Consider the following 56,691-nt stretch of genomic DNA (forward strand, 5'->3'; position numbering starts at 1 on the left):
CGAAGCGTCGATGTCCTCCCCCTCGTCGCTGCTGCACTGGACCCGCCGCATGATCGAGATCCGCAAACAGAACCGCGCCTTCGGGCTCGGCTCCTACACCGAACTCCAGTCCTCCAACCCCGCGGTCATCGCGTTCCTGCGGGAGTACAAGGACGACCTGGTCCTGTGCGTCCACAACTTCTCCCGCTTCGCCCAGCCAACCGAACTCGACCTGCGGGCCTTCCAGGAACGCCACCCGGTCGAACTCATCGGCGGAGTCCGCTTCCCGGCCATCGGTGAACTCCCCTACCTGCTCACCCTGGCGGGCCACGGGTTCTACTGGTTCCGGCTCACCGCCGACGTCGCGTCCCGGACCGGCCGACGCGTGTGAGCGCGTGGCCGACGAAAGGAGGCGTGACCATGCCGAAGACCGCGCCGCTGACGCCGAGCGCCGGGAGCCCGGCCGGGCCCATGGCGTCGCTCGGCTCGCTGCTGCGCGAATGGCTGCCGCGGCAGCGCTGGTTCGCCGGCAAGGACCGGCCCGTCACCGATCTGCGTCTGCTGTCGATGACGGAGCTGTTCCCGGACTGTCTGCATCTGCTCGTCCACGCCGAGCACGCGGGCGTCCCCTCCGGTCCCGGCACGGTCCCCGCCCCCACCGGCACGCCCGCCCCGCCGCCCGCCGACTGCTACCAACTGCTGCTCGGCGTACGGCGGCAGCCGGCCCCGCGCCTGCACCGGGCGTTCATCGGCCGCCCCGAGGAGGGGCCGCTGGCCGGCCTCGCGATCTACGACGCGCTGTGCGACCCGCGTTCGGCCCAGCTGCTCCTGGAGCGGATGCGCCACCCCGGTGCCTCGGGCCCGCTGCACTTCGAGGCGGACCCGTCCGTACTGATCCCCGGTGCCCTGGTGCCCAGGCTGCTGGACGCCGAGCAGTCCAACTCCTCGATCGTGTACGGGGACGAGTTCATCCTGAAGGTGTTCCGCCGCATCCAGCCGGGCGTCAACCCGGACCTGGAGGTGCCGTGGGCCCTGGCCGGGCAGGACTGCGCCCGGGTGCCCGCCCCGGTGGCCTGGTTCCGCACCACGCAACCGGAGCCGGCGACACTCGGGGTGCTCCAGCCGTTCCTGCCCGACGCCGCGGACGGCTGGACGCTGGCCCTGCGGGCCCTGGCCACCGGTGACGACTTCACCACCCAGGCGCACCAGTTGGGGCAGGCGACCGCGGAGGTCCACCTGGCGCTGGCCGGTGCCTTCCCCACCGGCGCGCACCAGGACATCGCGCGCACCGCCACGACGATGACCGAGCATCTGGAGTCCGCCGCGCACAGCGTCCCCGCGCTGCGTCCGTACGCGACCCGGCTGCGCACCGCGTTCGCCGCGCTGGCCAGCTGCGACGCCGGGCCACCCGCCCAGCGCGTGCACGGCGACCTGCACCTCGGCCAGGTGCTGCGGGCCGGGCGCGAGTGGTTCGTCATCGACTTCGAGGGCGAGCCGTCGCGTCCGCTCGCCGAGCGCCGCATCCCCGAGTCCCCGGTGCGGGACGTGGCGGGGATGCTGCGCTCCTTCGACTACGCCGCCCGCCAGCGCCGCCCCTGGCGCCCGGAGTGGGCGCGCCGCTGCCGGGAGGCGTACTGCGCCGGCTACGCCTCCCGGGCCGGCTGGGACCCCCGCAAGAAACACGCCCTGCTGCGGGCCTACGAGACGGATCGGGCCGTGTACGAAGTGCTGTACGAGGCCCGGCACCGCCCCGACTGGCTCGCCGTACCGATGGCGGCGATCGAACGTCTCGCCGTGAGAGGAGGCTGAACCGGTGGCACTGCGCGACACGTCACTTCCCGAGCCGTCCGGCCCCGTCCTGCCCCCGGCGGTACGGACCCGGACGGCCCCGCCGCTCGATCCCGCCGACCGTGAGCGCCTGCTGTCCGGCGCCCACCACGACCCGCACGCGCTGCTCGGCGCCCATCCGGTGCCGGGCGGGATCGCCCTGCGGGTGCTGCGTCCCTTCGCCCGCGCGGTGAGCGTGCTCGTGGACGGCGAGCGCACCCCGCTCGCCTCGGAGGGCGACGGACTGTTCTCGGCCGTACTGCCCCTGGCCGAGATCCCCGACTACACCCTGGTGGTCGGCTACGAGCCCGACGAGTACGAGGTCCACGACCCCTACCGCTTCCTGCCCGCCCTCGGCGAGCTGGACCTGCACCTCGTCCGGGAGGGCCGGCACGAGCAGCTGTGGCAGGCGCTGGGCGCGGAGCCGATGACGCACCAGGGCGTGCGGGGCACCCGGTTCACGGTGTGGGCGCCGAACGCCCGGGGCGTGCGGGTGGCCGGCGACTTCAGTCACTGGGACGGGACGGCCTTCCCGATGCGCTCGCTGGGCGCGGCGGGCGTGTGGGAGCTGTTCCTGCCCGGGATCGGCGAGGGCGCGAAGTACAAGTTCGAGATCACCTCGCAGTACGGCGGCCGGTTCCTCAAGGCCGACCCGATGGCACGGCGCACCGAGGTGCCGCCCGCCACCGCGTCCGTCGTGACGGCCGCCCACCACGAGTGGGGCGACCAGGAGTGGATGGCGCACCGCGCGGACATCCCGGTGCACGAGGCGCCGTTCTCGGTGTACGAGGTCCACCTGCCGTCCTGGCGACCGGGGCTGACGTACCGCGAACTGGCCGAACGACTGCCCGCGTACGTCAAGGACCTGGGCTTCACGCACGTGGAGCTGATGCCGGTCGCCGAGCACCCCTTCGGGCCGTCCTGGGGCTATCAAGTGACCTCCTACTACGCACCGACCGCGCGCCTCGGCTCGCCGGACGACTTCCGGTACTTCGTCGACGCCTGCCACCGGGCCGGGATCGGCGTGATCATGGACTGGGTGCCGGCGCACTTCCCCAAGGACGACTGGGCGCTGGCCCGCTTCGACGGGGACCCGTTGTACGAGCCGGGGAACGCGCAGCGCGCCGAGCACCCCGACTGGGGCACGTACGAGTTCGACTTCGCCCGCACGGAGGTGCGCAACTTCCTGGTCGCGAACGCCGTGTACTGGTGCGAGGAGTTCCACGTCGACGGCCTGCGGGTGGACGCGGTGGCCTCCATGCTCTACCTGGACTACTCGCGCGACTCCGGCCAGTGGACGCCCAACGCGTACGGCGGCCGGGAGGACCTGGACGCGGTGGCGTTCCTCCAGGAGATGAACGCCACCGTGTACCGGCGCGCCCCGGGCGTGGTGACCATCGCCGAGGAGTCGACCGCCTGGGGCGGGGTGACCGCGCCGACCGACAGCGGCGGCCTGGGCTTCGGGCTGAAGTGGAACATGGGCTGGATGCACGACTCGCTCCAGTACATGAGCAAGGAGCCGGTGCACCGCAAGTACCACCACCACGAGATGACCTTCGCGATGGTGTACGCCTACAGCGAGAACTACGTCCTGCCGATCTCGCACGACGAGGTGGTGCACGGCAAGCGGGCGCTGGTGTCGAAGATGCCCGGCGACTGGTGGCAGCGACGCGCGAACCACCGCGCGTACCTGGGCTTCATGTGGGCCCACCCGGGCAAGCAACTGCTGTTCATGGGCCAGGAGTTCGCTCAGGGAGGCGAGTTCTCCGAGCAACACGGGCCCGAGTGGTGGCTGCTCGACGAGGACTACTGCGCCGCGGGCGACCACCGCGGGGTGCGGGACCTGGTGCGCGACCTCAACACGCTCTACCGGGCCACACCGGCCCTGTGGCAGCGCGACACCCGGCCCGAGGGCTTCCGCTGGGTGGCCGTGGACGCCGCCGACGACAACGTCTACGCGTTCCTGCGCCACGACGCGGTCGGCGCCCCGCTGCTGGCGGTGTCCCACTTCTCCCCCGCGGTACGCGAGGGCTACCGCCTGGACGTGCCGGGCGGGATCACCGCGTGGCGCGAGGTCCTGAACACCGACGCCGCCCGCTACGGCGGCGGCGGCGTCGCCAACCCCGGGCCGCTCGAACCCGAGGGCGGGCCGGAGGACGGGCACCTCAGGATCACGCTGCCACCGCTGGCCACGCTCTGGCTGACTCCGCACCCCGCCTGAGCGGGCGGGGGCGCGGGGAACGGGGCTACTTCCCGGTTCGGGGCCCGTGACGCGCTGACCTGGGCTACATTCGATCCGCGTCGACCACCCCACTCATCGGCGGAGTCACCTCCGTAAACCCCAGGAGCAGCGCATGCGCGACTTCGCCCTCGCTCCGTCCGCCGTCGCCCCGCTCACCGGCGGGCTCGCCGACAGCGTCTTCGAGACCGCGGAGACCCGTCCCACCCTGCCGGTGCTCGCGCGCCGCGCCGACCCCTCCTCCCCGGTGTGGGAGGAGGTGACCGCCGTGGAGCTGCGGGACCAGGTGATCGACCTGGCCAGGGGGCTGGTGGCCGCCAGGATCTCGCCCGGCCACCGCGTGGCGGTCATGGCCCGCACCCGGTACGAGTGGACGGTCCTCGCGTACGCGCTGTGGGCGGTCGGCGCCGAGGTCGTCCCGATCTACCCGACCTCCTCGCGCGAGCAGGTCGAGTGGATCCTGCGGGACTCCGAGTGCGTGGCCGTCGTCGTCGAGGACGAGCAGGGCGTGATGACCGTCGGCCCGGTCTGCGCGACGCTGCCCCGGCTCCAGCACGTGTGGCAGCTGGACGCGGGGGCGCTGGAGCACCTGGTGGAACGGGGGGCGGTGATACCGCCGACCACGGTGAACTCGCTGCGCCGGATCGTGCTGCCGGACGCGACCGCGGCGATCGCCTACACCTCCGGCACGACGGGCCACGCCCTGGGCTGCGCGCTGAGCCACCGCGCGCTGGCGAGCCCCTGCGACACGCTGCTGGCCAGCTGGGGGCACACCGCCGCGCCGCCCGGTGAGCAGGCGTCGGTGCTCGCCTTCCTGCCCCTCTCGCACGTGTACGGACTGATGGTCCAGGGCCTGTGCATCCGCGGCGGCATCCTGATGGGCCACGAACCGGAGCTGGGCGAGGAGGCACTGACGTCGGCGCTGCGCACGTTCAGGCCGACGTACTTCTACGCCGTGCCCTCCGTCTTCGAGAAGATCTACAAGAACTTCCTGCACGCGGCCGGGCAGGCCGGCCGCGGCGCGCTGTTCGAGCGGGCGGCCGACACGGCCCGGGACTTCGCCGCGGCGTCGGAGCGGCAGCGGCTGGGCCGGGGCCCGGGCCCCGGGCTCGACCTGCGGCTGCAACACGCCCTGTACGAGCGGACGGTGTACCGCAAGCTGCGGACCGCGCTGGGCGGCAGGGTGGTCCGCGCCACCTCCGGCGGCTCCCCGCTGAGCCGCGAACTCACCCTGTTCTACGAGGGCATCGGCATCTACGTGCACGACGGATACGGGCTCACGGAGACCGCGGGCGGCATCACCATGCAGCCGCTGGGCCGGGAGAAGTCGGGGACCGTCGGCACGGCGCTGCCGGGCACGGCGATCGAGGTGGCGGACGACGGGGAGATCCTGGTCCAGGGGCCGTCGGTGTTCCAGGGGTACGTGGGCGACGAGGACGCGACCGGGGCCGCGCTGCGCGGCGGCTGGCTGGCCACGGGGGACATCGGGCAGCTGGACGCCGAGGGTTATCTGACGATCACCGGGCGCAAGAAGGACATCATCGTCACCAGCGGAGGCAAGAGCGTGGCCCCGGCGCCGCTGGAGCAGCGGCTGCGGATGCATCCCCTGGTCCACCAGGCGGTGGTCGTGGGCGACAACCGGCCCTGCGTGGGCGCGCTGATCACCCTGGATCCGGAGTTCCTGGCCCACTGGCGTGCGGCGCTGGCGTTGCAGGGGGACGCGCCGGGGCAGGAGGCGCGCGAGGAGAACGCGCTGCGGGAGGAGATCGAGCGAGCCGTGGCCGCCGCGAACAGCGCCGTCTCCCGGTCGGAGTCCATCCGGGTCTTCCGGGTGCTGCCCACGCCCTTCGACGTGGCCAGCGGGCTGCTCACACCGTCGATGAAGCTGCGCAGGGACGTCATAGTGCGGCACTACGCGGTCGAGATCGACACCATGTACCAGGCGCGGACCCGCTCCCCGCGCCGGGACACCGCGCACGACCCGATGGCCGACTGGGACGACTCCGACAACGTCTTCCGCTGACGCGGGACGGGGAACACGGGACCCGTACGGGGCCGGCTGACCGCTGCCCTTTTCCCTTCCGCCGGCATGCTCCCGACCTGGCGCCGACGCTGCCGTCAGCCTCCTGTCGGCTTCGTGCTGCCCGCTCCGTACCGTCGTCCGCCCCCTGCCGACTGCCTGCCCTCCGCTGCCCGCGACGCCCAAGCGTAGGCTCCGCGCCCCTGGGAACAAGACAGTGGACGCAAGGGAAAGAAAGGACGACAGCCCGGCCGACGGGGCCGGGCCGGAAGGCGAGATGGCATTCGAGCCGCCTGGGGACGACACACTGGCCAGCGAGGGCATTCCCAGCCGCACCGCTCGCTTCGCGGGTGCGTTGCACCATGTCACGGGTGCGCGACTCGCCGCGGAGGAGTTCCTCGACGAGGTCGCACGGCTCTCGCTGCCGGCGGCACCCGAGTACTGGGACGACATCCTGCTGGTCGTCACGGAACTCGCGGCGAACGCGGTGCAGTACGCGCCGGGGCCGTTCGAGCTGCGGATGCGGCGTACCTTCGACGGGGTGCACGTGACGCTCAGCGACACCAGCACCACACGGCCGGCCCCGCGGCCGTTCCGCCCCAGCCGGGGCGGCGGCGGCATCGGCTGGCACCTGATCCACACCCTGTGCGACCAGGTGAGCGTGGTGGTCAACGATCACGGCAAGGACGTGCACGTCTTCCTGCCCTGGTGAGCCCCGATCACCCGGAGCCCCGGCTGCGAACGGGGTCCGGGCTCGTCGCGGTGCCGCGACCCGCCTCGCGGGCCGCGCCGGTTCAGGCGCTGGTCGCCTCGCGGGGCGGAAGCGCGCGGTAGTAGGCAGCCACCCGCGTCAGATACTCCGGGTCCCTGGTCTCGCTGTCGGTCCTGAAGGGCGGCGCCGCCTTGATCTGCCCACGCGAACAGGCCACCGTGATCCTCCGCTCCGCGCGGTCGATGCCGGCGACCATGCCGACCGGCACCAGCATGCTCCTGCCGAACACCCACACCCCGGTGTCCACGACCAGGTGCCGCATCCCGGAGTGGCCGCCCTCCCGGTCCACGTGGCCCACGGTGCCGTCGGTGGCGACGACGGTGAAGCCGGTCAGGTCCTCTTCCTCGGTACGAGCGACCTGCGGCGGATACGACCAGATTCTGTCTATGGTCACGCTGCTCCTTCCTCCCCGGGCTGACGTGTCACGAGCCTCGGGCCGGCGGTCCCGGTCCGTCGGCTCCCACCGCACCAACTACCCTTCTCCGACCACGGCATTCGGCGCCGCGCCGGGAAGAGCGGGGGTGCGGGAGCCGCGGTCGCCACGCGGGCTCAGATCGCCGGCGGACGAGCGGGCCCGGTGGCGTCCCCGGGCGCGGAGATGTTCTCGGGCGGGCAGGTGTTCCAGGGCGGGCAGGTGTTCCCGGGCGGACCGGTGAGCAGTTCCAGCGTTCCGGTCATGTCCAGCAGCCGTTCCAGGACGGCCGGACGCTCGTCCAGGTGAAGTGCGACGCCCGCCTCGTCCAGGAGGCGCCGGATCTGGAGCAGCGCGGACAGGCCGGAGGAGTCGACGCTCTCGAGTCGCGAGAACTCCAGGCGTACGGCGGCGACCGGGTGCCGTGCCGCGTGGCGCCGGGTGAGCACCACGGTCACCGCGTCCAGGAGTTGGCCGCGGGTGAGGTAGTCGAGGTCGCCTCCCACGCGAACCACGGCAGCGGATCCACGGGTCTCCACGGAGAGGCTGAAGGGCGAAGGCGGCATTGTTGTCATACGGGGTTTTCCGGGGCCGGGGTCTTCGGGTTCTTCCGCACGGGGCGCCATGCGGTACGCCATGCGGTCAAAACGTCCGCGTACCCCTGAACCACCAGGTCATGCACGGCGTACGGGGGCGAATTCACCGGGCCGGATATTGACGCACGTGTTTTGTTCGGGGCGGTCCGAGTGGGTTAGCCTGCGGCGTATTTCTCATCAGCAGATCCGTGAAATCGCGGAAATGCACGCACGTCGGCGGGCCCGCGGCGGCCCGTTGGAGATGTCCGAGTCCTCACCGGCGGGGACTCCTGGGGAGCGGGACGAGGGTGCGCATGACCAGCGACAGAACCGAGGTCCTCGACGCCGTTCCGGGCGACCGGGAGCTGCGGCAGCTCCTGGCCGGCCTGACGGCCGTGCGGGACGGCGACTTCGGCACGCGCCTGCCGGAGGACGCCGACGGACTCATGGGCGACATCGCGACCGTGTTCAACGGGATGGTCGACCAGTTGTCCGTGTTCACCTCCGAAGTCACCCGGGTGGCCCGGGAGGTCGGCACCGAGGGCACGCTCGGCGGTCAGGCGGAGGTGCCGGGGGTCTCGGGCACCTGGGCCGATCTGACCGACTCGGTCAATGCCATGGCGGGCAACCTCACCACCCAGGTGCGCGACATCGCGCAGGTGGCGACGGCGGTGGCCAAGGGCGATCTGTCGCAGAAGATCGACGTGCCCGCGCGCGGCGAGATCCTGCAACTGAAGGAGACCGTCAACACGATGGTCGACCAGCTCTCCGCCTTCGCCGACGAAGTCACCCGCGTCGCCCGGGAGGTCGGCACCGAAGGGCGCCTCGGCGGACAGGCCAAGGTGCCTGGAGTGGCGGGTGTGTGGCGGGACCTGACCGACTCCGTCAACTTCATGGCGGGCAACCTCACCGCCCAGGTCCGCAACGTCGCCCAGGTGACGACCGCGGTGGCCAAGGGCGACCTCTCCCAGAAGATCACCGTCGACGCCCGCGGCGAGATCCTCGAACTCAAGAACACCATCAACACGATGGTCGACCAGCTCTCCGCCTTCGCCGACGAAGTCACCCGCGTCGCCCGAGAGGTCGGCACCGAAGGACGCCTCGGCGGACAGGCCGACGTCCAGGACGTCAAGGGCACCTGGCGGGATCTGACCGACTCCGTCAACTTCATGGCGGGCAACCTCACCGCCCAGGTCCGCAACGTCGCCCAGGTGGCGACGGCGGTCGCCGAGGGCGACCTCTCCCAGAAGATCACCGTCGACGCCCGCGGCGAAATCCTCGAACTCAAGAACACCATCAACACGATGGTCGACCAGCTCTCCGCCTTCGCCGACGAAGTCACCCGCGTCGCCCGAGAGGTCGGCACCGAGGGACGCCTCGGCGGACAGGCCGACGTCCAGGGCGTCTCCGGGACGTGGAAGGACCTCACCGACAACGTCAACGTGATGGCGTCCAACCTGACCGGGCAGGTCCGCTCGATCGCCCAGGTCGCCACCGCCGTGGCCCGCGGCGATCTGTCCCGCAAGATCACGGTCGAGGCCGAGGGCGAGGTCGCGGCGCTGGCCGACGTGATCAACACGATGGTCGACACCCTGTCCGCGTTCGCCGACGAGGTCACCCGCGTCGCCCGGGAGGTCGGCACCGAGGGACGCCTCGGCGGGCAGGCGCACGTGCCCAACGTCGCGGGCACCTGGAAGGACCTGACCGACAACGTCAACTCGATGGCGAACAACCTCACCGGTCAGGTGCGCAACATCGCGCTGGTGACGACCGCGGTGGCCAGGGGCGACCTGTCGAAGAAGATCGACGTCGACGCGCGCGGCGAGATCCTGGAGCTGAAGACGACCATCAACACGATGGTCGACACCCTCTCCGCCTTCGCCGACGAGGTCACCCGCGTCGCCCGAGAGGTCGGCACCGAGGGACGCCTCGGCGGACAGGCCGAGGTCGAGGGCGTCTCGGGCACCTGGAAGCGGCTCACGGAGAACGTCAACGAGCTGGCCGGCAACCTGACCCGGCAGGTGCGGGCGATCGGCGCGGTGGCCAGCGCCGTGGCGGAGGGAGACCTGACCCGCTCGATCACCGTGGAGGCCTCCGGCGAGGTCGCCGAACTCAAGGACAACATCAACTCCATGGTGGAGTCCCTGCGCGAGACCACCCGGGCCAACCAGGAGCAGGACTGGCTCAAGTCCAACCTGGCGCGGATCACCAGCCTGATGCAGGGGCACCGCGACCTGCCGGTCGTGGCCGAGCTGATCATGGATGAGCTGACCCCGCTGGTGTCGGCCCAGTACGGCGCCTTCTATCTGGCCGAGGACGGCGAGCGCGGCCCCGAGCTGCGGCTCGTCGGCTCCTACGGCAGGCCCGACGACGACCGGCCCACCCGATTCTCCTTCGGCCGCTCGCTGGTCGGCCAGGCCGCACGCAGCCGCCGTACCATCACGGTCGGCGAGCTGCCGGCGGGGTACGTCACCATCTCCTCCGGACTCGGCCAGGCGGTGCCGACCGCGCTGATCCTGTTGCCGATCCTGTTCGAGGACCAGGTCCTCGGCGTCATCGAGCTGGCGTCGGTCACCGCGTTCACTCCGGTCCACCGGGACTTCCTGGAGCAGCTGCGCGAGGCCCTCGGGGTCAACGTCAACACCATCGTGGCCAACGCCCGCACCGACGAGCTGCTCGACGAGTCCCAGCGGCTGACGGCCGAACTCCAGGCCCGCTCGGCCGAGTTGCAGTCCCAGCAGGACGAGCTCCAGCGCTCCAACGCCGAACTGGAGGACAAGGCCTCGCTGCTGGCGGAGCAGAACCGCGACATCGAGGCGAAGAACCTCCAGATCGAGCAGGCCCGGCAGGAACTGGAGGCCCGCGCCCAGCAGTTGTCGCTGGCCTCCAAGTACAAGTCGGAGTTCCTGGCGAACATGAGCCACGAGCTGCGCACCCCGCTCAACAGCCTGCTCATCCTCGCCCAGTTGCTCGCCCAGAACCCCTCGCGCAACCTCACGCCGAAGCAGGTCGAGTACGCGGGGATCATCCACTCCGCGGGCAGTGACCTGCTCCAGCTGATCAACGACATCCTGGACCTGTCGAAGGTCGAGGCGGGCAAGATGGACGTCACCCCGGAGCGGGTGTCACTTCGCCAGCTCATCGACTACGTCGAGGCCACCTTCCAGCCGATGACGACGCAGAAAGGCCTTCAGTTCGCGGTCACCACCGCGCCGGGCGCGCCCGCTGACCTGCTCACCGACGACTCCCGGCTGCGCCAGATCCTGCGCAACCTGCTGTCCAACGCGGTGAAGTTCACCGAGCAGGGCGGCGTCGAGCTGTGCATCGAACCGGCCGCGGACGACGAGGTGCCCGGGGGCGTCGTGCGGGGCGGCGCGGTCGTGGCCTTCCGGGTCAAGGACACCGGAATCGGCATCCCGGAACAGCACCTGGAGACGATCTTCGGCGCCTTCCAGCAGGCGGACGGCACCACCAGCCGCAAGTACGGCGGGACCGGCCTCGGGCTGTCCATCACGCGGGAGATCGCGCACCTGCTCGGCGGTGCCGTCGCCGTGGACAGCGTGCCCGGCCGGGGCAGCACGTTCACGCTCTTCCTGCCGGTGGCCCGCCCCGACTTCGAGCAGGTGCTCGGCGGCGGCAGGACCCCGCAGAAGGCCCCGGCCGAGCTGGTGCCGGCCGCCGCGGCGGACCGGGAGGCCGGGCGGGCGCACCCGGGCGGCGACGGGCCGCGCAGGCGGCGGCTGCTGATCGTCGAGGAGCGTTCCCGCGGGCTGCTGACCCTGGTGGCCGAGAGCGTGGTCGCGGACGTGGTCCGGCACAGCGCCGACGACGCGGGCGCGCTGCCCACCGTGGACGTCATCACCGCCATGGGGGCGCAGGAGGCGGCGGGGGCGCTGGCCGCCGAGCCGTGCCACTGCGTCGTCCTCGACCTGGACATGCCCGAGCGGGAGGCGTCCCGGTTCCTCCGGGCGCTCCAGGGCGACTCGGCGCTGGCGGGCGTACCGGTGCTCGTGCACAGCGGTCAGCGTCCGGACGTGGCCCGGGCGGAGGCGCTGCGCTCGCGCGGGGACGACGGATCGCTCGAATTCCTCTCCAGCCTCGACGAGTTGCGCGAGCGCATCGCCCTGCACCTGTCGGCCGAGGAGCCCGGGGACGTGCTGTCCCCGGTGCGGGCCGACGAGCCGCAGGACCTCGCGCCACCCGTCGACGGTGCCTTCTCGGGCCGTACCGTCCTCGTCGTCGACGACGACGCGCGCAACCTGTTCGCGCTGAGCGGAATCCTGGAGCTGCACGGCTTCCGGGTGCTGCACGCGGAGAACGGGCGCAAGGGCATCGAGACGCTGGTCGGCAACCCCGACGTCGCGCTCGTCCTGATGGACGTGATGATGCCGGAGATGGACGGCTACACCGCGACGTCCGAGATCCGCAGGCTGCCGCAGTACGCCGAGCTGCCGATCATCGCCGTCACCGCGAAGGCGATGCCCGGGGACCGGGAGAAGTCACTGGCGTCCGGGGCGAGCGACTACGTCACCAAGCCCGTCGACACGGACGACCTCATCGCCTGCGTCCGGCACTGGCTGTCCGCGTGAGCGCGTCGGCGCCCGCCCCGCGCAGCGGCGGGGCGGGCCCGGGCCGCCGCTGCACCTCCCGCACCCCAGCGCCGTTCAGCCGAGGAGCTTGTCCATCGTGAGCACGTCCGAGCAGCAGCGCGAGCCGGCCGGCGCCGGGCCGGTTCCGGAGCCGTCCGCGCCGGGGGCGAAGCCGCCCGCAGGCGGCCCGGCACCGGCCGATCCCCCGGGGGCCTCCCCCACGTCCCCCGTGGGGCGGCTGGCCGCCACCGTGGAGCGGCTGCGCCGCGAAGTGCGCGCCGCGCAGGCGGAGGCCGAGGGCCGGGCCCTGATCGAACTCGCCAAGGGCATCCTGGTGGAGCGGCTGGGCTGCGGTCCGGCGCAGGCCAGCCGGCAGCTCGCCGAGCTGGCCGGGCAGGCACGGGTGACGCCGCTGGAGTTCGCGGTGGAGGTCATCAACCAGGCCGCCCGCGACCGCGTATCCGAGGTCACCGACGCCTTCCTGGCCGCCGCCGAGGGGGCGGCGGAGCGCGACTCGGCCGTGCGGCTGCGGGCCGCGGAGAGCGGAGCACTGGCGGCGGACGACACCCAGGCCGTCGCCGACTCGCTGCTGGAGCACGCGCTGCGCCCGCTGGGCGCGGTGGCCGTGGCGGTCTGGGCGGCGGGCGCCGACGGCTCACTGGCCCTGTCGGGCAGCGCCGGTTTCTCCCCGGCGGAGGCCACCCGGTGGCGTTATGTGCCGCCGGATGTGGCCACCGTGGCCCGCCGTGGACTCACCGAGCGCACCGGCCAGTGGTTCACCTCTCTCGCCGCGACCGGACTGCCCACCATCGGTCGGCACCTGCACCCGGACGGGGGCCGGGTGGCGGTGCCCGCCGGCACCGGCGGCCGGATCCACGGGGTGCTGGAGATCGCCTGGCCCGGACCGCTGGAGCCGCAGCCGCCCCAGGTCGTACGCCAGGTGGAGGCCCTCGCCGAACTGTGCGCGCACACCCTGGAGACGTCCGCGCCGGGCCGGGACGCGGGACGGGAACCGCGGGTGCTGCCGGACACCGCCGAGCTGATGGACCTGGCCGACGGGCTGCACGACCCGGCCCTGGTGCTGGTCCCGCACGTCGATGGCGACGGGCAGCTGGTGGACTTCCGCATCCAGCACGTCAACAGCCGCTTCCTGGATCCGGCGGGCCGGCCGCGGGCCGTGGTCAACGGCGCGCTGCTCCTGGAGGCCTTTCCCATGGCCGCCGGGAAGAGCGAGCTGTTCCAGCGGGTGGAGCGGGTGTACGCCACGGGTGAGGTGTACCGGGCGCACCGGATGCATCTGACGGCGCTGGTCGACCAGGTGCCCCTGTCGGCGGTGGCGGACATCAGCATCAGCCGGCACGGCGGCAGCGTGCTGCTGATATGGCGCATCGAGGACGAGACGGCACGGCTGGCGAGCCTGCTCCAGCACGCGCAGCGCCTCGGCCGCATCGGCGGCTTCGAGGAGAACCTGCTGACGGGCGAGATCACCTGGAACGACCAGTTGTTCGGCCTCTACGGCCGCGCCCCGTCGAGCACCCCGGTGCCGCTGGAGGAGCTGCCCGCGCACGCCCACCCGGACGACGCCGTGGCCATCGGGCGGTTCCTGCGCACGCTGCTGCACCACCGCCACCCGGCCTCCGCGGCCTTCCGGCTCCAGCGGCCCGACGGGGTGACCCGGCACATCCGGGTGGTGGCCGAGCCGGTCCTCGACACCGACGGGCGGCTGTTCGTGGTGCGCGGCGCCTACCAGGACATCTCCGCGCAGCACTGGACGGAGGTCGCGCTCGCCGCCACGCGCGACCAGCTCGCGCACACCGAGCAGCAGGCGACCGAGCGCAACCGGCTGACGCTCCAGTTGCAGCACGCCATCATGCCGCCGACCCAGGCGCCGCTGCGGGTGAGCGGGCTGGAGGTCGCGGTGCGCTACCGGCCGGCGGAGACCGAGCAGTTGGTGGGCGGCGACTGGTACGACGCCGTGGTGCTGCCCTCCGGGCTCGTGCTGCTGTGCGTCGGCGACGTCGCCGGCCACGGCATCGAGGCGGCCACCAGCATGGTGGTGCTGCGCAACGCGCTGCGGGGCCTGGCCGTGACCGGGGCCGGGCCCGGCCAGCTGCTGTCGTGGCTCAACATCGTGGCGCACCATCTGACCGGCGCCGTCACCGCCACCGCGGTCTGCGCCCTGTACGACCCCCGGCGGCGCACCCTGCGCTGGGCCCGGGCGGGGCATCTGCCGCCCGTGCTGGTCCGCGGCGCGGAGGCGGCGCCTCTGCCCCTGGTCCGGGGCATGCTGCTGGGCGCGGTGGCGGAGGCCGCGTACGAGGAGGCCGAGCTCCGGTTCGCGCCGCAGGACACGCTCCTGATGTACACGGACGGTCTGATCGAGCGCCGGGACCGCTCCGTGGAGGAGTCGCTCAGCCATCTGCTGACCACGGTCCGTTCGGCGCCCGGGCCCCTGGACCAGCAGCTGGACCGGCTGCTGACCTACAGCAGGTCGGACACGGACGACGACACGTGCATCGTGGGCATCCGGGTCGCCTGACGGCGAGCGGTCGCGGCCCGGTCCGAGGCATGGCGGCCCCGTTCAGGGGTAGGCGCGGATGCGCAGTGCGGGGAGTCGCCCGTCGCCGGTGATGCGAAATGGATCACGTCGCCGGTGCACGACAGGTGTGCGTCGAAGGCGTCGACGGGGGTAGCCGCCACTGGCCGGCCGTCAGCACCCGTTGGAGGTATCCGTGCCCCTTGCCCACAATCCGCTGTCCGTGGAGGTCACCCTGCCCCGGGAGGATGTCGCCCTGCTCACGGTCGAGGGTTACCTGGACGTCGACACCGCGACCGAGTTGCAGGCCCATCTGGCCAACCAGCTCCACCACGGCCGGCGGCACTTCCTGCTGGAGCTGTCCGCCGTCCCCTTCATGGACTCCTCGGGGATGAACATCATCCTGCGGGTGTACCAGGAGGCCCGGGAGCGGGCGGGCAGCGTGCACATCATCGCCCCGGCCCCGGCGGTGCTGCGGATCCTCGATCTCACGGGGGTCAGCATCACGGTGCCGGTCTCGCGGACCGCCGAGGAGGCGCTGGCCCTGGTGGACCGGCAGCCGGAGGAGCCGGAGGCGAAGTGAGCGCGTCGGTGGGCGCGGGGAGTGCCACGGAGACGGGCGCCGTGGACGCGCGGCCCCACAGGACCTCCAGCAGCTCGGCCGCCGTGAAGGTCGCGCGCGCCATCTCGCCCGGCGGGTGGGAGGACGTCACGCCGACGCTCTCGCAGGGTTGACGCGGGCTTTCGGCTCGCCCCGGTGCCCCGTCCCGACCGGGTTCGGGGCCCGGGTCGCGCCGTCCGGACACGGTGTCGTGCGAGGTCGGCCTGTGGTTACAGTTGTCGCCCGGCAACGGTCGCACCGCCGTGCCGCCCGGGGGCGGATTCGCAACGGTGCAACGCGGATGAGGAGTTGAGCAGGTGCCGGAGCAGGCAGCGGCAGCACAGCACGGATCGCCGGCGCACGTGGTCGCGGACTTCCTGCGCCGCCGCGGGGAGCAGATCGCCCAGCGGTGGGCCGAGGAGCCGCTCTTCCGGACCGTGTTCACCGTCTCCCGGGACGAGGCGGTGGAGGCGGGCCGCGCCGTCGTCGACGCCCTGGCCGAGGTGGCCGCCTCCGAGCGGGTGTCCGACCCGGACGCCCACGGTTTCCTGCTGGTGCGCGAGCAGTTGGCGCGGATGGGCGCCGCGCGCGGCAGAACCGGCCTGACCGCCTCGGAGGTCTCTCGGGACGTGGACGCCCTGCGGCCGCCCGCGGTGGAGCTGCTGACCTCCGAGCTCGTCGACGCCCCGGCGGAGCAACTGCGCGAGTGCGTCGGCGTCCTGACGGTCCTGACGGGCACCCTGCGCCTTGTGGTGATGCAGACGGCGCTCAGTGAGGGACAGGCCCTCATCGACCGTCAGCGGCTCCAGCTGATGGAGGTGGCCACTCCGGTCATCAAGCTGTGGGACGGCATCGTCGCGGTGCCCCTGATCGGAACGCTCGACAGCGCCCGCAGCCAGGTGGTCATGGAGACGCTGCTCGAGGCGGTCGTCGACCAGCAGGCGCGCTACGCGATCCTCGACATCACCGGGGTGCCCACCGTCGACTCGCTGGTCGCCCAGCACCTGATGAAGACCGTGGCGGCCACCCGGCTGATGGGCGCCGAGTGCGTGGTCTCCGGCATCCGCCCCGCCATCGCCCAGACCATCGTCCACCTCGGCCTGGACCTGGGCACGGTCGTCACCCGCGCGACCCTCGCCGACGCGCTCGCCCACGCCCTGCACCAACTGGGCGCCGACATCGTGAGCCGGGCACCGCATGGTGTGGGTGACCGGTGACCGACCGTTTCCCGACGCCCGGCGCGGGACACGTGCCGGTGCTCCGACTCGGCGACGTGCTCCTGGTCACGCTCCAGGGAGATCTGCACGACAGCACCGCCGAACAGCTCCAGCAGGACATCGGCGAGGCCATCGCGAACAACGCGGCCACGGGGGTGGTCATCGACATCTCCGGTGTGGAGATCGTCGACTCCTTCCTCGGCCGGGTGCTGGCCGAGATCGCGGCCAACGCCAAGCTGCTGGCCGCGCAGACCGTGGTGGCGGGGATGCGTCCCGCGGTGGCCATCACCATGGTCGAACTGGGTCTGACGCTGCCCGGACTGCGCACCGCGCTCACCGCCGAGGACGCCCTGCGGCTCGTCACCGGGCACACCGGGCGCACCGCGCTCCCGCGCCCCGGCGGCGCCCGGGCGGGGAGCCGGTGATGGAGACAGCAGCGGGCGTCCAGGCCTGCCTGCCGATCCGGTCGGACATGGATCTGGTGTGGGTGCGGCAGCATGTGCGCCAGGCGGCCGCCCGGCTCGGCTTCGGCCTGGTCGACCAGACGAAGCTGATCACCGCGGCCAGTGAGCTGGCTCGCAACACGCTGGTGCACGGCGGGGGCGGGCGGATGGAGGCGGCCCTCGTCGTCGACGGGCACGTGCACGGGCTCCGGCTGGCGTTCAGCGACGAGGGGCCGGGCATCACGGACCTGGACCGCGCGCTCAGCGACGGCTACACCTCGGGCGACGGTCTGGGCATGGGCCTGGGCGGCGCCCGGCGCCTGGTGCACGAGTTCACGATCGACAGCATCCCGGGCGCCGGCACCACGGTCACCGTCACCTCCTGGGCGACCCGGGCGCCGCGGCCGTACGAGGGGCCCTGATGCCGCGCGTCTGGGAGGTCCCGGTGCCCGACTCGACGCGGGTGCGCGACGCGCGGGTCGCCGCCGAGGACGCGGCCGCGCTGGCCGGCCTCGGCGAGTCCCGCACCGCCGCCGCGGCGCTGGTGGCGACCGAACTCGCCACCAACCTGCTCAAGTACGCCGAGGGCGGGCGGCTCCTGATCGAGGTCGTGCCCCCGCCGTGTGATCCGGGCGGGCACGGCGATCCGGCGCCGGTGGTGCAGATAGCGGCCGTCGACCACGGTCCCGGCATGGCCGACGTCGTCGCCGCCCGGCGCGACGGGTTCTCCACCAGCGGGTCGCTCGGAGCCGGACTCGGCACCTGCCATCGCGTGGCCGACGAGTTCCACCTGCACAGCGCACCCGGCCGGGGCACGGTGGCCCTCGCCCGGGTGGGCGCCGCCGTACCGCGTGCCGTGGCCGTACCGCGGCCGGCCGCGGTACGGGCGGGCGGTGTCACCATCCCGTTCGCGGGGGCGGAGTACTCGGGTGACGCCTGGTCCTGGGCCGGCGCCGAGGACCGGGTGACCCTCATGCTGGCGGACGGTCTCGGCCACGGCCGGGAAGCGGCCCGCGCCTCGTCGGCGGCGGTCGAGACCCTGCGCCGCTCGGCCCGTCTGACGCCGGCCGAGCTGCTCCGGCGACTCGACACGGCGCTGCGCGGCACCCGGGGGGCGGCCGTCGCCGTGGCCCAGCTGGACCTGCGGGCCGGGCGGCTGCGCTTTGCCGGTATCGGCAACGTGGGGGCCCGGCTGCGTGAGGGCGGCACCTGGCGTCATCTGCTGTCCCGGCCGGGCATCGTCGGCGTGCACCGGCCCACGACGCTTCCCGAGACCGAGGTGCCCTGGGGGGCCGACCGCCTGCTCGTTCTGCACAGCGACGGCCTGCCCAGCCGGTGGGCGCCGCCCGGCGCGGCCGCTCCGCTCACGACGACCGACCCCGCGGTGACGGCCGCCGTGACGGTGCGTGACGCCAGCAGCTCCGCCCGCCCGGTCCGGGACGACACCGCCGTGGCCGTTCTGACCCCCACCCCGCCGGACCGCCCATGACGCACACCTCGCGGATCACCACCGTCACCGACGCCGCCCGGGCCCGTGTCGCCACGGTCCGCGCGGCGGCCGCGTACGGGGTGCCGCCGCTCGAACGGGCCCGCCTGGCCACGGCCCTCAGCGCCCGCCTGCGGCAGTGCCTGACCGAGGGCGGCACCTGGACGGTCGTCCTCGGGGCCCGGTCCCCGGCCCCCGGAGGGGACGCGGGCACGCTGCAGGTCACCGTGGCCCCGGCCGGTGGCACGCGGGACCACGGGGAACCGCCGTGGCGGATGTCCGTGACCTGCCCGGAGGCCGGCGCGCCGCCGGACCCCGTGGTGCCCGACGACACGGCCCTCCTGGCCGAGGCGCTGCTGGGCGCCGACGAGGACACGGCGGTGGCCCTGGGGAAACTCGCGGAGCAGGAGGAACTGGTCGCCTTCCACCGCGAGGAGCTGCACCAGACCAACCAGGGAGTCCTCGCCCTGCACGCCGATCTGGACACCGCCTGGCGCGCTCAGCGGGAGGCCTTCGCCGCCGAGCGCGCGGCGCGCACCGAGGCGGAGGAGGCCCGCCGCAGGCTGAGGTTCCTGGCCGACGCCAGCGCGCTCCTGACGACCTCCCTCAACCACGAGGAGATCCTGCGGCGGCTGCCGGACCTGCTGGTGCCCGGGTACGCCGACCGGGTCGACGTATGGCTGTTCGACCACGAGGACGAGCGGCTCCGGTCCGCCCCGCATCCGGCGGCCGCGGTGCTCGCGGCCCGTACCGGCCGGCCGCAGTACGCGGCGGACCACCCCGGCGACCTGCCGGGCGTCGACGACCAGCCGCCGTCCGCGCTGAACCCCGGCCGGCCCCTGCTGTGCCTCCCGCTGCTCGCGCGGCGGGCACCGCTCGGGGTGCTGACCCTGTCGCCGCCCGGTGCGCGCTGGGACCCCGACGACGCGGTCATGCTGATCGAGCTGGCCCGGCGGGCCAGCGTCGCCCTCGACAACGCGCGCCGCTTCGAGCACAACCGCGACATCGCCGAGACGTTGCAGCGCGCGCTGCTCACCGATCTGCCCACCACGCCGGGCCTGCGCCTGGCCGCGCGCTATCTGCCGGCCACGCACGGGCTGAACATCGGCGGGGACTGGTACGACGCCTTCCGGCAGCCCGACGGGAGCCTGATCACCGTCATCGGGGACGTCACCGGCCACGGGCTGCACGCGGCCGTGATGATGAGCCAGCTGCGCACCGCGCTGCGCGCCTACGCCGTCGACGGCGGCAGCCCCGGCCGGCTGCTGACCCGGCTCCACGTGTTCCTGCACCATCTCCAGCCCGACCTGTTCGCGACCGCGGTGATCGCCCGGTTCAGCCCGGACGATCCCACCGTCACCTGGGCCGCCGCGGGCCATCCGCCGCCCGTGCTGCGGCTGCCGGACGGCCGGGTGCGCGTCCTCGACGCCAAGCCGGGCGCGATGCTCGGCATCCCGCTGAGGCAGGAGATCGAGGACCACTCGGTGCACCTCTCCCCCGGCGCGACCCTGGCGCTGTACACGGACGGTCTCGTGGAGCGCCGGGCACGGGGCATCGACCCCGGCATCGACCGCCTCGCCGCCGCCCTCGAGGCGTTCGACCCGGCCGATCTGGACACCGACCTGGACGGCTCGGCGGACCGCATCCTGGGCCCGCTGCTGAGCGACTCCGAACGCGACGACGACGTCTGTCTCCTGCTCTGCCACATCGACCGCGCGGCCGGCGGGGAGCCGGGCCGGGTACCGGCGGACGCTGACCACCTGCGGTAGCGCCGCGCGGCGCGGTACCCCGCACGCGGCCGGCCGGGACGAACGGGCCCTCCGGCTGCCCGTGAGCGCTTCCGGTACGGCACCGGTACGGCACCGGATCCCGGGAACCCGCCGAGGCGGCCCCTGCCGTACGGCCGCGTACCCGGACGGCGGGGACGACGGCGTCCGGTGCGCACGCGGCCCGGTGGGGGCATCGTTGTGCTCGACGGACTCGGTGGACTCGACGGACTCGACGGATCAGTGAGGTGCGAAGCAGTCGTCCACGGGCAGACGCAAGGACGTCGATGCAGCCGCGCGGAGCCCCGCAGAAGGGATGAAACATCGTGACACGACCCAGGATCCTGGTGGTCGGCGCAGGCTTCGCCGGTGTGGCGTGCGTCCGCCGCCTGGAGCGCAGGCTCTCCCCCGGCGAGGCGGACATCACCCTGGTGACGCCGCAGTCCTACCAGCTGTATCTCCCGCTGCTGCCCCAGGTCGCCTCCGGGGTGCTGACACCCCAGTCGGTCGCCATCTCCCTGCGCCGCAGCAGGAAGTACCGCACCCGGATCATCCCGGGCGGCGCCGTCGGCGTGGACCTGAGGGCCAAGGTGTGCGTCGTCCGCACGCTCACCGACCGCGTCGTCGACGAGCCGTACGACTACCTGGTACTGGCCCCCGGCAGCGTCACCCGGACGTTCGACATCCCGGGGCTCCTGGACCACGCCTTCGGCATGAAGACGCTGGCGGAGGCCGCCTACATCCGCGACCACGTCATCACCCAGCTGGACCTCGCCGACGCCAGCGAGGACCCGGCCGAGCGCGCCTCGCGGCTCCAGTTCGTGGTGGTCGGCGGCGGGTACGCCGGCACCGAGACCGCGGCGTGCCTGCAACGGCTGACGCACGCCGCCGTCAAGCGCTACCCGCGCCTGAACCCGGCGCTGATCAAGTGGCACCTGATCGACATCGCGCCGAAGCTGATGCCGGAGCTGGGCGCAAAGCTGGGCCGCAGCGCTCAGGAGATACTGGGCCGCCGGGGCGTCGAGATCTCGCTCGGGGTGTCCATCGCCAAGGCCGGGCCGGAGGAGGTCACCTTCACCGACGGCCGGGTGGTGCCGACCCGCACCCTGATCTGGACCGCGGGCGTGGTGGCCAGCCCGCTCATCGCGACCCTCGGCGCGGAGACGGTCAGGGGCCGGCTCGCGGTGACCGCCGAGATGTGCCTGCCCGGCCACGACGGGGTGTTCGCCCTCGGGGACTCCGCCGCCGTACCCGACCTGGCCAAGGGCGACGGCGCGGTGTGCCCGCCGACCGCGCAGCACGCCACACGGCAGGGCCGGCGGGTCGCGGAGAACGTCATCGCGACGCTGCGCGGGCAGCCCCTGCGGCCGTACGAGCACAAGGACCTCGGTCTCGTCGTCGACCTCGGCGGCGCGGACGCGGTCTCCAAGCCCCTCGGCGTGGAACTGCGCGGCGTCCCGGCCCAGGCCGTGGCCCGCGGCTACCACCTCGGGGCGCTGCGCACCAACGTCGCCAAGACCAGGGTCGCGACCAACTGGCTGCTGAACGCGGTCGCCGGGGACGATTTCGTCCGCACCGGATTCCAGGCCCGCAAGCCCGCCAAACTGAAGGACTTCGAGTACACCGACGCGTACATGACGCCCGAGCAGGTGCGGGAGCACGTCGAGCGGGCCCGCCCCCGGCAGGTGTGACACCCCGCGGCACTTCTCCCGCCGGTACGGCCGGGGCCGCGAAGGGCGGTCCGGCCGTGACATGCCATGCTGGTCGGGCGGATCATGACGGGAGACGGGGACGGGAAACGGGAGGGTGCGGCGGCGTGGGAGCAGCACAGAGGCCGGTCCGGTCGGGGCTGCGTGATCGCTTCACGGCGTCCGATCCCGGCCTGCTGCGGCTGGCCGCCGGATCGCGGACGGCGGGCTCGATCGCGCTGACGCTGGCCGTACTCGGCGTGCTGCGCGTGCCCGTGACGCTCCTGGTGGCCGGGGCGATCGCGTCGATGGCGGCCACCTTCGCCATCCGCGAGAAGCAGCGCTCGCAGCAGGCGGTCACGCTCGCCCTCGGCCTTCCGGTGGCGCTGGCGTCCGTCTCGCTCGGCGCGCTGCTCAACCCGCTCGTGGTGGCCGGGGACGTCTTCTTCGTCGTCCTGATCTTCTGCGCCGTCTACAGCCGCCGTTTCGGCGACCGGGGCAACGCGCTCGGCCTGATCGGCTTCCAGCTCTACTTCATGTCCCTGTTCGTCGGCGCCACCTCGTCGGCGCTGCCCGGGCTCTACGTCGTCATCGCGGTCGCGTTCGCCTCCAGCGCGCTCGTCCGGTTCGTGATCGTGTACGAGACGCCGGCGGGCGTGCTGCAACGCCTGCGCGAGGCGTTCCGGGTGCGTCTGGCGCAGCTGGTGACCGCCCAGCTTGAGCTGCTGGACGCCGGTCCGGACGAGGTGGAGAAGGTCCTGGAGGCGGTGCGGGAGGGCACGGCCCGGCTGCACGAGACGGCGATGATGATCCAGTCCCGGCTGGCGGAGGGCACCTCCGACGAGGCCGTGGCCCGGCTGGTGCAGCGGCGGATCGCGGACGCCGAGATCGCCGCCGAGCGGCTGGGGCTGCTCCTGCTGAACGCCCGCAGCGCGGAGCGGACCGACACGCTCACCCTCCACCTGCCCGGCGCGTCGGTCCCGTCCAGCGGCCGGCTGCCGGTGCGGGACGAGGCGACCGAGACACTGCGCCGCGATCTGCGGGCGCTGGCGATGCTGGTGCTGCGGCCCGTCGGGGAGGGCGGCGGGACGGCGCTGGCGCACGTACGCAACCGGCTCCTCGGCTACCGCGAGGAGGAGAACCTGCCGCCCGCCTCGCCCGCCGTGCAGGACGTCTTCCGCGGGATCGGCGAGACCGCGCGGGCCGTGTTGGGCCTGCGGATCGCGCTGGACGGCCCGCAGGACGAGTCCGACGACGCGCCCGCGACGGTCCGCTCCCGGGAGGAGCTGGACGCGGAGAACGCCGCCATCGAGGGCGTCGAGGAGGCCGAGCGGGAGGAGCAGGCCCCGACCGGGTGGCGGCGGCCCACCACGCGGGCGGCCGTGCAGGTCGCGGTGGGCTCGTCGCTGGCCATCGTCGGCGGCGAGTTCCTTTCCAGCCAGCGCTGGTACTGGGCGGTGCTGACCTGCTGGATCGTCTTCATCAACACGTCGTCCACGGGCGAGATCCTGGTCAAGGGCTACCGCCGTCTGGTGGGCACGGTGCTCGGCGTCGTGGCCGGCATCGTGCTGGCGGGGCTGGTCGGGCCGCACACGTGGACGGCGCTGGCCCTGGTGCTGCTGTTCATTTTCGCGATGTTCTACACGGCCCCGCTGTCGTACACGCTGATGTCCTTCTTCGTCACCGCGGCGCTGGGACTGCTGTACACGCTGCTGCACAGGTACAGCGCGGCCGTGCTCGTGCTGCGTGTGGAGGAGACGGCGCTGGGGGCGGCCTGCGGGATCATCGCGGCCGCGCTGGTGCTGCCGGTGCACACCGACCGCCGTACGAACGAACTGCTCGGCAAGGCGCTGGAGCGGCTGACGGACGTCACGACCGCCGCCGTCGAGCAGCTCAGCGGCGGCCCGGCGGTCGATCTGCTCGACCGAGCGCGCGAACTGGACCAGGCGCTGGGCGATCTGCGGGCGGCCACGCAGCCGCTGACGCATCCGATCACGCCACTGCGGGCGCGGCGGAACACCGTCCAGTACGTCGTGGCGCTGCTGGAGACCTGTGCTTACCACGCGCGGTCGCTGGCGGCGACCGCCGAGCTGCTGCCCACTCATCCGTCGATAGCCGCGGATCCCCGGCTGCGCCAGGCCTGTGCCCGGATCACCCACAACATCGAGACGATCCGCGGGCACGTGGCCGACGAGCCCACCTCCGCCGAGGTCGAACGGGGTCCGAGCATCGCCTCGCTGCTGGAGGCGGGCGGGACGCCCGGCGTCCCGCGGTACGGACGCATCACCGACCGGGTGCTGCGGCATCTCCAGCGCCTGGACGAGGCGGTGGTCGGCCTCGCCCGCCCGCTGGACGTCCCGGTGTCGAAACCGGCGCCGTGACGGGCCGGGGTCCGGCCCGCCCCGCCGCTCAGAAGTCGGTGGGCATGTCGCTGGCCTCGGCGATGCCCCGCAGCTCCTCGGTCTCCCGGTGCCGGTCGCGGATGTAGTCGGCGATCTCGGTCAGGCGCGCCGGATCGGCGGCGGTCGCCGCGTCGGTGACGACCCTGACCGGGCCGGTCTCCTCGATGTCGAGGACGACCAGCTCGTTGTCCAGCCGTCCGGTCACCGCGGTGGCGATGACCAGGGCGGCCTCGTCCCGTATCTCCTGGGGGAGGCCCTGCGCCTGGGCGCCCTCCAGCGGGAAGTCGGCGGAGGGCACGCCGCGTTCGTCGATGGCCCGCAGGACCGGGTCGACGACGTCGAGCAGCAGCTCGTACTCCTCCTCGGGCATCCGGACGCGCAGCAGGTCGAGATACACCTCCACGGCCCGGCCGTCGGGCGGAAGCTCGTCTTCGTTCATTGGCTCCGTGTTCCCCGCGTGCGCCCGCTCAGACGCGGAACGCGCGATCGGCGGCGGGGGCCGGCGGCACGAGCCGGGGAGGGCGGTCCCTCACGTCGTGGGTTCCGTCGCCGGTCCCGGTCCGTCACCGGCGCGGTTCGCCCGTTCCGACAGCACCTCGTCGCGCACGCGCGCGCAGCTGCGGCTGATGAGCCGGGAGACGTGCATCTGGGAGATGCCGAGCCGGTCCGCGATACGGCTCTGTGTCATGTCCTCAAAAAAGCGCATGTAGAGGATGGCGCGTTCGCGTTCGGGCAGCCGGCGCAGCCCTTCCTTGGCCGACTCCCGGTCGACGACGGTGTCGTAGGAGGAGTCCGACGCGCCGAGGCTGTCGGCGAGGCTGTAGCCGTCGCCGCCGGCCGACAGTTCGGCGTCCAGGGACAGGGTGCTGAAGCTGTCGATCGCCTCCATCCCCGCGTTGACCTCCTCCTCCGTCAGCCCGGCGTGCGCGGCGATCGCCGCGACCGAGGGTTCGGGGCTGCCGGGGTTCTGGGTGAGTTCGCGGCGCGCGACCCGTACCTTGTTGCGCAGTTCCTGGACGCGGCGGGGCACCCGAAGCGCCCACATCCGGTCCCGGAAGTGCCGCTTGACCTCTCCGGTGATGGTCGGCACGGCGTAGCTCTCGAAGGCGCCGCGATCCGGGTCGAACCGGTCGATCGCCTTGACCAGCCCGAGTGCCGCCACCTGCCGCAGGTCCTCGATGGACTCGCCGCGGTCGCGGAAGCGGCCGGCGATGCGGTGGGCCATGGGCAGCCACGCGCTGACGAGTTCGTCGCGCACGGCCTCCCGTTCCGGGCCGTCCTCCGCGGCGGCGAGGCGCTGGAAGAGGGCGGCGGTGTCGGGGGCGTCGTCGTGCGGCCGGCGGGCGGGAGCCGCCTGGTCCGCGGGAGCGTCGGGGCGGCTTGTCGATATGTCGATGAGCATGCGGTATGGCTCCTGAACGGTGTTTCAGGGACTGACCGCGGAAGGAGTGGTGCCGTCCGGTCCGCCTGGAGACCTCCCGGAGCAGCAGGAACAGCTTCCGCTGACGCGCCTCCGGTCCGAAGCACGAGGTTCCGTCTGCCCGGCGGGGGGAGCGACAAACTCCGCTTCGCGCAGTTCTTCTCCGTAACGGCCGATTCGAGCCGCCATCGCGACGCGCGGGAGCGGGTAGGTGGAGGACATGACCGATGTGGTGCACTCGGACGAACTGCTGCGGCGCATCCAGCGTGCGAGGGCGTGCGCGGTGCAGGAGGAGCGCCGGTGGCAGGACCGCCGCGACATCCTCGGGGCGACCGATCCGGACGCCTCGCGCGAGGCGGCCGTACGCGTCCTGACCTACGAGGCCGTCCTGCGGGTGCTGGACGAGATCCTGGCTCCGGGCCGGCACACCGAGCGGGACTGACGGCTGGAGTGAGTCCGCTCACGTGACCCGGTTCCGGCTGCGCGGAACCGCCCAAGATGGTTTACGGTTCATCCATACGCGGCGACGGGGTCGACTCGAAACGTCCCCCGACACCGCCATATACGGCCCTGGCTGGCCTCCCCCGTCCAGCCAGGGCTTTTTCACGCCCTCGCCCGGAGACCGGCGAAGAATCCCGGTTCCGGCCACCCGAGCCGGGTACTGGCAGTTCTCGTGACGCGCGCTCCGCTCTCCGGACCGGGGTGCTCGCCGTGTACGCGGTCCGCCGGGCGACGGAGGGAGACCGGGCCGACCCACCGGGCATGCCGGTGATCGTCAGCGCCGTGGGCGGCCTCGCCGGTCTCGGCCCGCCGGCCCGGCGGCGTTTCGTGGCCGCCCCGGGGCCGCCGCCCTGGCGGTCGCGGCGATCCTGTGGACGTGTGGCGGAAGAAGATGAGAAGTCGCCCCCGCCGAGGTGCCCTGGGAACCCGCAACGGCTGAAATGGGGAGGAGGCACATGCGCGGAACCCATCGCCGGCGAGGAGCTTCGGGTCATGACCAAAGCGATAAAACTGCTGACCGCCCTCCCCCAGAAACAACGCGAGCGCCTGATGGAGGTCGCGCGGGAGGTCTCCTTCCCCGAGGACACGAGGATCTTCGAGGCGGGGGGCACGGCCGACCGCTTCTGGGTCATCCGCTCCGGCGCCGTGCACCTGGACCAGCAGGTGACGCCCACCCGCAAGGTGACGGTGGCGTCCCTCGGCGCGGGCGACCTGCTCGGCTGGTCCTGGCTGTTCCCGCCGTACCAGTGGGACTTCGGGGCGGAGGCGTACAGCCAGGTCCGCGCCTACGAGTTCGACGCCTCGGCGGTGCTGGCGCTGTCCGTGGAGGATCCGCTGCTCGGGCTGTCGCTGGTGCGGACCGTCGCCGAGATCCTCGCCCACCGGCTGGAGCTGACCCGGGGCAAGCTCCTGGAGCAGTACACCATCCCCCGGCGCTCCCACTGAGCCGACGGATCCGGTGGCTCAGATCCGGTAGCGGCGCAGCGCCGGGACGGCCGCCGCCAGGCCCAGCATCAGGGCGACCACCAGCAGGCCGCCGCCGGCCACCGCCTCGCGCGGGCCGAAGGCCGAGCCGGCCGTGCCGTGCATGACGTCCGCCAGCCGCGGGCCGCCCGCGACGACGACGGTGAAGACGCCCTGCATACGGCCGCGCATCTCGTCGGTGGCGGCGGACAGCAGGATGGCGCCGCGGAACACCATGGAGACCATGTCGGCGACTCCGGCGGCCGCCAGGAACACCACCGCGAACCACAGGCTTCGGCTCAGCCCGAACCCGGTGACGGCCGCCCCCCAGGCGGTGACCGCGCCGATCACCATCCAGCCGTGCCGGCGCGCCCGGGAGAAGGTGCCGGAGAACAGCCCGCCGACCACCGCGCCGACCGGGATGGCCGCGAACAGCAGGCCGAGCGCGAGTCCCTCGCCGTAGGGGGCGTACGTCTCGGCGGCGAGCTGCGGGAACAGGGCGCGGGGCATCCCGAAGACCATGGCGATGATGTCGGCGAGGAACGACAGCAGCAGCACCTTGTGCCCGGAGATGTAGCGGAACCCGTCGGCTATCTCCCGCACCCCCGCGCGGCGTACGGCGGACCCGGCCAGCGGCGGCAGCGCGGGCAGGCGCAGCACCGCCCACACGGTGACGCACAGGGCCACGGCGTCGATGAGGTACAGCTCGGGCAGCCCGATGACGGGGATGAGCGCGCCGGCCAGCAGCGGTCCGGCCACCAGACCGGTCTGCATGACGGTCGACCCCAGGGCGTTGGCGGCGGGCAGTTCCTCGGCCGGGACCAGCCGGGCGATGGAGGCGTTGCGGGCCGGGGAGTTCAGCCCGAAGAAGGCCTGCTGCACGGCGAGCAGCACCATCAGCACCACGACCGAGTCGAACCGGGCGACGGCCTGCAACCAGAACAGCACCAAGGTGACGGCGATACCGCTGTTGGTGATCAGCAGCAGTTTGCGGCGGTCCATCGTGTCGGCGACCGCGCCGCCCCACAGCGCGAACACCACCATCGGGACCAGGCCGGCAAGGCTGGCGTAGCCGACCCAGGCCGAGGAGCCGGTGATGTCGTAGATCTGCTTGGGCACGGCGACGGCGGTGAGCTGGCTGCCGACCGCGGTGACGATGGTCGAGGACCACAGCCGTCGGAAGGCGGGGCGGCGCAGCGGCCGGGTGTCCATGGCCCAGCGGCGCCAGCCACGCCGGCCGGCCCTGGACGGGCCGGGGGCGTCACCGTGCGGTGGCGTGCTGCTGTCGGTGCTCTCGCTGGTGTCCACGGGCTTCCTGGTTGCTCGTTACATCTATCGGTGCGGTGTTCAGTGTCGCAGCACCGGCCGGGCTCGCGGACCGCCCGGATCCGGACCGCTGCCGCGTACGCGCTCCAGCTGGACCGCCGCGCTGTCGAGCAGCATGTCCAGGGCGGTCGGGTAGGCGCTGGTGACCATGCGGGTGGCGAGCAGGCGCGCCGCCTCGGCGATGCGCGGATGCGTGGTGGCGGGCAGCCGGGCGTAGGTCGAGTGCCACATCTCCTCGTCGGCGCGCAGGGCGGCGCTCGGCAGGGCAAGGGAGGCGGCGTCGAGCGCGGCGAAGGCGAGGGTCTGGTCGACGAAGGCGTGGTAGATCCGCACCGTGTCGGGCAGCGGGAAGCCGGCCCGCCGCAGCACGCCCAAGACAGCCTCGTCAGCGGCCAGTTCGTTGGCCCGACCGGAGACGCGGTTGGCGGTCACCACCGCGGCCTGCGGATGCGCGACGTACGCGGAGTGGATGCGCAGGCCCACCTCGCGCAGGTCGGCGCGCCACCGCCCGGTCGGTTCCCAGCCGGCCAGCGCCCGGCCGATGAGCGCGTCGCCGATCGCCAGGGTGAGGTCGTCCATGCCGCGGAAGTAGCGGTAGAGGGTGCTCGGGTCGCAGTCGAGCGCCAGGCCGAGGCGGCGGGCGGTCAGTCCCGTGCTGCCGTGCTCCCGCAGCAGGCGCAGTGCGGTGTCGACGATGAGTGTCTCGGACAGCACGGTGCCGCTCCGGGTGGGGCGGCGCCGCCGTCGCTTCTCCTCGGGGACCACCGGTTTGGGCATCCCGACCTCCTCGGACTCCTCGCAGGCTTATGCCAACGCCATTGACCTTACGCGGTGCGCGGCGTTGTATCGACGGTCAGGACAGAGACCGAGAGGGAGTTCTGGTCATGCGTGTACTGCTCGTGGGCGCCGGCGGTGTGGGTACCGCCATCACTCGGATCGCCGCCCGTCGTCCGTTCCTCGAGTCGGTGGTCGTCGCTGACTACGACCGCGGGCGGGCCGAGTCCGCCGTGGCGGCCGTCGGCGACGACGGCCGGTTCGTCGCCGAGCGCGTCGACGCCAGCGACGAGGCGGCGGTGGCGGACCTGCTCGCCCGGCACCGCTGCGACGTGCTGCTGAACGCGACCGACCCACGCTTCGTGATGCCGCTGTTCCGCGCGGCCCGCACGGCCGGCGCCGGCTACCTCGACATGGCGATGTCCCTGTCCCGGCCGCACCCGGAGCGGCCGTACGAGGAGTGCGGGGTCAGACTGGGCGACGAGCAGTTCGCGCAGGCGGAGGACTGGGAGAAGGCCGGCGCGCTCGCGCTGGTCGGCATGGGGGTGGAGCCGGGCCTGTCCGACGTGTTCGCGCGGTACGCCGCCGACGAACTCTTCGACGAGATCGAGGAGATCGGCGTCCGCGACGGCGCGAACCTGACCGTCGACGGCTACGACTTCGCGCCGTCCTTCAGCATCTGGACCACCATCGAGGAGTGCCTGAACCCGCCGGTGGTGTACGAGGCCGGGCGCGGCTGGTTCACCACCGAGCCGTTCAGCGAGCCGGAGGTGTTCGACTTCCCCGAGGGCATCGGCGAGGTCGAGTGCGTGAACGTGGAGCACGAGGAGGTGCTGCTGGTCCCGCGCTGGGTGGACGCGCGGCGGGTGACCTTCAAGTACGGTCTGGGCCGCGAGTTCATCGACACCCTCAAGACGCTGCACCTGCTGGGTCTGGACCGCACCGGCCCGGTCACCGTCCCGGGCCCGGACGGGCCGGTCGCCGTCTCGCCCCGGGACGTCGTCGCCGCCTGCCTGCCCGACCCGGCGACCCTGGGCGAGCGGATGCGCGGGAAGACCTGCGCGGGCACCTGGGTACGCGGTACCCGGGACGGCGCGCCGCGCGAGGTGTACCTGTACCACGTGGTCGACAACGAGTGGTCCATGGCCGAGTACGGGTGCCAGGCGGTGGTGTGGCAGACGGCGGTCAATCCCGTGGTCGCCCTGGAACTGCTGGCCACCGGCGCCTGGTCCGGAGCGGGTGTCCTGGGCCCCGAGGCGTTCCCGGCCCGCCCCTTCCTGGACCTGCTGACGGAGTACGGCTCCCCGTGGGGCATGCGCGAGCAGTGACCGGGTCCGGCCCGTTCAGGTCATGTCGGGTCTCCTCGCGCGCGAGGTGCGGCCGGCTCCCGGCCGCACCGCAGTACGCTCCGCTCCGGAACCGCCCGCACCCGAGAAAGGCCCCACCGTGAGCGTCCGCGTGCGTCGCATCTACGATCCGCCCGAGCCCGACGACGGCGTGCGGGTCCTGGTCGACCGGCTCTGGCCGCGCGGGGTCTCCAAGGAGGACGCGCACATCGACGAGTGGCCGAAGGCCATGACGCCGTCCGCCGAGCTGCGCCACTGGTACCACGGCGGCGAAGGGTCCTACGAGGAGTTCCAGCGCCGTTACGAGGCCGAGCTGGCCGAGCCGGAGGCGGCCGAACTGCTCGACCACATCCGGAAGTTGGCCCGCCGGGGTCCGGTGACCCTGCTGACCGCCTCCAAGGTGCCGGAGCAGAGCCACGCCTCGGTGGTGGCGGGACTGCTCAAGGGGAAGTGAGCCCGCCCGCCCCCGCGTCGCACGGGGGGCGGGCGGCGAGTCCGCTCAGGCGATCTGCCGTGCGGCGGCCCGCCCGGCCGCGCGCCCTGAGAACAGGCACCCGCCGAGGAAGGTGCCCTCCAGGGCGTTGTAGCCGTGGACGCCGCCGCCGCCGAAGCCGGCGACCTCGCCGGCCGCGTAGAGGCCGTCGATCACCTGCCCGTCGCGGCCGAGGGCGCGCGAGTCCAGGTCGGTCTGGATGCCGCCGAGCGTCTTGCGGGTCAGGATGTGCAGCTTGACGGCGATCAGCGGGCCGGCCGCCGGGTCCAGAACGCGGTGCGGGGCGGCCACCCGGCCGAGGCGGTCGCCGATGTAGCGACGGGCGTTGTGGATGCCCTGGATCTGGGTGTCCTTGCTGTAGGGGTTGGCGATCTGGAGGTCGCGGGCCTCGATCCGGCGCCGCACTTCGGCGGCGTCGAGGAGGGGCTTGTCGGTCGACTGGTTCATCTTCTCGACCAGTTGCTCCAGGGTGTCGGCGATCAGGAAGTCCTCGCCGTGCCGCAGGAAGTCCCGTACGGGTCCGGGTGCCCCCTTGCCGAGCAGCCGGTCGCGCAGCACCGCCTTGCGGTCCTTGGCCGTGATGTCGGGGTTCTGCTCGGAGCCCGACAGGGCGAACTCCTTCTCGACGATCCTGCGGGTCAGCACGAACCAGGAGTGGTCGTACCCGGCGATGTCCTCGGTGGTGCGCAGGTGTCTGAGGGTGCTGAGCGTGTCGTAGCCGGGCAGGCAGGGGTCGGGCAGCCGGCGGCCGAGGGCGTCCAGCCATATTGAGGACGGGCCGGGCAGGATGCGGATGCCGTGGCCGGGCCAGATCGGGTTCCAGTTCCGCAGGCCCTCGGTGTAGTGCCACATGCGGTCCCGGTTGACGAGCCGTACGCCGGCCTCGGCGCTGATGTCCAGCATCCGGCCGTCGACGTACGCCGGGACGCCGGTGACCATCCGCGACGGCGGGGTGCCGAGGCGCTCGGGCCAGTAGCGGCGGACGAGGTCGTGGCCGGCGCCGATGCCGCCGGTGGTGAGGACGACGGCCTGCGCGGTGAGTTCGAAGGCGCCGGTCTCCTCGCGGTTGGAGGCGACGCCGCGGGGCGCGTCGTCCGCGGCGAGGACCGCGCCCCGCACTCCGCGCGCCGCGCCGTCCTGGACGACGAGTTCATCGACCCGGTGGCGGTGGTGGAAGGTGAGCAGGCCGTCGCGCGCGGCCTGGAGGGCGTACGCGGCGAAGGGTTCCACGACGCCCGTGCCGGTGCCCCAGGCGATGTGGAAGCGGGGTACGGAGTTGCCGTGGCCGTCGGCGCGCAGATCGCCGCGCTCGGCCCAGCCGACCGTGGGCAGCAGCGTGATGCCGTGCCCTTCCAGCCAGGAGCGCTTCTCCCCCGCGGCGAACTCGACGTAGGCGCGCGCCCAGCGCACCGCCCAGGAGTCCTCGTCGTCCAGCCGGTCGAACCGCGCGCTGCCCTGCCAGTCGTTCCAGGCCAGCTCGAAGGAGTCCTTGACGCCGAGCCTGCGCTGCTGCGGGGTGTCGACGAGGAACAGCCCGCCGAAGGACCAGTACGCCTGCCCGCCGAGGTTGGCGGCGTTCTCCTGGTCGACGAGGGCGACCCTGCGGCCCCGGCTGGTCAGTTCGTGCGCGGCGACCAGGCCCGCGAGGCCCGCTCCGACGACGATGACGTCGGCGTCCATGGCGACCGTCCCCTTCCTCGGTTTCCGAGGTTTTCTTGGATCTCTTGGATCTCTTGGTGCTCTTGCTTTCCGTCAGTCTTCTTGTGATGCGCGTGCGGTGCCGCCGTCGGTGAGCAGCGCGGTGAGCAGCTGTCCGAGCCAGGCGCGGGCGCCCTCGACGTCCTTGTCCAGCAGCAGTCGGGTGGTGACCCCGTCGTACGCGGCGACGACCGCGTGCGCGGCGCCGTCGGCGTCGCCGAGGACGGCGGGCAGGGGGGTGCGGGCGCGGGCGAGCCGGTCGGCGACGGCCCGGCGCAGCAGCGCGCGGTGCTCCAGCAGCGTCCGCGCCACGGCCGCGTCGCGGGCGGCGTGCGCCAGGAAGTCCGTCTTGACCAGGAGCCAGTCCAGGTCCAGCAGCAGCACGTCGGTGACCCGGTCGACGGCGGCGGGCACGTCGAGGTCCGGACCGTCGAGGGCGAGCGCCCCGGTCACCTGGTCGGCGATCAGCTCGGCCCGCTCCCGGTACAGGGCGAAGAACAGCTCGTCGAGGGTGTCGAAGTTGGAGTAGAAGGCGCCCCTGCTGTAGCCGGCGGCCTCGCAGACCTCCTCGATCGACACCCGGCCGAAACCCTTGGCGGCGAACACCGTGAAGGCGGCGTCGAGCAGGTTGGCCCGCGTCCGCTGCCGACGCCTGGTGACGCGCCTTTCCGTGCCCTCGACCGCCATGCCGGACCTCCGTTCGATACGCGAATGTATCCGATACACCGTTGTATCGAAAGGGTCATGGAGGCACCTCCGGCGCCGGTGCCGGGAGGGTGCGAGGTTTCACCGTGGCGCCCGCGGTCAGTCGGGCCCGTGAGCCGTGCTCACGTCACGGCGGCGACGCCCGGACCCACAGCGTCCAGCAGCGGGCCGCGCGCGGCGTCGGGGCTCCCGCGGACGGTGCGTGACGCGCGACATCGGCCGTAACCCGCCTCGGTGCCGGGTTCGCGACACGGATGCGGGGCACCCGAGCCCCCCGAGCACAGGACAGGAGTGTGTGACCATGCCCCGCGGATCGAGCCCCAAGCGGGAACGACAGTACGAACACATCAAGGACAGCGCGCTGGAACGCGGTGAGAAGGAGGAACGCGCCGAGGAGATCGCCGCGCGGACCGTGAACAAGGAACGCGCCCGGCACGGGGAGTCGAGGACCGCCAGCCGGACCTCGGTCGAGGACATGTCCTCCTCCCGCCGCGGCGGGCAGCGTTCCCACAGCGGCGCCCAGGGTCCCACCTACGACCAGCTGTACAACGAGGCCAGGCAGCGCGGCATCCACGGCCGCTCGAAGATGAACAAGGCGCAGCTCGAAGACGCCCTCGGACGCTAGGAGCCCGCGATCATGGTCTCTGCCGCCGATCCGCCCGTCCCCCATGACCCGCCGGCGCCGCCCGGCACGCCCGTACCGCCGCCCGAGCCGCCCGCACCGCCCCGTCCCGCCGAGCCCGGCCCGGAGCCCGCACCGCCCGAGCCCGGTCGGCCCCGCCCTCCCGAGCCGCCCGACTGACTCCGGGCCGCTCGGCGGCACAGAGCCGTACGGGTGATGCCCGGGACACGCCACCGGTCGCTGCGGCGTCTCCGGGCCGCCCGCGGTCGAACAATGGCCTGGGCGCGAGGAGGTCCGATGTGGGCTGCGACGGTTGAGATCGTGGTGTGGTTCGGTGTGCTGACCGGCGTGACGGTGGTGTCGGTCAGCTCCGTGTCGCCCGTGGAACTGACGGTGGCCGGCCTGGCCTCACTGGGCGGGGCGTCCGCGGCGCGGCGGATGCGGCTCGCCACCGGCGTGCACGTCACGGGGGCCCGCCGCGCGGCCCGCGCCGCCGTCCCGCTGCCGTACGCGGTCGCACGCGGCCTGGCCGTCCTGGTGTCCTCCGTCGCCACGCGTCCGGGGGACGCGGCCGTGCGGCGCGTGAGGCTGCGGCCGGGGGCCCATGCCGCGTGGGCCGGCACGCTGATCGCCACGGCACCGGACACCTGCGTGATCGGCATCCCACGCGACGACGTGGTGCTGGTGCACGCCCTGCGTCCGGACGCGGGACCGGTCGAGGCGGCGGTGGCCCGGACGGGCGGGAGGCGGTGAACGCCTGGACGGCGGCCGCGCTGGTCCTGCTGGTCGTCACGGTCCCGCCGTACCTGTGGGTGGTGGCCCGCGGCACCGCGGTGCGCCGTCTCGCCGGGATCTCGCTGCTGTCGGCCACGGTGGGCGCGGTATTCCTCCTCCTGCCCCAGGGCTACGGCCGGCCCGCCTACCAGGACCTCGCGCTGACGCTCGCCGTCCTGGCCCCCGCCGGCACCCTCGTCTTCACCCGCTTCGTGGCGGGCCGCCGCCACGACACACACCCGACACACGATTCCAGCACCGAGACATGACGACACCGCGCCCGGCCGGCGCACGGACGGGGGCGCGCCAGGGAGTGCCCATGACACCGCGCCATGTGACCGTGCTCGTGCTGCTGTGGGCCGGGGTGGGGTGCATGCTGCTCTCCGCCGTCGCGGTGCTGCGGCTGCGCGGAACGCTGATGCGGCTGCACGCCCTGGCCCCGCCCTCCTGCGCGGGGATCCCGCTGATCGCCCTGGCCGTGGCCGTCGACCAGGGGGTGGGCCGGGCCGCGGTCAAGACGCTGTTCATCGGTCTGCTCTTCGCCGCCGGTGGGACGGTCACCACCATCGCCGTGGGCCGCGCCTCCCAGCAGGCCGAGGAGGGGGAGGGCACGTGAACGAATGGCTGATCGACGCCGCCCTCGCGTTCGTCGTCCTCGCCGCGACCGCGGCGGTCCTCACCCGGGACCCGGCCCGCCAGGCCGTCGTCCTGTCCGCGCTGGGTCTTGGCCTGGCGGTGCTGTTCGCGGTGCTTCAGGCCCCCGACGTGGCCCTGTCCCAACTGGCCGTCGGCACCGCGCTGACCCCGCTGCTGATCCTCCTCACCGTCCGCAAGGTCACCCGCAGGCCCAGCGGCGCCGACGACCGCACCACCGACGGCGACGGCGAGGAGCAGAAGTGACGGCGCGCGCCCGGCTGGCCGTGTTCCTGGTCGCCGCCGCGGCGATCGCCGCCTTCTTCGCCGCCGCCTGCACCCGGCTCCCGCCGTTCGGATCGGCCCACCACCCCTACGGCGACCGGGCGGTGGCGGCGGCACTCGCCCACCGCACGGCCAACGTCGTCTCGTCCGTGAACTTCGACATCCGCGCCTTCGACACCCTCGGCGAGGAGTCCATCCTCTTCGGCACCGTCCTCGGGGCCACGCTGCTGCTGCGCCGGGCCCGCGACGAACGCCACCGGCGCGCCGGGGCCCAGTACGTCATGCCCAGCACCCGCCTGTTCGGCACCCTGCTGCTGCCGGTCACCCTGGTCGTGGGCGTGTACATCGTCGCGCACGGCCAGCTCAGCCCCGGCGGTGGCTTCCAGGGCGGCGTCGTGCTGGCCACCGCCCTGCACCTGGCCTACGTCGCCGCCGACTACCGCGCTCTGAAGCGGCTGAGGCCGCTGGCCGTCCTGGACGTGACGGACTCGCTGGCCGCCGCGTCCTTCAGCCTCGTCGGCCTGGCCGGCCTGGTCGCGGGCGGCGCGTTCCTGAAGAACGTCCTGCCGCTGGGCACGTTCAACCGGATCACCTCCGGCGGTGCCGTCCCGGTGCTCAACGCAGCGGTCGGCGTCGAGGTCGCCTCCGGGCTGATCGCCCTGCTCGCCCACTTCCTCGACCAGGCCGTCGAACTCACCGACCCCGGCCACGACACCGGCGGCGCCCGCGCCGCGAACACCGACGACAAGGGAGACCGCTAGTGGGGATCTGGCCCTACCTGGCCGCCGGATGGGTCCTGCTCATCGCCCTCTACGGGCTGGTCACCAGCCGCGACCTCATCCACGCCATCGGCTGCCTCGCCGTCGCCCAGTCCTCCACCTATCTGCTGCTCCTGGCCGTCGGCTACCGCCGCGGCGCGACCGCCCCCGTCTACTCCGACGTCACTCCCGGCTCGCGCCCCGTCGTCGACCCGGTCGTCCAGGCGCTGGCGCTGACGGACGTCGTCGTCGGCGCGACCGTCACCGCACTGCTGCTCGCGCTGACCATCCAGCTGCGCAAGCGCCACCACACCGTCGACCCGCAGGCCCTCACCGGCCTCAAAGGGTGACCTTGGCTTCCTCTCCCGCCTAAGGGCGAGAGGTTCCAGCGGTCGCCCGCTGGGTTTCCTGCTTCACAGCCAGTTGCCCGTCCGGAGTGCTCCGTTGAGGTCTTACACCGGCTCCACAGGCCGACACCGCCAGCCCGGCGGCCAAGAGGTTCTTCGCTGCGTTCACGTCCCGGTCGTGGGTCGTGCCGCAGTCGCACGTCCAGGTGCGGACATGCAGGGGCATCGTGCTCTGCAGCGTGCCGCAGTTCGAGCACAGCTTGGAGGACGGGAACCAGCGGTCGACCGCGATCACTTCGCGGCCGTACCAGTGGGCCTTGTACTCAAGCATCGATCGCAGTTCCGTCCACGATGCATCGCTGATGGCGCGGGCGAGCTTGCCGTTCTTCAGCAGATTGCGGACGGTCAGGTCCTCGATCACGATCGTTTGGTTCTCACGAACGAGTCGGGTGGTGAGCTTGTGGAGTCCGTCCCGGCGCCGGTCGGCGATCCGCGTGTGGATACGGGCGACCTTCAGACGGGCCTTGGCACGGTTGGCCGAGCCCTTGACCTTCCGGGACAGCTCCCGCTGGGCGCGGGCCAGGCGGGCCCGGTCCCGACGCTCGTGCCGAGGGTTGGCAACCTTCTCCCCGGTCGAGAGAGTCAGCAGGTGATCCAGGCCGGCGTCCACGCCGACCGCCGCACCAGCAGCAGAGAGCGGCTTGACGGTCTGGTCTTCGACCAGCATCGAGACGAACCAGCGTCCGGCCGCATCCCGCGACACGGTCACGGTCGACGGCTGCGCACCCGCCGGCAGAGGGCGCGACCACACGATGTCCAGTGGCTCCGCCATCTTCGCCAGGGTCAGCTTCCCGTCACGGAAGCGGAACGCACTGATGGTGTACTCGGCAGACCTCCGGGACTTCTTCTTCGACTTGAAGCGCGGGTACTTCGCTCGCTTGCCGAAGAAGTGGGTGAAGGCTGTCTGCAAGTGCCGCAGGGCCCGCTGAAGGGGAACAGACGAAACGTCGCCCAGGTACGCCAGTTCCTCGGTCTTCTTCCACGCCGTCAGCATGGCCGAGGTGGTGTTGTAGTTGATTCGTTCCTGACGCAGTACCCATGCCTCGGTCCGGGCCTGAAGTGCCAGGTCGTAGACCTTCCGCACGCAGCCGAAGGTGCGCGACAGCTCTGCCGCCTGCGCATCCGTCGGATAGAAGCGGTACTTGTATGCCCGCTTCACGTGAGTGGCCACAGCTCACATTTTTACACAATCAGTTCGTGAGCAGGGCAGTTGAGGGTGAGATGCCGGTCCGCCTGACGGCGAACCGGCTTTCCCTGCCCTGCTCTGCAGGGGTTCGTTTCCTCCCCGGCCTGAAGGCCGGGGTATCCACGAAGGAGATCTGATGACCGCAGCCGACCTCCTGCCCCTGGCCGTGGCCGTCCCCCTGCTCGGTTCCACCCTCCTCGCCGTCGCCGGCCGCGTCCTGCCCCGCCTGGGCTGCGACGTCCTGGCGACGGCGGCCGCGGCCGCCGAGGTGGTCTGCCTCGCCCTGCTGTGGGGGCGCGGCGGCGGGCTCGCCACCTCGGACCTGGGCGGCTGGCCGGCCCGGCTCGGCATCGTGCTCGCCGCCGACCGGATCGGCGCCGGGCTGGCCCTGCTGGTCGCCGTGCTCGTACTCGCCGTCCTGGTCTACTCGTGGCGGTACTTCGACGAACCCAAGGGCCATCACGCCGGCATCTTCCCCGCCCTGATCCTGCTGTTCGAGGCCGGCATGGCCGGTTTCGCGCTCACCGGCGACCTGTTCAACGCCTTCGTCTTCTTCGAACTCATGGGAGCGGCCGCGTACGCGCTGACCGGCTACCACATCGAGGATCCCCGCCCCCTCCAGGGCGCCCTCACCTTCGGCATCGTCACCTCGTTCGCCGCCTACTGCTCCCTGCTCGGCATCGGCCTCCTCTACGCCCGCACCGGCGAGTTGAACCTCGCCCGCCTCGGCGAGCGGCTCGCCGGCCACCCCACCGACGTACTGACCGTCGTCGCGTTCGTCCTCGTCGCCACCGCCCTGCTGGTGAAGGCCGCGGCGGTGCCGTTCCACTTCTGGCTGCCGGACGCCCACGCGGTCGCCCCCACCCCGGTGTGCATGCTGATGTCCGGCGTCATGGTCGAACTCGGTGTCTACGGCGTCGCCCGCGTGTACTGGACCGTCTTCGCCGGCCCCGGTGGCCTCCCCCACCAGGCGTTCCGGTCGGTCTTCGTGGCCCTGGGCGTGCTGTCCGCGCTGGTCGGCGCCGTGATGTGCTGGCAGCAGCGGCACCTCAAGCGCCTCCTGGCGTTCTCCACCGTCAGCCATGTCGGCCTGTTCACCATCGGCGTCGCCCTGCTCACCCCGGACGGGGTGGCCGGTACCGCGCTGTACGTCGCCGCCCACGGCTGCGTCAAGGCGGCGCTGTTCGGACTGACCGGGGTACTGCTGGACCGCTACGGCTCGGTCGACGAGCACGGTCTGCACGGCAAGGCCCGTGCCCTGCGCCCGGCGGGTGTGCTGTTCGCGGCCGGCGCCCTCGCCCTGGCCGGGCTGCCGCCGTTCGGCACCGGCCTGGGCAAGGCCCTCGCCGAGGACGCCGCGGGACACTGGCAGCCGTGGCTGCCCGCCGTGTTCGTCGCCGCCTCCGCGGTCACCGGCGCCGCGGTGCTCCGCGCGGGCCTGCGGGTCTTCTGGGGCGCCGGCCCGGTACCGCGCAGCCGGCCCGGCGAACAGGAGACGACCGGCGAGGGCGAGGAACCCGAGATCCGGGCCCCGCGGCGCACTCTGCCGCCTGCCATGACCCTCGTCCCCGCCGCCCTCCTCGTGCTCGCCGCGACGCTCGGCTGCGTGCCCGTGATCGCCTCCGCCCTCGCGCCCGGAGCCGCCGTCTTCACCGACCGCGCCCGCTATGCCGCCGCCGTCCTCACCCACCGGGGCGCGGCGCCCGCCGGCCACGCACCGGCCGCCGCCTGGACCGCCACCGGCGCCGCACTCGGGCTGCTGTCCACGGGCATCGCCGTCGCGCTTGCCGTCGCCGCCGTCCACCGGCGCGCGCCGCGGCTGTCGGAGCGGCACCCCGCCGCCCGGGCCGTCCGGGCGCTGCGCCGTCTGCATTCGGGACGCCTCGGCGACTACCTGGCCTGGCTCGCCCTCGGCATCGCGGTGCTGTGCGCCGCGCTCGCCGCCCAGTCCTGAACGCGCACCGGACGCGACGGCGTCATGGTGCCGTGAAGTCCACTTCGCCGGCCGTGACGATCCTGGCGCCCATGTTGCGCTCCATCATCTCCAGGGCGGCCGCCTCGAGATGGGGATGGATGGACGCGACGGCGTCCCTCGGCACCGTGACCGACAGGTGACGGATGTGCGCGTCCAGGGCGGAGTAGAGGACGCACTGCTCGGTGACCTGGCCGCACAACACCACGTTCCCGATGTCCAGTTGCCACAGCAGGTAGGACATGGGTGTCTCGTAGAAGACGGAGTGGCGGGCCTTGATCACGAACAGCGAGTCGTCGTCGGGCCGTATCGGTTCGACCAGTTCGGCGTGCGACCGGGCCAGCGCGGTCTCCACCAGCTCTCCGTGGTGGGAGCGCCACAGCCCGAAGTTGTCATTGGCGTAGATCACCGGCACGTCCGCGGCGCGGGCCCGCTCGATCAGGCGCGCCACGACGGGAACCACCCGGCGGGCGGAAGGGACGAGCAGCTCGGCGTCCTCGTGGTCGTACGTGTTGATCATGTCGATCACGATGAGCGCGCGCCCGTTCCGCCGTCTCCCCCGCCCTCCGGCCCCGGTCACCGCGACCGCCACCTCGTGTCCGCGGTCAGTCGCGCAGCCGCGGGAGGACCTTGGTGCGGTAGAAGTCGAAGAAGCCCTGCTGGTCCTTGCCGATCTGGCTGACGTGCACCGCGTCGAATCCGGCCTCGACGTACGCGTTCAGCGCCTCGATGTGCGCGTCCGGGTCGTCGCCGCACGGTACGGCGGCCGCCACCCGATCCTCGGTGACCAGTTGGGACGCCTGCTCGAAGTGACGCGGGGTGGGCAGGATCTGCGCGAGTTCCCCGGGGAGCTGTTCGGTGGCCCAGAGACGGTGCGCGGTACGGACCGCCTCCTGCTTGTCCGTGCCCCAGCACACCTTGAGCCCGCCGTACACCGGGTTGGCGCCGCCGCCACCGCGCCGGAAACGCTCGACCAGCGCGGTGTCGGGAATCATCGTGATCAGCCCGTCCCCGATCCGCGCGGCGGCCTCGGCCGCCTGCGGGCCGAAGGCGGAGACGTCGATCGGCACCGGCTGCTCGGGCAGGGTGTACAGGCGGGCGTTCTCCACGGTGTAGTGCTTGCCGCGATGGCTGATCTGCTCGCCGGTGAACAGTTTCCGGATGATCTGGAGCGCCTCCTCCAGCATTTCCAGGCGCACCGAGGCCTCGGGCCACGGGCCGCCCAGGATGTGCTCGTTGAGTGCCTCGCCGGTACCGACCCCCAGCCGGAACCGGCCACCGAGCTGTACGGCGCTGGTGGCGGCCGCCTGCGCGATCACGACGGGATGGGTGCGCACCAGCGGGCAGGTCACCGCCGTCTCCACCGGCAGGGAGACGGCCTGCGAGAGGGCTCCCACCACCGACCACACGAACGGGCTCTGTCCCTGGTGGTCGTTCCACGGGTGGTAGTGGTCCGAGATCCACAAGGAAGTGAAACCGGCCTGCTCGGCCATCCTGGCCTGTTCGACGAGCTCCGCGGGGTTGTGCTCCTCGGACGACAGAAAGTACCCGAAGTCAGCCATCACTGCTCCTGACGGATCGTGCCTGCGGCTCTGCGACGGCTTTCCCGAGTACCCGTAACGGGGCGGGGCGCACGTCGTGGCCGCAGGAACAATCAGCGGCGTGGTGCCGTCGGCCCGGTGCCTCGCCGGTTCAGGACGGCCGGCCGCCGAACCGCCAGGTGTGGACCTCGACGTCCGCGTACCGGGCCGGGGCCAGGACGGCTCGTGCCGTGTCCGGATCCGGTGCCCGGACCAGGGCCGCCGTGCCCAGCCGAACGGCTCCGTCGTCGGACAGCAGCGGTCCGTAAGCGATCAGCTCGTCCCGGTCGGGCGGTGCGGTCGGAACGTCGGCGGCCTGATCCGTGCCGAGGCCGAGCACGAGGTGGCGGTTGCCGCCGTCCCGGCCGCCGGGGAAGTCCCACATCGTGCGGCCGAGCGCGTTGCGCCACCGGAGCAGCAGTACGTCCCGGTAGACGCCGGCCTGGTAGTTGGGCTCGTCGAAGGCGAACGCGCGGGCGGCTGCGGGATCCGGCAGGTCGAGGATGTGCACGCTGCCGGTGGGTGTTTCGCCGTCGTCGGCGAACGTCGGGCCGCGGGCGATCATCTCCTTCGCGTACCGGTCCATGTAGGACCAGTGCTCCTCCAGTTTCTCGTGGCGCAACGCCAGGGAGCCGGGCCGGTCACGGTGGTAGCAGAAGAACTCCATGCCCACAGACCCTTCCGCAAGGCGGGGCCGTGTCTCAACCGGCTTTCCGGGCCGCCGGGCCCGCAAAGCCCCTGCGGGATCCGGACACGGCCCACCGGTACTCCTTCGACCGGCAGACCGCCAGAACTCGCCGCCTTCCAGTGACGAAGGTGTCATGTGCCGCCCTGGACCAGCAGGGCGATCCGGTCGGAGTCGAAGACCACCCAGCGCGGAGAGGCGCACCCCGACAGCCTCAGCCAGCACGTGGTGTTCCCCTCAGGACTGGTCCACCATCCGGTGACGGTGCCGGGCCACGTCCACCCGGTCCCGTCACACACCTCGACCGGCCGGTAGGTGGCCCGGACCTGCTCCTCCGGTGGCAGCGGACACCCCCTGGCCAGTTCTTCCAGCAAAACCTCCGCCGTGGTCGTGTCCCGCACGGCTCTCCCCCTCCGGCTCTCTCGCCTTGTTTCCCTGCCGGGCAATCGGCTGCCTGTTCCCCGAGGACGCCTGCGTCCGGCCGCCACCCGGGAGATCACCCCCAGTCGCCGCCGAAGTCACCCCCGCCGTCCGACCCGAAGCCACCGTCGAATCCCCCCGCGAAGTCGGAGGCTCTGAAGTCCGCGCCGGAGAACTCGCCGCCGTCCGGCAGATCGGGAGCAGACGAGACGCCGTCACCGGAGCCGGCGAAGGCGGACGGCGCGCTGAGCAGGCTGCCCAGCAGCGTGCCGGCAAGCAGGCCGCCGACCACCGCGCCCGCGCCGCCGAAGTAGCCGCCCGCCCAAGGCGCGTACGCCGGACCGGCGTTCCAGTACGGCTGGGACCCGTGGCCGGTGTCGACCATCCGCGTCATCGGCTGCCCACCCCGAATGACCCGTGCGGCGTCCTCCGCGCAGGCGGGGACCATCCGCGGCGCGCCGCCGGGCGGGCACCAGTTCACATCGTCGGCCGAGGGGCCGTGACGGGGGTCGAAGAAGCAGGGGACACGACGCTCGGGCAGCGGCGTTCCATCGCGGCGGGCGGCCAAGGTGGCCAGGGCGAAGCGGCCGTCGGCCAGCGTAGCGGTCACCGGCTGCACGTCCTGAGGCCTGGCCGCAGCGGACATCTGCTGTTTGGCCAGCTCATAGGCGTCGAGGGCGTGGGAATAGTCGTTGCGCATCTCGTCGGTGGCCCCTGGCTCGGACGGGGAGAAGGCCAGCCGGTCCAGTTCCTCGCCGAAGGCGGTGATGTCCTCGTCCACCACCACCCGCAGCGCCTCCAACTCCCTTTGCTCGGCCTCCCGCCGCTTCTTCGCCCGCCGGTACAGCGCGTATCCGCCCCCGGCCGCCCCGGCCGCGAGCAGGCCGCCGACCATCAACCCGCCGCTGCCGGGGCCGCCCTCACCACTGTCCTGCCAGGACGCGGGGGCGTGCCCCTGCGCCTGCTTGACGGCCTGGTCGACGAACACGTTCAACTGCGCCTCCGTGTCCGAGGCGTAGGAACGCTGCACCGCTCCCCGCAGGTTGTCGACGGCGCTCTGCGACATCACCTGATGGTCCGCCCTGGCGTTGAACAACTCGCCCAGGCGCACCGCGTACACCCCGTTGATGCCAGTGAGTGAACGCACGTCCCGCATCAGGGACGCCTGCGGGTAATCGGAGGACCGGGGCAGTACCGCCACGAGGACCGGCTTGTCCGCGGCCTCGATCTTCGCAGCCAGCTTGTCGGCCGCGGACTTCGGCAACTGCCCCGCAGCTCGCGGATCCACGTACACCGGTCCCTTCTTGAAGGCTTCCGCCACGGCCCCCGTGCCGGTGTCCGCGGCCGCCGGCACGCCGAAAGCCGGCGTGGCGAGCCCGACAAGAGCTGTCACGCCCAAGACGGCGAGGGCCCGGGCGAAGCGAGACCGTGGCGAGACAGGCATGGCTGAGACCTCCTTGCGAGGGAGTGACCGCCCCGCCTCCGGAACAACGTCGGTGCGCGCAGGGAACGAACAGACCCCAACGATCGCTCACTTGCGCAATAAGGAAAGTATGCCAGACGGCGCTGCGCCCGGGCCGAGTTCGACGGGAGTGTCAGCGACTCAGTTGACGCACGGCACCCCGCCCGCCTTCACGGCGCGGCCCGAGCCGGCGGGCCATGCGTACCGACGCCACCGACGGTCCGCTCCTGCCGATCGCGCACACGTCCACTCTCGTCGATCCCGTCACGCACTGGAGTGACTCAACCGTCGAGAGTGAGTGGCAAGGCCGGCCGCAGCCGCAGGCCACCGGAACTCCGTGCGCGCCCGCCCTTCGCTCTACCCTGGGACGCATCTGGTGGGCTGCCGCGTCGGACAGCCGCCCGGGACACGAGGAGAGCGATGCGCGCGGACGTGCAGCAGGTCGCCGACGGCACCTATCTGGTGCACGGCAGCAACACGAACTGGGTGATCCTGACCGAGGGCGACGCCGCCACACTGATCGACACCGGCTACCCCGGCGACCGGCAGCGGCTGCTCGACTCGCTGGCGGCGGTGGGAAGTTCGCCCCAGGCGGTGGCGGCCGTGCTGATCACGCACGCGCACAACGACCACCTGGGCAACGCCGAGTACCTGCGCGGCGCTTACGGCACCCCGGTGCATCTGCACGAGGCCGAACTGCCGCACGCACGGCGGGAGTTCCTGCACCAGGTGACCGTCGGGCAGGTGCTGCGCAACGGCTGGCGGCCCGGTGTGCTGCCCTGGGCGGTGCACGCGCTGCGCCTCGGCGGCACCGCGCACGTCCCGGTCGCCGCGCCCGAGCCGTTCCCGGCCGCCGGCCCGCTGGACCTGCCGGGGCGGCCCGTGCCCGTGCACACGCCCGGCCACACCCAGGGCCACACCGCGTTCCACCTCCCCGGCACCGGCGTACTGGTCTCCGGCGACGCCCTGGTGAGCGGCCACCCCACCTCACGCCTGGCCGGTCCGCAACTGCTGCCCGACATGTTCCACCACCAACGCGCCCAGGCGCTGGCCTCGTTGGGCAGACTCGAACGCCTCGATGGAGACCTGCTGCTGCCCGGGCACGGCCCCGTGCTGCGCGGTCCGCTGCCGCAGGCGGCGCTGAAGGCGCGGGAACGCGCCCTCTAGTGCTGCGGCCGGAAAGGTTTGCCGGGAAGCTCGCGGCGTCCGGTGCTGGGGGTACCTCCCACGCCGTTCAGGCCGTGGGGGAGCATCGCAAGGCGGAGCACCGCCCGCGTACCGGATGTACTCGGTGATGCGACAACGCCGCGAGGTGCCGTGCCGGGCGCCGCGAGCCGGTGAACCTCACCGGTCGCAGCACTAGGGTTCGTGCCATGGGCTTGCAGATCAGTGCCACCAACCCGGAGCACCCCGCGCTCCTGCTCGAACTGCCGTGGCGGACCCCACTGGAGGAGTGGCCCGAGGAGTACCTCGTGCCACTGCCGCGCGGCATCTCCCGGCACGTGGTGCGCTACGCCCGCGCCGGCGACGAGGTGGTCGCCGTCAAGGAACTCGCCGAACGCCCCGCGCTGCGCGAGTACGAGCTGCTGCGCGACCTGGACCGGCTCGGCATCCCCGCGGTGGACGCGCTGGCCGTGGTCACCGGCCGCACCGACCGCGCGGGCGAGCCGCTGGAGCCGGTGCTGATCACCCGGCACCTGGGCGGGTCGATGCCGTACCGCTCGATGTTCGAGACCACCCTGCGCCCGGCCACGATGCACCGCCTGATGGACGCCCTGGCCGTCCTGCTGGTGCGGCTGCACCTGGCCGGGTTCGCCTGGGGCGACTGCTCGCTGTCCAACACGCTGTTCCGGCGCGACGCCGGCGCGTACGCCGCCTACCTCGTGGACGCCGAGACCGGCGAGCTGCACCGGCGGCTGAGCCCCGGACAGCGGGAGTACGACCTCGACCTGGCCCGCGTCAACATCAGCGGCGAGCTGCTGGACCTGGAGGCCTCCGGGGCGCTGCACCCCTCGGTGGACCCGGTCGAGTTCGGCGCCGAGATCTGCGCCCGCTACCGCGGCCTTTGGCAGGAGCTGACCCGCACCTCGGTCTACCCGGCGGGCAAGTACCACTACATCGAGCGCCGGATCAGACGGCTCAACGACCTCGGCTTCGACGTGGCCGAGATGCAGATCGAGAGTTCCGCCACCGGCGACACGGTCACCTTCGTGCCCAAGGTCGTCGACGCCGGCCACCACCAGCGGCAGTTGCTGCGCCTGACCGGCCTGGACACCGAGGAGAACCAGGCCCGGCGGCTGCTGACCGACCTGGAGAGCTGGATGGCCACCCAGGACGACTACGCGCCGGGCGGCACCCGGCCCGGGCCGGGCGGCGGGCATGCGCTCGCCGCCCGCCCGGAGGTGCTGGCGCACCGCTGGGTGCGGGAGGTGTTCCGCCCCACCGTGCGGGCGGTGCCGGGCGAGCTGCGCGGCACCATGGACCCGGCCGAGCTGTACCACGAGCTGCTGGAGCACCGCTGGTACCTGTCCGAGCGGGCGCAGCACGACATCGGCCTCGACACCGCGGTGCGGGACTACGTCAGGAACGTCCTGCCCGGGGCACGCCAGGCGCCGGACGCGACGCCCGGGTGACTCACGGGTGCGGGACGACGGCCACCGGGCAGCCGGCGTGGTGCAGCATCCCGCTCGCGACGGAGCCGATCCGCGCGCCCACCGCCGTACGGCGCGCCCGGCGCCCCACGACCAGCAGCTGGGCGTGCTCGGCCGCGGCCAGCAGCACCTGGCCCGCGCTGCCCATCTCCACGTGCTCGACGACGGGGACGTCCGGGAAGCGCTCCCGCCACGGCTGGAGCGCCGCGGACAGCGCCTTCCGCTCGTACGGTTCCAGGCCGCCGGCCTCGTCGAGCAGCTTGAGCGAGCCGGGGCTGTAGGCGAACACCGGCGGCAGCGTCCAGGCGCGTACCGCCCGCACCCCGGCGCCGCGTGCGGCGGCGGTCTCGAACGCGAAGGCCAGGGCCGCGGCGCTGTCCTCGGGGGCACCCTGCTGGCCCACGACGACCTCCCGGCCCGCGGCCTCGACGGAGGGTTGGTCCCCGGCGCGCACCAGGACGACGGGCCGTTCGGTCCCGGCGATCACCTGCTGTCCGACGGAGCCGACCAGGAACCCGACGAGGGCGCCCCGTCCGCGCGAGCCGAGCACCAGCGCCTCCGACTCCGCAGCGGCGCCGAGCAGGGCCGGCACGGCGTCGTCCTCCGCGGCGTCGGCGGTCACGGTCAGGCCCGGGTGGCGCTCGGTGACGGTCCGGACGGCCCCGCCGACCGACTCGCGCACCCACTGGAGCTGGGTGTCCCGGTCGCCCACGTCGAAGGCGTCGTGCACCTCGTGGCGCCAGGCCCGCACCACGCGCAGCGGCAGCCCGCGGCGCTCTGCCTCCCGAGCGGCCCACGCCAGTGCGGCGAGGCTCTCCTCCGATCCGTCCACCCCTGCCGTGATCGGGCGCGTCATGCCGTGTGCCTCCCTGTGTGGTGTGCCGTACTCGGTGCCAGTCTCCCCTACCGGTCGATCACCGAAGCGGGCGGCCGCGGATGTCGCTTCCCGCGTACCCGGGCGAAGCGGGACGGCCGCACATACGATGGGCAGGAGCCGGCGTGGTGACGACGGGGGCGCACCGGGCAGCCGATCCGAGCACACGGGGTGACAACCGCATGACACAGGCCGTGGAGCAGGCGCGGACCGTCATCATGACCGTGGACGACGATCCGGGGGTCTCCCGCGCCGTCGCCCGTGACCTCAGGCGCCGCTACGGCGGGTCGTACCGGATCGTGCGCGCGGAGTCCGGCGAGTCCGCGCTGGACGCGCTGAGCGAGCTGAAGCTGCGCGGCGACCCCGTGGCCGTCATCCTGGCCGACTTCCGCATGCCGCGGATGAACGGCATCGAGTTCCTCGAACGCGCCCTGGACATCCACCCCGGTGCCCGGCGGGTGCTGCTGACCGCGTACGCGGACACCGACGCGGCGATCGACGCGATCAACGTCGTCGACCTCGACCACTACCTCCTCAAACCCTGGGACCCGCCCGAGGAGAAGCTGTACCCGGTCCTGGACGATCTGCTCCAGGTCTGGCGGGCCGGCGACTACCGGCCGGTGCCGAGCACGAAGGTGGTCGGGCACCGCTGGTCGGCGCGGTCCTCCCAGGTGCGGGAGTTCCTGGCCCGCAACCAGGTGCCGTATCGCTGGTACTCCTCGGACGAACCGGAGGGCAGGCGGCTGCTGGCCGCGGCCGGGCAGGACGGTCAGCGGCTGCCGCTGGTGGTCACCCCGGACGGCACCCCGCTGCTCGAACCGGAGCCGGCCGAGCTCGCGGCCCACGTGGGGCTCGCGACGACACCTGCGGCCGACTTCTACGACCTGGTGGTGGTCGGCGGCGGCCCGGCCGGGCTCGGCGCGGCCGTCTACGGGGCCTCCGAGGGGCTGCGGACGGTGCTCGTGGAGCGCTCGGCGACCGGCGGGCAGGCGGGGCAGAGCTCCCGGATCGAGAACTACCTCGGGTTCCCGGACGGAGTCTCCGGCGCCCAGCTCACCGACCGGGCCCGCCGGCAGGCGACGAGGTTCGGCGCGGAGATCCTGACCGCGCGCGAGGTGACCGGCCTGGAGATCTGCGGCGCGGCGCGGACCGTGCGGTTCTCCGACGGTTCGGCGGTCGCCGCGCACAGCGTGATCCTGGCGACGGGCGTGTCCTACCGGCAGCTTCCGGCGCCCGGCGTGGAGGAGCTGACCGGGTGCGGGGTGTTCTACGGTTCGGCGCTGACCGAGGCGCCCGCCTGCCAGGGGCAGGACGTCTACATCGTCGGCGGCGCCAACTCCGCGGGGCAGGCCGCGATGTACCTGTCCCGGGGCGCGAAGTCGGTGACCCTGCTGGTGCGCGGGGCGTCGCTGGCGGCGTCGATGTCGTACTACCTGATCCAGCAGATCGAAGAGGCCTCCAACATCACGGTGCGCACGGGGACCGTCGTGGACGCCGCGCACGGCTCGGACCACCTGGAGAAGCTGGCCCTGCGCGACACGGCCACCGGGGAGACCGAACTCGTCGACACGCAGTGGATGTTCGTCTTCATCGGCGCGGCGCCGCGGACCGACTGGCTGGACGGCACGGTGCTGCGGGACGGGCGCGGGTTCATCCTGTCCGGGCCCGACCTCACCGCCGACGGCCGGCCGCCCCCGGGGTGGGAGCTGGACCGGCCGCCGTACCACCTGGAGACCAACGTGCCCGGCGTGTTCGTCGCCGGTGACGCGCGGGCGGAGTCCGCCAAGCGGGTCGCGTCCGCCGTCGGAGAGGGAGCCATGGCCGTGTTGCTCGTCCACCGTTACCTGGAGCAGTCGTGAGCGGCAGGCGGATGCCGTGCGGCGCCGGTGAGATCGGCTCGCTGTTCCTGTTCGAGAAGCTCCGGCCCGAGCAGCTGGGCCGGCTGTGCGCCGAGGGGCGGGTGGAGATGTTCGAGCCCGGCCCGGTGTACACCGAGGGCGAGCCGGCCACCTGCTTCTACGTGATGATCGAGGGCACGGTGGTGCTCTCCCGCCGGGTCGGCGGCGACGACGTGGAGGTCACCCGGACCTCGCAGCGCGGGGTGTACTCGGGCGCCATGCAGGCGTACCTCGGGGACCGGCTGCGGCAGGTCTACATCAACTCGATGCGGGTCACGGAGCCGACGCGGTTCTTCGTGCTGCCCGCCGACGCGTTCGCGGACATCATGCGGGAATGGTTCCCGATGGCGGTGCACCTGCTGGAGGGGCTGTTCTTCGGGTCGAAGAGCACCCAGGCGGCCGTCGGGCAGCGTGAGCGGCTGCTGGCGCTCGGCTCGCTGTCCGCCGGACTGACCCATGAGCTCAACAACCCCGCGGCGGCTGCCGTCCGGGCCACCGCCACGCTGCGGGAGCGGGTGGCCAAGATGCGGCGCAAGCTCGCCGTGATCGCCGAAGGACCCTTCACCCGGGACCAGTTGACCAGCCTCATGGAGATCCAGGAGCGTACGGCCGAGCGGGTCGCCAAGGCCCCGGATCTCAGCCCGCTCCAGGCCGCCGACCGCGAGGACGCCCTCACCGACTGGCTGGAGGACCACGGCATCGGCCAGGGCCCGCAACTGGCGCCCACGTTCGTGCAGGCGGGCCTCGACGTCGACTGGCTGGAGCAGGTCGCGGCGGCCGTCGACGAGGAGATCCTGCCGGGTGCCGTGGGGTGGCTCAACTACACGGTGGAGACGGAGCTGCTGATGGACGAGATCGGGGACTCCACCACCCGGATCTCCCGTCTCGTGGACGCCGCCAAGCAGTACTCCCAGCTGGACCGCGCCCCTTACCAGGTCGCCGATGTGCACGAACTCCTCGACAGCACCCTGCTGATGCTGTCGGGCAAGATCGGTCCGCGTATCGAGGTCGTCAAGGAGTACGACCGTACGCTGCCGCGGATCCCCGCCTACCCGGCCGAGCTCAACCAGGTGTGGACCAATCTGATCGACAACGCGGTGTGCGCCATGAACGGCGCGGGCGGCGAGGGCACCCTGACCGTGCGGACCGCGCTCCACGACGACCGGCTGCTGGTCGAGTTCCGGGACACCGGGCCGGGGGTGCCGCCGGAGATCCGGGACCGCATCTTCGACCCGTTCTTCACCACCAAGCCGGTCGGCCAGGGCACCGGACTCGGTCTTGACATCTCCTGGCGGATCGTCGCCAACAAGCACCACGGTGCCATCCACGTGGAGTCGGTGCCCGGCGACACCCGGTTCCAGGTGCTGCTGCCGCTGACCGCCGGTGAAGGCGACGGACCGACGGCGGCCGGATCGCCGCTCACCGCCGAGGACCGCCCGACATCCGAGGAGCCGACATGACCCGTGACACCGGAATCGACCCGAGCGTGCCCCCCAGCGGCACCGGCTGTGCCGAGTGCGACGCGGCCGGCGGCTGGTGGTTCCATCTGCGGCGCTGCGCCCGCTGCGGCCACATCGGATGCTGCGACGACTCCCCCGGCAAGCACGCCACCGCCCACCACCGGGCCACCGGGCACCCGGTGATCCGCAGCTACGAGCCGGGCGAGGGCTGGTTCTGGAACTACGACACGAACGAGTTCTACGAGTCCGGACCCGAACTCGCGCCGCCCGAGAGCCACCCGGCGAACCAGCCGGCCCCGGGCCCGGAGGGACGCGTCCCGGCGGACTGGGCGGACACCCTGCGCTGAGCCGCGCCCCCTGTCGTACATGCGGATGCCCCGCCGCGGCGGGGCATCCGGGTCACCGTGTTCGGACGGTCTGTCAGCGGCCGGCGGCCGGGGTGTTGGCGGCGGTGACGTTGACCGCGGCCCAGGCCCGGTCCACCGCCTTGTACTCGGTGCCGGTCGCGCCGTAGAGGTCCTTGGCCGCCTTCAGCGTCGCGACGCGCGCGTCGTGGAAGTCGGTCGTGGACACCATGTAGCGGGTCAGCGCCCGGTAGAACACGGCCGTGGCCTTGGTACGGCCGATGCCCTTGACCGGCAGTCCGTCGTAGGTCGGCGAGTTGTAGGTGACGGCGCCGATCCTCTTGCTGCCGCTGCCCTCGGCGAGCAGGTAGTACGCGTGCGAGGAGACACCGGAACCGGCGTGCACCTCGGTGAAGTACACCTCGGGCGACCAGTAGTCGATCGCGCCCTCGAGCCTGTCCAGGGACGGCCGGTCGAGCCGGCGCAGGAACTTCTGCGCCAGGCCCAGCTTCTCGCCGATCAGGTAGTTCGGCGGATTCTTGGGGTTGTTGACGTGGAACTCGACGCCGGAGCCGAAGATGTCGGCCAGTGACTCGTTCAGCGACCCCGGCTCGCCGTACTGGTTGCCGGCGGAGTCCACGAAGGTGGGTTCGAGTCCGGCGGTGGCGTCGACGACCCCGTGGGTGAGTTCGTGGCCGGTGACGTCGAGGGCGACGAGCGGCTTCTTGAACATCCCGCCGTCGCCGTCGCCGTACAGCATGCAGGTGCACGCCGGGTCCCAGAACGCGTTCGCGACCTTGTTGCCGAAGTGGACCATGGCCTGGGCGCCCTTGCCGTTGTTCTTGACGCCTTTGCGCCCGAAGGACTTCTTGTAGAAGTCCAGGGTCCCGGTGATCCCGTACTGCGCGTCCACGGCGGCGCTGGCGCGGCTGGAGACGGCGCCGTTGCCCCACTTGTCGGTGGTGCTGGTGAACTTCGTACCCCGCGCGAAATCCTCCAGCGGTTTGTTCTTGGCGTCCCGGGTCTCCGTGCCGTACCGGCTGGGGTCCTTCAGCAGGAAGCTCCTGCTCGCCGTCTGGGTGGTGGTCAGGGAGACCTTGCCCACGAACAGGGAGGAGCCGGTGCCCGTCGCGGTCCGCGGATAGCCGGCGGCCGCGGCCGGCCGCGTCGCGGCGAGGGCGGCCGGCCGCGGGGTGTTGCCGGTGGCCGGGTCGAGCGTCTCGCCGCGTCTGCGCAGGGTCTCGACCAGCCGGGGCGAGAGGAACCCGTCCCGGTCGGGCATGTCGCTGCGCACCTCGCCGGTGACGGCGTCGACGACGACGGTCCGGGAACCGCCGCTCCCGGTGGTCGCGGGGGCGGTGACCCGCACCTCGTAGGCGAGGGCGGAGGCGCCGCCGCGGGCGTCCACGACGAGCCGCGCGGCGCCCGCCTCTCCGTGGGCGGCCGAGGCGGCCCTGGCCGCCGCCTGTCCCGGGGTCAGCGCGGCCCGGGTGGCGGCGGTCCGGACGGTGTGGCCGGCGGCCCGGGTGACGCCGGTGTACCTCAGCTGCCGGTCGAGGTGGACGACGAGGTCGCCGCCGAGGACCGGCAGTCCCCGGTGGGTGCGTATGAACCGGACGTGGCGCGCGCCCTCGGGGTCGAGCAGCACGTCCCGGGCCCGCAGTCCGTCCCCGTTGGTGACGCCGGTCGCCGACGCGTGCGCGAAGGCCGCGGCGCCGGCGGCGGCCACCACCGAGTCGGTGGACGTGCCGGCGGACGACACGGTGTGGTCCTGCCCCCCGGCAGGGGCGGCCAGCGCCGGGCCGGCCAGGCCCGTGACGGCCGTCGCCACCGCGACGGCGAGCGCCACGGTGCGTATATGGGGTCTGTGCACTCTCGGGAGTTCCTTCGTTCGTGGCGGAGGCCCGGATCGCCGGCCGCCCGGGGATGACGCCGGTGCGCCATGGGAGCTGGTCGGGCCCCCGGGACGGAACTCTCATGGATCGATCATGTGCATGTAAAGCACGAATGATCCATTCCGTGCGATACAGGACAATCCTTTGCCAATCCACCCCACTCAGTGATCGGCGAATGGCCAACTGTGTGTCGTCTGTGGAGATGTGACCGGATGGGGGAAGGTTGCGTTGCCCGAATGTGATCGATCTCGCACGGATCGCCGCGCGGACGGAGACGGGAGAGAAGACGTATGGCCTCACGCACGGTGTGCAGCGGTGCGGTACTCGGATCACTGGTGCTGGCCCTGCTGGCGGGACCGGCGCACGCGGCGGGCCGCCGGCCCGGGACGGCGGCACCGGACGCGCTGCCCGCGCCGGACACGGCGGCACTCGGCACCCTCCTGCGCACGGCGCTGAAGCAGGGCGCGCCGGGCGCCATGGCGCGGATCGACGACCACCGCCTGTCCTACGACGACCACCCCACGGTCTACAAGGCCACGGAGGGAGTCGCCGACCGCAGGACCGGGGACTGGATCAACACGGCCGACCGGTTCCGCATCGGCAGCGTCACCAAGACCTTCTCCGCGGTCGTGCTGCTGCAACTGGCCGCCGAGGGCCGGGTGAAGCTCGACGACCCGGTCAACCGCTACCTGCCGGACCTGCTGCCCGACGACCGGATCACGGTGCGGCACGTACTCGGCCACCGCAGCGGTCTGTACGACTACAGCGACGAGATGTTCGCCAGGACCGTGTCCGGCTTCGAGGCCGTGCGCACCAAGGTGTTCACCTACCGCCAGTTGCTCGCCCTGTCCCTGAAGCACCCGCGCACCCAGGCGCCCGGCACCGCCTACGCCTACTCCAACACCAACTTCGTCGTCGCCGGCCTGCTCATCGAGAAGCTGACCGGCCACTCGGTGCGCACCGCGTACGAGAACCGCATCATCAAGCCGCTGAAGCTGAGCGACACCTTCTACGTCCACCCCTCCATGAAGATCCCCGGCCGGTACGCGCACGGCTATCTCACCCCTGACGAGGCCGGGTCGCCGCTGGTCGACGCCACCGAGCAGACGATGTCCTGGGCGCAGAGCGCGGGCGCGCTCATCTCCAGCACCCGCGACCTCAACACGTTCTTCTCGGCGCTGCTGGGCGGTCATCTGCTGCCCCCCGCCCAACTGGACCAGATGGAGCGGTGGATCCCGTCGGGCACCGCCCAGGCGTACGGGCTCGGGCTGCGCCGCCGCGACCTGTCGTGCGGGGTGTCGGTGTACGGGCACACCGGCGCCGTGCAGGGCTACTACACCTACGCGTTCACGAGCAAGGACGGCCGGCGCAGCCTGGCCGCGCTCACCAACACCTCCAACAACGGCGCGGTGCACCTGACGATGCTGCGCACCCTGGAGTCGGCGTTCTGCGGCAAGCGGACGAAGGTGCTCGGCACCGCTCAACTGCCCGGTACGGCCCTGGAGAACGACCTCGCCCAGTGACCTTGGCGGAACAGGCGACTCCGGGCCAGGATGCCCGCATGAAGGGTGACCTGTTTTCCAGTGAGTACGTGGTGGGTCCCGCGACCGCGCCGGGCATGTCCGTCGAGAACTCCAAGTGCGTCAAGTACACGGTGGACGGCGAGATGTTCGCCCGCCAGGGCTCGATGGTGGCCTACCGCGGCGATCTGCGGTTCGAGCGCAAGGGCCAGGGCGTCGGCGGCATGCTCAAGCGCGCGGTCACCGGGGAGGGGCTGCCGCTGATGGCGGTGCGCGGGCAGGGCGAGGCCTGGTTCGCGCAGGAGGCCCAGAACTGCTTCGTCGTCGAGGTCGACCCGGGCGACGAGTTCACCGTCAACGGCCGCAACGTGCTGTGCTTCGACGCGACGCTGTCGTACCAGATCAGGACGGTCAAGGGCTCGGGCGTGGCGGGCGGCGGGCTGTTCAACAGCGTGTTCACCGGGCAGGGACTCCTGGGCCTGGTGTGCGAGGGCAATCCGCTGGTCATCCCGGTCACGCCGCGGCAGCCGGTGTACGTCGACACGGACGCGGTCGTCGGCTGGACCGCCCGCCTCCGGACGTCGCTGCACCGCTCGCAGTCGTTCGGCTCGATGCTGCGCGGCGGTTCGGGCGAGGCGGTGCAGCTGATGCTGGAGGGCGAGGGGGTCGTCGTCGTCCGGCCGAGCGAGGCGACTCCGCACCGGCCGCAGCAGCACTGAGGGAGCCGGCCCTTCTCGCGGGCCGGGATCCGGCGAGACCTGTTGACCTGCGTGCCCCCGACAGGTGAGGGTCGGGGCGGCGCGGATCACCACCCCGCGCCGGAAAGGTGGACTGCCTTGATCGGCATCTCGGAGATCGAAACCGCGGCCGAGCGGATCGCCGGACACGTCGTGCGCACCCCGACCGTGCCGAGTCCCGGCCTGTCCGCGCTGCTCGGCGCCCCGGTGACCGCGAAGCTGGAGCTGTTGCAGCGCACGGGCTCCTTCAAGGCGCGCGGCGCGACGGCGCGACTGCTGTCGCTCGACGAGGCGGAGCGGGCCGCGGGCGTGGTCGCGGTCAGCGGCGGCAACCACGGGATCGCGCTCGCGGTGATGGCCGCCGCGCTGCATGTGAAGGCCACCGTCGTCATGCCGCGCTCGGCGCCCGCCCGGTCCGTCGCGATCGCGGAGGAGGCCGGGGCGTCGGTGCGGCTGACCGACGGCATGGACGAGGCGTTCGCCACGGCGGCACGGCTGCGGGACGAGGGGCTCACCCTGGTCCATCCCTTCGACGACGAGGTGGTGGTCGCCGGGCAGGGCACCGTCGGCCTCGAACTGGCCGCGGACGCCGGTGAGCTGACCGACGTGCTCGTCAGCATCGGTGGCGGCGGGCTGATCGCGGGCGTCGCCGCGGCGCTGCGCGCGCTGCGTCCCGGGGTGCGGATCTGGGGCGTGGAGACCGAGGGCGCCCAGGCCATGTCCGAGGCGCTGGCGTCCGGCGGCCCGGTG

52 protein-coding genes (1 of these 52 only partly in view) are annotated in these 56,691 nt (G+C 72.7%); 36 read left to right on the forward strand and 16 right to left on the reverse strand.

Annotated elements, in window-relative coordinates; all coding sequences use genetic code 11:
* The 5 genes from ACWC91_RS14765 to ACWC91_RS14785 all read left to right on the forward strand — a co-directional run.
* On the forward strand, positions 1-370 hold a 370-nt coding region (locus tag ACWC91_RS14765; RefSeq protein WP_376500621.1), incomplete at its 5' end, for an alpha-glucosidase C-terminal domain-containing protein.
* Positions 371-399: 29 nt separating this feature from the next.
* Positions 400-1,788, forward strand: a complete 1,389-nt coding sequence (locus ACWC91_RS14770; RefSeq protein WP_281157452.1) for a maltokinase N-terminal cap-like domain-containing protein — start codon at positions 400-402, stop codon at positions 1,786-1,788.
* Positions 1,789-1,792: 4 nt separating this feature from the next.
* The gene (gene glgB, locus ACWC91_RS14775; protein ID WP_450642722.1) at positions 1,793-4,027 is read left to right on the forward strand and encodes a 1,4-alpha-glucan branching enzyme; all 2,235 of its coding nucleotides are present in this window, start codon (positions 1,793-1,795) and stop codon (positions 4,025-4,027) included.
* 133 nt (positions 4,028-4,160) lie between these two features.
* Entirely contained in the window at positions 4,161-6,068 is a 1,908-nt protein-coding gene (locus ACWC91_RS14780) for an AMP-dependent synthetase/ligase (RefSeq protein ID WP_450642720.1), read from the forward strand.
* 274 nt (positions 6,069-6,342) lie between these two features.
* Positions 6,343-6,777, forward strand: a complete 435-nt coding sequence (locus ACWC91_RS14785) for an ATP-binding protein (protein ID WP_225079296.1) — start codon at positions 6,343-6,345, stop codon at positions 6,775-6,777.
* 82 nt (positions 6,778-6,859) lie between these two features.
* Here ACWC91_RS14785 and ACWC91_RS14790 read toward each other — a convergent pair whose 3' ends face one another.
* Both ACWC91_RS14790 and ACWC91_RS14795 read right to left on the reverse strand, forming a co-directional pair.
* Positions 6,860-7,231: a PRC-barrel domain-containing protein gene (locus tag ACWC91_RS14790; RefSeq protein ID WP_225079295.1), complete on the reverse strand. Its 372-nt coding sequence runs from the start codon at positions 7,229-7,231 to the stop codon at positions 6,860-6,862.
* A 155-nt stretch (positions 7,232-7,386) separates the two neighbouring features.
* A complete protein-coding gene (locus tag ACWC91_RS14795) occupies positions 7,387-7,887 on the reverse strand; it encodes an STAS domain-containing protein (protein WP_450725919.1) in 501 nt (166 codons plus the stop codon).
* Positions 7,888-8,138: 251 nt separating this feature from the next.
* On the opposite strand from ACWC91_RS14795, the gene ACWC91_RS14800 reads away from it, so the two are divergent.
* The 11 genes from ACWC91_RS14800 (at position 8,139) to ACWC91_RS14850 (ending at position 24,531) form a co-directional block, all read left to right on the forward strand.
* On the forward strand, positions 8,139-12,413 hold the full coding sequence (locus tag ACWC91_RS14800) for a HAMP domain-containing protein (RefSeq protein ID WP_450642718.1): 4,275 nt from the start codon (positions 8,139-8,141) through the stop codon (positions 12,411-12,413).
* A 97-nt stretch (positions 12,414-12,510) separates the two neighbouring features.
* Positions 12,511-14,952, forward strand: coding sequence for a SpoIIE family protein phosphatase (locus ACWC91_RS14805; RefSeq protein WP_281156642.1), 2,442 nt, complete (start codon positions 12,511-12,513; stop codon positions 14,950-14,952).
* Between the two features lie 193 nt (positions 14,953-15,145).
* Complete coding sequence (locus ACWC91_RS14810; RefSeq protein WP_225079292.1) at positions 15,146-15,532, forward strand: STAS domain-containing protein; 387 nt, start codon at positions 15,146-15,148, stop codon at positions 15,530-15,532.
* Positions 15,529-15,684, forward strand: coding sequence for a hypothetical protein (locus tag ACWC91_RS14815; protein ID WP_225079291.1), 156 nt, complete (start codon positions 15,529-15,531; stop codon positions 15,682-15,684). Before ACWC91_RS14810 ends, ACWC91_RS14815 begins: the two co-directional genes overlap by 4 nt.
* Positions 15,685-15,867: 183 nt before the next feature.
* Entirely contained in the window at positions 15,868-16,767 is a 900-nt protein-coding gene (locus ACWC91_RS14820) for an STAS domain-containing protein (protein ID WP_450642715.1), read from the forward strand.
* The gene (locus ACWC91_RS14825) at positions 16,764-17,192 is read left to right on the forward strand and encodes an STAS domain-containing protein (protein WP_450642714.1); all 429 of its coding nucleotides are present in this window, start codon (positions 16,764-16,766) and stop codon (positions 17,190-17,192) included. Before ACWC91_RS14820 ends, ACWC91_RS14825 begins: the two co-directional genes overlap by 4 nt.
* On the forward strand, positions 17,192-17,632 hold the full coding sequence (locus ACWC91_RS14830) for an anti-sigma regulatory factor (protein WP_225079288.1): 441 nt from the start codon (positions 17,192-17,194) through the stop codon (positions 17,630-17,632). Before ACWC91_RS14825 ends, ACWC91_RS14830 begins: the two co-directional genes overlap by 1 nt.
* Positions 17,632-18,699, forward strand: a complete 1,068-nt coding sequence (locus ACWC91_RS14835; protein WP_450642712.1) for a SpoIIE family protein phosphatase — start codon at positions 17,632-17,634, stop codon at positions 18,697-18,699. Before ACWC91_RS14830 ends, ACWC91_RS14835 begins: the two co-directional genes overlap by 1 nt.
* Positions 18,696-20,465: a PP2C family protein-serine/threonine phosphatase gene (locus ACWC91_RS14840; RefSeq protein ID WP_376500635.1), complete on the forward strand. Its 1,770-nt coding sequence runs from the start codon at positions 18,696-18,698 to the stop codon at positions 20,463-20,465. Before ACWC91_RS14835 ends, ACWC91_RS14840 begins: the two co-directional genes overlap by 4 nt.
* A 323-nt stretch (positions 20,466-20,788) precedes the next feature.
* Positions 20,789-22,153: an NAD(P)/FAD-dependent oxidoreductase gene (locus ACWC91_RS14845; protein WP_225079286.1), complete on the forward strand. Its 1,365-nt coding sequence runs from the start codon at positions 20,789-20,791 to the stop codon at positions 22,151-22,153.
* A gap of 158 nt (positions 22,154-22,311) precedes the next feature.
* The gene (locus ACWC91_RS14850) at positions 22,312-24,531 is read left to right on the forward strand and encodes an FUSC family protein (RefSeq protein WP_263638517.1); all 2,220 of its coding nucleotides are present in this window, start codon (positions 22,312-22,314) and stop codon (positions 24,529-24,531) included.
* A 28-nt stretch (positions 24,532-24,559) separates the two neighbouring features.
* On the opposite strand, the gene ACWC91_RS14855 is transcribed toward ACWC91_RS14850, so the two are convergent.
* Both ACWC91_RS14855 and ACWC91_RS14860 read right to left on the reverse strand, forming a co-directional pair.
* A complete protein-coding gene (locus ACWC91_RS14855; protein WP_141364461.1) occupies positions 24,560-24,991 on the reverse strand; it encodes a hypothetical protein in 432 nt (143 codons plus the stop codon).
* Between the two features lie 90 nt (positions 24,992-25,081).
* Positions 25,082-25,954: a SigB/SigF/SigG family RNA polymerase sigma factor gene (locus ACWC91_RS14860; protein WP_225079284.1), complete on the reverse strand. Its 873-nt coding sequence runs from the start codon at positions 25,952-25,954 to the stop codon at positions 25,082-25,084.
* Positions 25,955-26,192: 238 nt separating this feature from the next.
* On the opposite strand from ACWC91_RS14860, the gene ACWC91_RS14865 reads away from it, so the two are divergent.
* Both ACWC91_RS14865 and ACWC91_RS14870 read left to right on the forward strand, forming a co-directional pair.
* Positions 26,193-26,414, forward strand: a complete 222-nt coding sequence (locus ACWC91_RS14865) for a 3-deoxy-D-manno-octulosonic acid transferase (RefSeq protein ID WP_225079283.1) — start codon at positions 26,193-26,195, stop codon at positions 26,412-26,414.
* Positions 26,415-26,965: 551 nt separating this feature from the next.
* Positions 26,966-27,418, forward strand: a complete 453-nt coding sequence (locus ACWC91_RS14870) for a cyclic nucleotide-binding domain-containing protein (RefSeq protein ID WP_141364455.1) — start codon at positions 26,966-26,968, stop codon at positions 27,416-27,418.
* Between the two features lie 18 nt (positions 27,419-27,436).
* Here the strand turns inward: ACWC91_RS14870 and ACWC91_RS14875 are convergent, their stop codons facing one another.
* Together ACWC91_RS14875 and ACWC91_RS14880 are read right to left on the reverse strand one after the other, a co-directional pair.
* The gene (locus ACWC91_RS14875) at positions 27,437-28,744 is read right to left on the reverse strand and encodes an MFS transporter (protein ID WP_450642710.1); all 1,308 of its coding nucleotides are present in this window, start codon (positions 28,742-28,744) and stop codon (positions 27,437-27,439) included.
* A 39-nt stretch (positions 28,745-28,783) separates the two neighbouring features.
* Positions 28,784-29,539: a TetR/AcrR family transcriptional regulator gene (locus ACWC91_RS14880; protein WP_225079281.1), complete on the reverse strand. Its 756-nt coding sequence runs from the start codon at positions 29,537-29,539 to the stop codon at positions 28,784-28,786.
* A gap of 107 nt (positions 29,540-29,646) precedes the next feature.
* On the opposite strand from ACWC91_RS14880, the gene ACWC91_RS14885 reads away from it, so the two are divergent.
* Positions 29,647-30,864 (forward strand): saccharopine dehydrogenase family protein, encoded by a 1,218-nt coding sequence (locus ACWC91_RS14885; protein ID WP_225079280.1) that lies wholly within the window; start codon positions 29,647-29,649, stop codon positions 30,862-30,864.
* A 118-nt stretch (positions 30,865-30,982) separates the two neighbouring features.
* Positions 30,983-31,336 carry a DUF488 domain-containing protein gene (locus ACWC91_RS14890; protein ID WP_450642709.1) on the forward strand — a complete coding sequence of 118 codons (354 nt, stop codon included), beginning with the start codon at positions 30,983-30,985 and terminating at the stop codon, positions 31,334-31,336.
* 45 nt (positions 31,337-31,381) lie between these two features.
* Here the strand turns inward: ACWC91_RS14890 and ACWC91_RS14895 are convergent, their stop codons facing one another.
* Both ACWC91_RS14895 and ACWC91_RS14900 read right to left on the reverse strand, forming a co-directional pair.
* Positions 31,382-33,055, reverse strand: coding sequence for an FAD-binding dehydrogenase (locus tag ACWC91_RS14895; protein WP_450642708.1), 1,674 nt, complete (start codon positions 33,053-33,055; stop codon positions 31,382-31,384).
* A gap of 72 nt (positions 33,056-33,127) precedes the next feature.
* Positions 33,128-33,760, reverse strand: coding sequence for a TetR/AcrR family transcriptional regulator (locus tag ACWC91_RS14900; protein ID WP_225079277.1), 633 nt, complete (start codon positions 33,758-33,760; stop codon positions 33,128-33,130).
* 319 nt (positions 33,761-34,079) lie between these two features.
* On the opposite strand from ACWC91_RS14900, the gene ACWC91_RS14905 reads away from it, so the two are divergent.
* The 7 genes from ACWC91_RS14905 (at position 34,080) to ACWC91_RS14935 (ending at position 37,200) form a co-directional block, all read left to right on the forward strand.
* The gene (locus ACWC91_RS14905) at positions 34,080-34,403 is read left to right on the forward strand and encodes a plasmid stabilization protein (RefSeq protein WP_225079276.1); all 324 of its coding nucleotides are present in this window, start codon (positions 34,080-34,082) and stop codon (positions 34,401-34,403) included.
* A 294-nt stretch (positions 34,404-34,697) separates the two neighbouring features.
* A complete protein-coding gene (locus tag ACWC91_RS14910; protein WP_450643773.1) occupies positions 34,698-35,153 on the forward strand; it encodes a hypothetical protein in 456 nt (151 codons plus the stop codon).
* Positions 35,150-35,443, forward strand: coding sequence for a monovalent cation/H+ antiporter complex subunit F (locus ACWC91_RS14915; RefSeq protein WP_225079274.1), 294 nt, complete (start codon positions 35,150-35,152; stop codon positions 35,441-35,443). Before ACWC91_RS14910 ends, ACWC91_RS14915 begins: the two co-directional genes overlap by 4 nt.
* 50 nt (positions 35,444-35,493) lie before the next feature.
* Entirely contained in the window at positions 35,494-35,790 is a 297-nt protein-coding gene (locus tag ACWC91_RS14920) for a cation:proton antiporter (protein ID WP_225079273.1), read from the forward strand.
* Positions 35,787-36,074: a Na(+)/H(+) antiporter subunit B gene (locus ACWC91_RS14925; protein WP_225079272.1), complete on the forward strand. Its 288-nt coding sequence runs from the start codon at positions 35,787-35,789 to the stop codon at positions 36,072-36,074. Before ACWC91_RS14920 ends, ACWC91_RS14925 begins: the two co-directional genes overlap by 4 nt.
* Positions 36,071-36,853, forward strand: a complete 783-nt coding sequence (locus ACWC91_RS14930; protein WP_281156649.1) for an MnhB domain-containing protein — start codon at positions 36,071-36,073, stop codon at positions 36,851-36,853. Before ACWC91_RS14925 ends, ACWC91_RS14930 begins: the two co-directional genes overlap by 4 nt.
* Positions 36,853-37,200: a sodium:proton antiporter gene (locus ACWC91_RS14935; protein WP_225079270.1), complete on the forward strand. Its 348-nt coding sequence runs from the start codon at positions 36,853-36,855 to the stop codon at positions 37,198-37,200. The genes ACWC91_RS14930 and ACWC91_RS14935 overlap by 1 nt, the downstream gene beginning before the upstream one ends.
* Before the next feature lie 19 nt (positions 37,201-37,219).
* Here ACWC91_RS14935 and ACWC91_RS14940 read toward each other — a convergent pair whose 3' ends face one another.
* Complete coding sequence (locus tag ACWC91_RS14940) at positions 37,220-38,428, reverse strand: RNA-guided endonuclease InsQ/TnpB family protein (RefSeq protein ID WP_450643774.1); 1,209 nt, start codon at positions 38,426-38,428, stop codon at positions 37,220-37,222.
* Positions 38,429-38,579: 151 nt separating this feature from the next.
* On the opposite strand from ACWC91_RS14940, the gene ACWC91_RS14945 reads away from it, so the two are divergent.
* Positions 38,580-40,397 carry a complex I subunit 5 family protein gene (locus ACWC91_RS14945; RefSeq protein ID WP_450725921.1) on the forward strand — a complete coding sequence of 606 codons (1,818 nt, stop codon included), beginning with the start codon at positions 38,580-38,582 and terminating at the stop codon, positions 40,395-40,397.
* 22 nt (positions 40,398-40,419) lie between these two features.
* On the opposite strand, the gene ACWC91_RS14950 is transcribed toward ACWC91_RS14945, so the two are convergent.
* From ACWC91_RS14950 to ACWC91_RS14970, 5 genes are all read right to left on the reverse strand, one after another.
* Positions 40,420-40,995 (reverse strand): cysteine hydrolase family protein, encoded by a 576-nt coding sequence (locus ACWC91_RS14950; protein ID WP_281157355.1) that lies wholly within the window; start codon positions 40,993-40,995, stop codon positions 40,420-40,422.
* Between the two features lie 25 nt (positions 40,996-41,020).
* Positions 41,021-41,977 carry an LLM class F420-dependent oxidoreductase gene (locus ACWC91_RS14955; RefSeq protein WP_450643776.1) on the reverse strand — a complete coding sequence of 319 codons (957 nt, stop codon included), beginning with the start codon at positions 41,975-41,977 and terminating at the stop codon, positions 41,021-41,023.
* A gap of 130 nt (positions 41,978-42,107) precedes the next feature.
* Positions 42,108-42,662, reverse strand: coding sequence for a YciI family protein (locus tag ACWC91_RS14960; protein WP_225079266.1), 555 nt, complete (start codon positions 42,660-42,662; stop codon positions 42,108-42,110).
* A 152-nt stretch (positions 42,663-42,814) separates the two neighbouring features.
* Positions 42,815-43,081: a hypothetical protein gene (locus ACWC91_RS14965; RefSeq protein ID WP_225079265.1), complete on the reverse strand. Its 267-nt coding sequence runs from the start codon at positions 43,079-43,081 to the stop codon at positions 42,815-42,817.
* Positions 43,082-43,176: 95 nt separating this feature from the next.
* Complete coding sequence (locus ACWC91_RS14970; protein WP_450643777.1) at positions 43,177-44,544, reverse strand: hypothetical protein; 1,368 nt, start codon at positions 44,542-44,544, stop codon at positions 43,177-43,179.
* A gap of 438 nt (positions 44,545-44,982) precedes the next feature.
* Between ACWC91_RS14970 and ACWC91_RS14975 the strand changes: the two genes are divergently transcribed.
* Together ACWC91_RS14975 and ACWC91_RS14980 are read left to right on the forward strand one after the other, a co-directional pair.
* Entirely contained in the window at positions 44,983-45,729 is a 747-nt protein-coding gene (locus tag ACWC91_RS14975; RefSeq protein WP_450643778.1) for an MBL fold metallo-hydrolase, read from the forward strand.
* Positions 45,730-45,935: 206 nt separating this feature from the next.
* A complete protein-coding gene (locus ACWC91_RS14980) occupies positions 45,936-47,195 on the forward strand; it encodes a DUF4032 domain-containing protein (protein ID WP_376500663.1) in 1,260 nt (419 codons plus the stop codon).
* A 1-nt stretch (position 47,196) separates the two neighbouring features.
* Here ACWC91_RS14980 and ACWC91_RS14985 read toward each other — a convergent pair whose 3' ends face one another.
* Positions 47,197-48,069 carry a universal stress protein gene (locus ACWC91_RS14985; RefSeq protein ID WP_450643779.1) on the reverse strand — a complete coding sequence of 291 codons (873 nt, stop codon included), beginning with the start codon at positions 48,067-48,069 and terminating at the stop codon, positions 47,197-47,199.
* Between the two features lie 200 nt (positions 48,070-48,269).
* Between ACWC91_RS14985 and ACWC91_RS14990 the strand changes: the two genes are divergently transcribed.
* From ACWC91_RS14990 to ACWC91_RS15000, 3 genes are read left to right on the forward strand one after another with little or no spacing between them, the layout of a single operon-like run.
* Positions 48,270-49,946 (forward strand): FAD-dependent oxidoreductase, encoded by a 1,677-nt coding sequence (locus ACWC91_RS14990; protein ID WP_225079260.1) that lies wholly within the window; start codon positions 48,270-48,272, stop codon positions 49,944-49,946.
* An 11-nt stretch (positions 49,947-49,957) separates the two neighbouring features.
* Positions 49,958-51,445 carry an ATP-binding protein gene (locus tag ACWC91_RS14995; RefSeq protein WP_225079305.1) on the forward strand — a complete coding sequence of 496 codons (1,488 nt, stop codon included), beginning with the start codon at positions 49,958-49,960 and terminating at the stop codon, positions 51,443-51,445.
* A complete protein-coding gene (locus ACWC91_RS15000; RefSeq protein WP_225079259.1) occupies positions 51,442-51,792 on the forward strand; it encodes a UBP-type zinc finger domain-containing protein in 351 nt (116 codons plus the stop codon). Before ACWC91_RS14995 ends, ACWC91_RS15000 begins: the two co-directional genes overlap by 4 nt.
* A gap of 73 nt (positions 51,793-51,865) precedes the next feature.
* On the opposite strand, the gene ACWC91_RS15005 is transcribed toward ACWC91_RS15000, so the two are convergent.
* Positions 51,866-53,662 carry a M4 family metallopeptidase gene (locus ACWC91_RS15005; protein WP_450725923.1) on the reverse strand — a complete coding sequence of 599 codons (1,797 nt, stop codon included), beginning with the start codon at positions 53,660-53,662 and terminating at the stop codon, positions 51,866-51,868.
* 312 nt (positions 53,663-53,974) lie between these two features.
* On the opposite strand from ACWC91_RS15005, the gene ACWC91_RS15010 reads away from it, so the two are divergent.
* The 3 genes from ACWC91_RS15010 to ACWC91_RS15020 all read left to right on the forward strand — a co-directional run.
* Positions 53,975-55,207: a serine hydrolase domain-containing protein gene (locus tag ACWC91_RS15010; protein WP_450643542.1), complete on the forward strand. Its 1,233-nt coding sequence runs from the start codon at positions 53,975-53,977 to the stop codon at positions 55,205-55,207.
* A 38-nt stretch (positions 55,208-55,245) separates the two neighbouring features.
* On the forward strand, positions 55,246-55,923 hold the full coding sequence (locus tag ACWC91_RS15015; RefSeq protein WP_225079256.1) for an AIM24 family protein: 678 nt from the start codon (positions 55,246-55,248) through the stop codon (positions 55,921-55,923).
* A gap of 117 nt (positions 55,924-56,040) precedes the next feature.
* A protein-coding gene (locus tag ACWC91_RS15020) for a threonine/serine dehydratase (protein ID WP_225079255.1) crosses the window boundary here: on the forward strand, positions 56,041-56,691 show its 5' portion. 309 nt of this gene lie beyond the right edge of the window; only the first 651 of its 960 coding nucleotides appear in the window; its start codon is at positions 56,041-56,043; its stop codon lies beyond the right edge, outside the window.

This window comes from Streptomyces sp. NPDC001204 (genome assembly GCF_053598035.1).

Bases quoted from the DNA above. Each gene is read 5' to 3' on its own strand.
- ACWC91_RS15010 (WP_450643542.1), top strand. From the start codon at position 53,975: ATGGCCTCACGCACGGTGTGCAGCGGTGCGGTACTCGGATCACTGGTG.
- ACWC91_RS14855 (WP_141364461.1), bottom strand. From the start codon at position 24,991: ATGAACGAAGACGAGCTTCCGCCCGACGGCCGGGCCGTGGAGGTGTAT.
- ACWC91_RS14945 (WP_450725921.1), top strand. From the start codon at position 38,580: ATGACCGCAGCCGACCTCCTGCCCCTGGCCGTGGCCGTCCCCCTGCTC.
- ACWC91_RS14895 (WP_450642708.1), bottom strand. From the start codon at position 33,055: ATGGACGCCGACGTCATCGTCGTCGGAGCGGGCCTCGCGGGCCTGGTC.
- ACWC91_RS14905 (WP_225079276.1), top strand. From the start codon at position 34,080: ATGCCCCGCGGATCGAGCCCCAAGCGGGAACGACAGTACGAACACATC.
- ACWC91_RS14880 (WP_225079281.1), bottom strand. From the start codon at position 29,539: ATGCCCAAACCGGTGGTCCCCGAGGAGAAGCGACGGCGGCGCCGCCCC.
- ACWC91_RS14980 (WP_376500663.1), top strand. From the start codon at position 45,936: ATGGGCTTGCAGATCAGTGCCACCAACCCGGAGCACCCCGCGCTCCTG.
- ACWC91_RS14785 (WP_225079296.1), top strand. From the start codon at position 6,343: ATGGCATTCGAGCCGCCTGGGGACGACACACTGGCCAGCGAGGGCATT.
- ACWC91_RS14990 (WP_225079260.1), top strand. From the start codon at position 48,270: ATGACACAGGCCGTGGAGCAGGCGCGGACCGTCATCATGACCGTGGAC.
- ACWC91_RS14795 (WP_450725919.1), bottom strand. From the start codon at position 7,887: ATGGCGTACCGCATGGCGCCCCGTGCGGAAGAACCCGAAGACCCCGGC.
- ACWC91_RS14770 (WP_281157452.1), top strand. From the start codon at position 400: ATGCCGAAGACCGCGCCGCTGACGCCGAGCGCCGGGAGCCCGGCCGGG.
- ACWC91_RS14955 (WP_450643776.1), bottom strand. From the start codon at position 41,977: ATGGCTGACTTCGGGTACTTTCTGTCGTCCGAGGAGCACAACCCCGCG.
- ACWC91_RS14885 (WP_225079280.1), top strand. From the start codon at position 29,647: ATGCGTGTACTGCTCGTGGGCGCCGGCGGTGTGGGTACCGCCATCACT.
- ACWC91_RS14800 (WP_450642718.1), top strand. From the start codon at position 8,139: ATGACCAGCGACAGAACCGAGGTCCTCGACGCCGTTCCGGGCGACCGG.
- ACWC91_RS14920 (WP_225079273.1), top strand. From the start codon at position 35,494: ATGACACCGCGCCATGTGACCGTGCTCGTGCTGCTGTGGGCCGGGGTG.
- ACWC91_RS14995 (WP_225079305.1), top strand. From the start codon at position 49,958: ATGCCGTGCGGCGCCGGTGAGATCGGCTCGCTGTTCCTGTTCGAGAAG.
- ACWC91_RS14975 (WP_450643778.1), top strand. From the start codon at position 44,983: ATGCGCGCGGACGTGCAGCAGGTCGCCGACGGCACCTATCTGGTGCAC.
- ACWC91_RS15015 (WP_225079256.1), top strand. From the start codon at position 55,246: ATGAAGGGTGACCTGTTTTCCAGTGAGTACGTGGTGGGTCCCGCGACC.
- ACWC91_RS14970 (WP_450643777.1), bottom strand. From the start codon at position 44,544: ATGCCTGTCTCGCCACGGTCTCGCTTCGCCCGGGCCCTCGCCGTCTTG.
- ACWC91_RS15000 (WP_225079259.1), top strand. From the start codon at position 51,442: ATGACCCGTGACACCGGAATCGACCCGAGCGTGCCCCCCAGCGGCACC.
- ACWC91_RS14910 (WP_450643773.1), top strand. From the start codon at position 34,698: ATGTGGGCTGCGACGGTTGAGATCGTGGTGTGGTTCGGTGTGCTGACC.
- ACWC91_RS14960 (WP_225079266.1), bottom strand. From the start codon at position 42,662: ATGGAGTTCTTCTGCTACCACCGTGACCGGCCCGGCTCCCTGGCGTTG.
- ACWC91_RS14900 (WP_225079277.1), bottom strand. From the start codon at position 33,760: ATGGCGGTCGAGGGCACGGAAAGGCGCGTCACCAGGCGTCGGCAGCGG.
- ACWC91_RS14870 (WP_141364455.1), top strand. From the start codon at position 26,966: ATGACCAAAGCGATAAAACTGCTGACCGCCCTCCCCCAGAAACAACGC.
- ACWC91_RS14835 (WP_450642712.1), top strand. From the start codon at position 17,632: ATGCCGCGCGTCTGGGAGGTCCCGGTGCCCGACTCGACGCGGGTGCGC.
- ACWC91_RS14840 (WP_376500635.1), top strand. From the start codon at position 18,696: ATGACGCACACCTCGCGGATCACCACCGTCACCGACGCCGCCCGGGCC.
- ACWC91_RS14830 (WP_225079288.1), top strand. From the start codon at position 17,192: ATGGAGACAGCAGCGGGCGTCCAGGCCTGCCTGCCGATCCGGTCGGAC.
- ACWC91_RS14780 (WP_450642720.1), top strand. From the start codon at position 4,161: ATGCGCGACTTCGCCCTCGCTCCGTCCGCCGTCGCCCCGCTCACCGGC.
- ACWC91_RS14865 (WP_225079283.1), top strand. From the start codon at position 26,193: ATGACCGATGTGGTGCACTCGGACGAACTGCTGCGGCGCATCCAGCGT.
- ACWC91_RS14860 (WP_225079284.1), bottom strand. From the start codon at position 25,954: ATGCTCATCGACATATCGACAAGCCGCCCCGACGCTCCCGCGGACCAG.
- ACWC91_RS14985 (WP_450643779.1), bottom strand. From the start codon at position 48,069: ATGACGCGCCCGATCACGGCAGGGGTGGACGGATCGGAGGAGAGCCTC.